The sequence below is a fragment of the Kitasatospora sp. NPDC058218 genome, from assembly GCF_042882445.1.
Taxonomy (GTDB): Bacteria; Actinomycetota; Actinomycetes; order Streptomycetales; family Streptomycetaceae; genus Kitasatospora.
The window spans coordinates 10,595-67,751 of record NZ_JBHVWC010000053.1; the positions used below are offsets into that span (position 1 = coordinate 10,595).

Consider the following 57,157-nt stretch of genomic DNA (forward strand, 5'->3'; position numbering starts at 1 on the left):
CGAAACCACCCCACCCACCGGCTACGACCTCCCCGCAAACCCCGTCTTCGGCCCCCTCACCCTCACCCCCCAAAACGCCACCACCGGCATCCAGACCACCGCAGCCGACCAACCCCACACCCAACCCCCCATCACCGGTGAAGTCCGCGTCCTGAAGACCGACGCCACCACCGGCGCACCCCTCGCCGGCGCCGTCTTCGACCTCTGGCACGAAACCAACAACACCCCCGGCCTCCAGACCACCGGCATCAACCCCGACACCCAGATCGGCACCACCTGCACCACCCCCACCGACGGCATCTGCCGACGCACCGTCGAAACCGGCACCTACTACTGGCGCGAAACCACCCCACCCACCGGCTACGACCTCCCCGCAAACCCCGTCTTCGGCCCCCTCACCCTCACCCCCCAAAACGCCACCACCGGCATCCAGATCAGCGCTCGTGACTGCCCGTCGCCGAAGCCCCCGGCGGAGGGCTCGATCCACCTGACGAAGCGGGACGCCAAGACCGGCAAGCCGCTGGGCGGCGCGACCTTCCAGCTCTGGCGCGAGACCAACGGCGTCCCCGGCCTGCAGACCGGCGGAGCGAACCCGGACACCCGCACGGGCGCGGACTGCACCACCACGGCCGAGGGCGGCTGTGCCTTCACCCACCTGGCGGGCGGCCAGTACTACCTGCGGGAGACCGTCGCGCCCGCGGGCTACCAGCTCCCGCACAACCCGGTGACCGGCCCGTACACGCTGGACGCCGATGACTGCGTCACCGTCGCCCTGACCAACAAGCGGGACTACGACGACTGCTAGCCGACCGACCTCCGGGACCAGCCATGCGGAACGCCGGACCCGCCGGAGCGCCCCTGCTCCGGCGGGTCCGGCGGGTCCCGGGCCGTTCCGCCGCGGTCCGGATCCCCGACGCCCCGATGCTCCGCTTCGACTACCGGCCCTTGCGGCCGATCCGGTCCGTCCCGATCGCCAGGGCCGCACCGACCACGATCATCACGACGTACCCGGCCGTCTCGTGTCCGTCCGGGACGAGGTGACGCAGGAAACCGAAGAGGCGCACGTCCCAGAAGTGGTCGGAGAGCAGACCGCTGATACCGCCGACGACGAGGACGAAGCTGACGAAGCCGAGCAGGTTCTTCATGCCCCCGACCCTAGGGACGCGGCTGGGCGCCGGAGTCCGACTTTCGGTGCCACCCGCCCCGACCAAAGTCGTGGCCGCGCCGCACCCCCGCCCCGCGTGGCGGCCGACCCCGGCGGTCGGGGCGGGGCCCGGACGGAGCAGCGCACCCGGCGCACCGGCCACGGCGCAGGTACGTTCGCGGTGTGCAGCAGAGGTCACACCACGTCAGAGGAGCGGCCACGGCCGGTGCCGTCGCCGCACTGGTACTCGCCGCGGCGACGCCCGCGGCCGTCGCGCAGGACGCGGCCTCCGTGGTCGGCGGGGAGCGGCTGGGCCGGCCCGCCGTCCAGGTGGCGCCGCTGGCCGGGGCGCCCGCCCTGCCGGCCGAACTGACCGGGCGGTCCTGGCTGGTCGCCGACGCGGCCACCGGCGACGTCCTGGCCGCACGCAACGCGCATGTGCCGCTGCCGCCCGCGAGCACCCTGAAGATGCTGTTCGCGGACACCGTGCTGCCCAAGCTGGACCGCTCCCTGGAGCACAAGGTCGCGCCGGTGGAGCTGGCCGACCTGGGCGTGGGCAGCAGCCTGGTCGGCATCAAGGAGAACCTGCCGTACCGGGTGGAGGACCTCTGGCGGGGCGTCTTCCTCAGCTCCGGCAACGACGCGGTGCACGTCCTGGCCCACATGAACGGCGGCCTCGCGCAGACCGTGTCCCAGATGCAGGAGCGCGCGCTGGCCCTGCAGGCCCGGGACACCCACGTGGTCTCGCCCGAGGGCTACGACCAGGAGGGGCAGGTCTCCTCGGCGTACGACCTGACGCTGTTCGCCCGGGCGGGACTGCGCAACAAGGACTTCCGCGCGTACTGCTCCACCCGGACCGCGCGCTTCCCGGGCGGGGTGGACAAGACGACCGGGCAGCGCACCGCCTTCGACATCGCCAACACCGACCGGCTGCTCGGCAAGTACCCGGGCCTGATCGGTGTGAAGAACGGTTACACCACCGGCGCCGGGGCGACCTTCACCGGGGCGGCCGAGCGCGGCGGCCGCACCTTGCTGGTGACGGTGATGCACCCGGAGTCGCAGAGCAAGGTGTACGACGAGGCGGCGAGCCTGCTCGACTGGGGCTTCGCCGCGGCGGGCAAGGTGGAGCCGGTCGGCCACCTGGTGGAGGAGCCGGTCGCCTCGGCCTCCGCCGAGGCCGAGGCCGGGGCCGGGGTGACGGGCGTGGTGCCGCACGCGATCCGGCAGGCCGACCACGCGCTCGGCCCGGCCGGGTGGACGACCCTCGCGCTCTGCGGGACGCTGGCGCTCTGGGCCGCCGGCCGGGCCCGGACCAGGCGGCTGCACCTGCGGCAGCGGCCGACGGCCGTCGAGGCCGTCCCCGTGCCGCTCGCGTTCACCCGGTCGGGTGCCACCGCGCTGGGCGGTTCGACGGCGGTGGGGGGTCGCGGGCGCAGGCGGACGGCCCGGGCCGTCCGGGCGAGCGTGCAGTCGGCGCGCCGACGCCTGCGCACCCGCTAGCACACCTGTCCGAAATGCGGTGTTCGTCGGGTGATGTTCTGATGGCGCAATGTGCGGCCCCGGCGCCGCCCGCCCGATCACCCATGGAACGGAGCGACGCATGACCGAGCTGCCCTTCGACGACACCACGGACTTCGAGAACGCCGACCGGGGCTTCCTGGGAACGCTGTCACCCGGGGTGGTCAAGGCCGCCGACGGACGCGTGGTCTGGGACAACGACGCCTACGGGTTCCTCAAGGACGAGTGCCCCGACACCGCCCATCCGAGCCTCTGGCGCCAGGCCCGGCTCTGCGCCCGGCAGGGGCTCTACCAGGTGACCGAGCGGGTCTACCAGGTCCGCGGGCTCGACCTCTCCAACATGACGCTGGTCGAGGGCGAGCGCGGGGTGATCGTGATCGACCCGCTGATCTCCGCCGAGACGGCCGCCGCCGCCCTCGCGCTCTACCGGGAGCACCGCGGCGACCGGCCCGTCACCGGTCTGATCTACACCCACTCCCACGGCGACCACTTCGGCGGCGCGCGCGGCGTCCTGCCGCACGGCACCGAACAGGGCATCCCGATCCTCGCCCCGGCCGGCTTCCTGGAACACGCCGTCAGCGAGAACGTCTACGCGGGCAACGCGATGACCCGGCGGGCCATGTTCATGTACGGCGACCGGCTGCCGAAGGCCCCCGACGGGCAGATCGGCGCCGGTCTCGGCATGACCACCTCCACCGGCACCATCACGCTCATCCCGCCGACGGCGGACATCACCCGCACCGGCCAGGAGGAGACCGTCGACGGCGTGCGGATCGTCTTCCAGCTCACCCCCGGCACCGAGGCGCCGGCCGAGATGAACTTCCTCTTCCCCGAGCTGCGGGCGCTCTGCCTGGCCGAGAACGCCACCCACAACATGCACAACATCCTGACCCTGCGCGGCGCGGTCGTCCGCGACGCCCGGATCTGGGCCCGCTACCTGGACGAGGCGATCGAGTACTTCGACGGCCGGTACGACGTGGCCTTCGCCTCGCACCACTGGCCGACCTGGGGCCACGACGACGTGGTCACCTACCTCTCCGAACAGCGCGACCTCTACGCGTACCTGCACGACCAGACCCTGCGCCGGCTCAACGACGGCCTCACCGGACCGGAGATCGCCGAGGAGCTGCGGCTGCCGCCCGCGCTGGAGCGGCGCTGGCACACCCACGGGTACTACGGCTCGCTGAACCACAACGTCAAGGCGGTGTACCAGCGCTACCTCGGCTGGTTCGACGGCAATGTGGCCCACCTGTGGGAGCACCCGCCGGCGGCCCAGGCGCAGCGGTACGTCGAGGTGGCCGGCGGCGGCGAGGCCGCGCTGGCCAAGGCCCGCTCCTACGCCGACGCGGGGGACCTGCGCTTCGCCGCGACCCTGCTCAACCACGTGGTGTTCGCCGACCCGTCGAACACCGCCGCCAAGGAGGCCCTGGCCGGCGTCTACCGAAGGCTCGGCCACGGCGCGGAGAACGGCACCTGGCGCAACTTCTACCTGATGGCCGCCGTCGAACTGCTCGAAGGCCCCGGGACGGTCCTGCTCGACGCGGCCAACCCCGAGATGACGGGGGCACTGACCACCGAGATGCTGTTCGACTCGATCGCGATCCGGATCGACGGGCCGCGCGCCTGGGACGAGGAGCTGACCATCGACCTGGTGCTCACCGACGAGCAGCTCCGGTACCGGCTGACGCTGCGGCACGGCGCCCTGACCCACCGGTCCTTCCCGGCCGGGGACGACCCCAGGTCGGCGGCCGGTCTGACGCTGACCCTCACCAGGGCGCAGCTGCTCGGGCTGCTGGCCGGCCGGGGCCTCGACGGCGTCCGGCACCAGGGCGACGAGGGGCTGCTCGCGCGGCTGCTCGCGCTCGTCACCACGCCGGCCCGCTCCTTCCCCATCGTCACGCCCTGACCCGGGGCCGCGCCCTGACCCGGGTACGCACCCTCGCCCCCGCCCCGGCGCGTACCCGTCGGTCCGCGCCCGCCGCCGCCCGGACCACACCCGGGCGGCGGCGCCCGTTCCGGTCGCCCGGCCGAACTCTCCGGAGGTGACGGCGTGACATCCGCCCCCACCCGCGCCGAGCGCGCCCGACGGCCCCTCCGCGGAGCGGGCCGCACACTGGGCCGGCCCACACCCGCCGATCTGACCGCGGGCATGGTCACCGGCCTGTTCTCGATCCCCGAGGGCATGGCGTACGCGAGCATCGCCGGGTTCAACCCGGTCGCCGGCCTCTACGCGGGCGTCGTCCCGCCGATCCTCGGCTCGCTCACCGCGCCCACCGTCCTCATGGTCACGACGCTGACCAGCGCCATCGCGCTCACCGGGCAGAGCGTGCTCGCGGACGCCGGGCTCGACCCGCACGACGCGGGCAACGTCGCCGCGCTGACCGTACTGGTCGGTGTGGTCATGCTGCTCATGGGCCTGCTGCGGCTCGGCGTCGTGCTCAGCTTCGTCTCCAACGCCGTCATGGTCGGCTTCTCCACCGGCATCGCCCTGCAGATCATCACCGGAGTACTTGAGGACGCCACCGGCTACCAGCCGCACGGCCACAACAAGCTCGCCCAACTCGCCAACTGGCTGGGTCACTTGCCCGACTGGCAGCTCTCCACCACGCTGGTGGCCGCCGCCACCGTGGCGGTCTGGGCACTCGCCCGGACGGTCCGGCGGCTGGAGCCCGTGGCGCTGCTGGTGGCCATGGTGACGGTCAGCCTCGCGGTGGCGGTGCTCGGCACCGACGTCGAGCTGGTCCGGGACATCGCCGACATCCCCGCCGCACTGCCCGGATTCACCGCACCCTCCCTGGACGCCGTGCCGCACCTGGCCGGCGGCGCCGTCTCGGTCGCCCTGGTCGCGCTCGCCCAGGCCGCCGGCATCGCACCCTCGATGCCCAACCCGGACGGCAGCCGCTCCGGCGTCAACGGCGACTTCCTCTCCCAGGGCGTGGCCAACGTCGGCGGCGGCCTCTTCCAGGCGCTGCCCTCCGGCGGCTCGCTGTCGCGCACCGGTGTCGCCGCCTCGGCCGGGGCCCGCACCCGCTGGGCGGGCGTCGTCTCCGGTGTCTTCCTCGCCCTGGTGGTACTGCTCTGCGGTTCGCTGGCCGAACGCATCCCGATGCCGGTGATCGGCGGGCTCATCCTGGTCGTCGGCGGCGAACTCATCTGGGGGAAGCGGGCCGACATCCTGCTCGTCCTGCGCACCTCGAAGCTCTCCACCACCGCGATGGCCGCGACCTTCCTCGCCACCACCCAGCTCCCGCTCCAGCAGGCGATCGTCATCGGCGCCGTGCTCTCGCTGCTGCTCTACTGCGTCCAGGCGGCCCGCCGCGCCCACTTCACCGCACTGGTCCGCGACGACGACGGCCGCTGGACCACCGCCCCCGTCCCCGAGCGGCTCCCGGCCGGCGCGGTCACCGTGCTGGAGTACGAGGGCAGCAGCCTCTTCGCCGAACTGCCCACCCTGCGCACCCGACTGCCCGACCCGGCGGGCGCCCGCGACGCCGTCCTGGTGCTGGTCGTGCGCACCGCACCGGACATCCCCTCCTCGGCCATCCTCAAGGCGCTGCGCCGCTACACCGACACCCTGCACCGGGAGGGCGGCCGGCTCGTCCTGGCCGGCGTCCAGCCCGCGCTCGCCGACCTGTTGCGCCGCACGGGCCTGCGCGAGCACCTGGGCGCGGACGCCGTCACACCGGCCGAGGGACCGCTGCTGGCACCGCTCGACCGGGCCCGGGACGACGGCCTGCACTGGATCGCCCGCCGGCGGGCGGCCCGCGACCCGTCGGACGGCGGTCCGTCAGGCGGCGGCGACGACGGTGCGCCCTAGAATGCGGCCATGGACGCCGCCACCCCCGACCCCGCCCCGCAGGACCGGCTCGAACGCCTGGTCCGCCTCTCCACCGGGAGCTACCTGCTGGTCACCACCTACCGGAAGGACGGCACCGCCGTGCCGACCCCGGTCTGGGTGGTCCGCGACGGCGACGCGCTGGGCGTCTGGACCGTCACCGACTCCTGGAAGGTCAAGCGGATCCGCAACCGTGCCGACGTCCTGGTCGGACCCTGCGACGTCAAGGGCCGACCGACCGGCAAGCAGTACCCGGCCACCGCCGAGATCCTCGGCCCCGAGCGGACCGCCGCCTACCGGACGCTGCTGCGGCAGAAGTACGGCCTGCTGGGCGTGGTCACCCTGCTCGGCAGCCGACTGCGGCGCGGCGAGCGCGGCACGGTCGGCATCCGGATCACACTGACGGACTGAGCCGCTCCGGCGCGGCCGCCCGGTCCTGCGCCCGGGCGCAGGTGTCCAGGATCACCCGGGCAACGAGCGCCGGATCGTCGTTCATCGGCACGTGCCCGCAGCCCGGCAGCCGGATCAGCCGGGCCGCCGGGAGTTCACGCAGCGCGCGGACGCCCTGACGGCGCAGCAGGATGCGGTCCCGGCTGCCCCAGGCGACGGTGACCGGCAGGGCGCCGACGTCCCCCGTGAAGCGCAGCCCGCGGCCGGCCGCGAGGGTGGGGCCGAAGCCGGTCGCCTCGCGCAGCGCCCGGGTCTCGGCGACGGCGGCGGCGGGCTGACGCCGGCCCGGGCGGGCGTAGATGGTGCTGACCAGCAGCGCGCGGCCGGCCGTGGAGCGGGCGATCCGCCCGACGGCGGGCGGCGGCAGCAGCCGCGCACCGAGCCGCATCCCGCCCAGCACCGCGTAGGCGTAACGGCGCTCGGCCTCCGTCCAGAACCCGGCCGGGGCCAGTGCCGTCACCGAGCGGGCCAGCCCGGCCCGGCCGAGGCCGAGGGCCAGCAGTCCGCCGAGCGAGTTCCCCGCGACGTGCGGCCGCTCGATGCCGAGCTCCGCGCAGAGCTCCCCGAGCGCCGGGACCACCGCCTCCAGCCCGTACGGCACGCCCGACGGCAGGGCGGGCGAGGCGCCGAACCCCGGCAGGTCGACGGCGATCACCTCGTGCCGCTCGGCCAGTGCGGGCAGCACCGGCTCCCAGGCCTGCCAGTGGTGGCCCACTCCGTGCAGCAGCAGGAGCGGGCTGCCGGACCCGAGCCGCTGGTAGCGCACCGTCACCTCCCCCGGTCCGTGCGGGGCGGGCAGCGCGAAGGTGACGTCGGCGGGCATGCGGCTCCTCTGCTGGACGCGATGTCAGCAAGAATTACCGACGAGTAGCCAACTCGGCAAGGGCCCCGCACCGCCGGACCGCCGGACCGGACTCAGTACCGCACGGCCCTGACCACGACCGGCAGCAGCGTCTCGTCCGCCGGCCGCCGGCTGAACGCGATCGGGGACGCCTTCGCCCCGGGCGCGAGGTGTTCGGCACCCACGACCGCGCTGTCCACGGCCTTCCCGTTGGTGTCGGTGAAGTCGACCTGCACCGCGTACGAGGCGGTGTCCAGCCCGCTGTTGGTGATGGTGACCACGACGGCGTGCAGCCCCCCGGTCCGCGCCCGCGCCACCCCGGTCAGGGTGACGTCGCCCAACGCGTTGCCCCCGTTCTCCACGTTGCCCAGCGCGGCCTCCGCGTTCGTCCTCAGCTGTTCGCTCTGCGCCGAGACCGACGCGGCGAACGAGGCGGCGGCGGCCGAGGCGGACTCGGCCGCCGCCGACACCGAGGCCAGCGCCGACTCCGCGGTCGAGGCCAACCCGGAGGGCGGCTCCCCCGAGAACGACGACGGATTGGGCGCCGTGCTCAGCGTCGACGCCCCCGAGGAGGTGACCGACGGATTGGTCGACGAGCTGCTGCACGCGGCGAGCACGGCGGCCCCGGTCAGCGCGGCCACCAACGCCACGGCACGGGGCCCCGCCCACCTCCGGCGCGCACCCTCGGCAGGACGGTTCGGGAAGCTATGGAGTTCACGCACCGGGGTTCCCTCTTCTGATCGGTGTCCAGCGGCCGACGGCCCCTACGTCCCCATGCTTCGCAACGACCGCTCCCGCCGCGAAACCTGCTGCCCCGTTCGGGTGCCCCGGGCCCCGACCACGCGACCGCCGACGCCAGAAGATCACGTTCCGGTTGCATGCACACAATCTGCTCAAAGCCTGGTCGGAGTAGCCGTCAGAGCGGCTAGGCTCCCTGCTGGCCGCCCTGGGCACCGGTCGGCGGCCCCATCAGTCGACGGCTGCTCCGACGGGGCGGCCCTGGTCCTCCGGGGGACATTCGTGCAGGAAATGGTCAAGGGCGCCAACGTCGGCCTGGCGGCGCTGAGCGACAGCGCCGACTCCGTCATCGTGAGCCTGGGCTGGAGCAGCCCGGACGGCGACGGGGACGCCGACGTGTCCGTGCTGCTCCTGACCGGGGACGGCAAGGTGCGGAGCAACGCCGACTTCTTCTTCTACAACAACCCGGCGGCCGCCGACGGCAGCGTCCAGCTGCTCGGCCAGGCACCGACCGAGATCGGCACCGAGGACCGGATCCAGCTCGACCTGACCGCCGTGCCCGCCGATGTCGACCGCCTGGTCATCGCGGCCAGTCGCCACCAGCGGGCCGCGTTCGGCCACCTGGAGGGCCTGCGCCTCGAACTCGCCGACAGCACCGGGGAGCAACTGCTCGGCTTCGCCATCACCGACGCGGACTCGGAGAGCGCCTTCGTCTTCGGCGAGATCTACCGCCGCAACCAGGAATGGAAGTTCCGCGCGGTCGGTCAGGGGTACGACACCGGGCTGGCCGGGCTGGCCACCGACTTCGGCATCGACATCGAGGACGACGCGGGCGACGGCAGCGCGCCGGAGGACGGGACCGCCTCCGCCCCCGACAGGACGGAAGCGGAGGCGGCCGGAACCCCGGCGCCGACCGCCGCCTCCGCACCCGCCTCCACCGACCAACCCGTCGACGCGGCCGCCCCCAAGGCGCTGGTGCCGACCCAGGCCCAAGCACCCGACGCGACGCCCACCGCTCCGGCCGCACCCAAGCGCCTGCGCACCGCCAAGAAGCGGGTGGCCCGCCCGAAGACCTCCAAGCCGTCGCTGGCCGAGAACGACGCCTGGCGCACGGCCCGCCTCTTCCCCGCCACCAGCCTCAAGAACGACCGCGAGCGCGAGGTCCGGGCCACCTCCGTCCTGCTGTCCGTGATGGCACAGGTCCCCGCGTTCGGCCGCCGGCTCACCGCGGCGTTCGGCGCGCCCGCCGGCCGGATGGAGACCTTCACCGAGGTCTCGCTGCCGCACGGCGACTCCCCCAAGCGCCCCGACGGCGTGATCCGGGTGGAGCGTGCCGGGCGGCTCTGGACAGCCCTGATCGAGAGCAAGACCAACGGCAACCCGCTGAAGGCCGATCAGGTCCAGGACTACATGGACATCGCCGCCCGGCGCGGCTACGAGGCGGTCATCACGCTCTCCAACGACGTCGCGCTGGAGGGCAGCCCGCTCGTCACCGTCAAGATCGACGGCCGCCGCAAGCACAAGGTGCTGCTCTGCCACCTCTCCTGGGCGGACGTCACCAACCAGGCGAAGATGCTGCTCCACCACGACGACCTCGCCAACCCCGCCCACCGGTGGCTGCTGGAGGAGCTCCTGCACTACCTCCAGCACGAGAACTCGGGCTGCCACGGGTTCCAGAACATGGGCCCCGCCTGGGTGCCGGTGCGCAACGGCCTCGACGACGAGACGCTCGCCGCGGGGGACGAACGCGCCGTCCAGGTCGTCGAGAGCTGGGAGCGGCTCATCCGCCAGGTCTGCCTCCAGCTCGGCGGCGAGCTCGGTGTCAAGGTGCTGCCCGTCCAGCGTGCCCGGCGCGGCGACGACCCGCTGACCCGGCGGACCGCGCTCGCCGACCGCCTCTGCTCGGACGGCCGGCTCGTCGCCGAGATCCGGGTCGACGACACCGTCGGCAGCTTCGAGCTGACGGCCGACCTGCGCGTCGGCAAGCTGCGCACCTCCATCGAGATCCCCGCCCCCGAGCAGGGCTACCCGCTCAGCTGGGTCAAGCGCCTGGTCCGCCAGCTCGCCGAGGCACCGGCGGACCTGCACATCGAGACCCTGACCGACGGCACCGCGGCCGGGCCCCGGGGCACCCTGGAGAAGCTCCGCCCCGAGCCCGGCGACCTGCTGCCGAAGGACTCCTCGAAGATCACCGGGTTCCGGCTCTCACTCTCCAAGACCATGGGCAGCACCCGGGGCAATGCCGAGTCGGGCTTCATCCGCAGCGTCGACGCCGCCGTCGAGCGGTTCCACACCTCGGTGATCGCCCACCTCGACCATCGGGCGGCGGCCCGCCGCTGACCGTCGCAGGCCCGCCGGGGCCGGGGCCGCACCGGCGGCTCCGGCCCCGGCGGGCCCGTTCCGGTGGCGCCGGGTCCGACGCCCCGCGGCGGCGGGAGTGCCGCACGGGAGTCACCACCTGATTGATATGCACTATTTGCCCAGATACCGTGCGCGCCCTACGTTGTTGACCATGACTGGGGCCGAGGACGATGCCGGGCGGGTGATCGCAGGGCGCTACACCCTGGTGCGGCGGCTCGGCGGCGGGGGCATGGGACGGGTCTGGCTCGCCCATGACGAGGTGCTGGCCTGCGATGTCGCACTCAAGGAGATCAACGTACCGCCGGGCCTGCCGGAGCAGGAGATGACCGCGCGCATCGCCAGGGCCCGCAGTGAGGCCCGGCACGCCGCCAGGATGCGGAACCACCCGCACGTCGCCACGGTGCACGACATCCTTGAGGAGGACGGTCTGCCGTGGATCGTCATGGAGTACGTGCCCGGCGCGACGGACCTGGAGGCCCTCGTGCACAAGCGCGGCCCCCTGCCACCCGCGGAGGTGGCGCGCATCGGTCTGGCCGTCCTCGACGCCCTGACGGAAGGCCACCGGCTCGGCATCCTGCACCGGGACGTCAAGCCGGCCAACATCCTGCTGACGGGCCCCGCACCGCGGACGTCGCACCCCTCGGAGGGGGGCGTGCTGCTGGCCGACTACGGCATCGCCCTCGACCCGGCCTCGGGTGAGCCGCGCCTCACCTCGGCTTCCGGGATCGTGGGGACTCCCGGCTACCTGGCCCCGGAGCGGGCGCGCGGTCAGGAGCCGAGCCCGGAGTCCGACCTGTTCTCCCTCGGCGCCACGCTGTACTTCGCGGTCACGGGCAGGGGCCCCTTCGACGCCGAGAGCGACGCCGCCTCGCTGACCGCGCTGCTGTTCGAGGAACCCACGCTGCCCGCCCACGTCACGGGACCTCTGGTGCCCGTCCTCGTGGGCCTGCTGGCCAAGGACCCGGCGGAGCGGATGACGGGCGAGGAGGCGGCCGGGAGGCTCGCCCGAATCTCCGCCGCACCCGAGCCCGGCCCGACGGTCGTGCCCCCTCCCGGCACCCCTCCGCCGCCCGCACCCACCACCACGGCTCCTTCTCCGACGGTCCAGCAGGTGCCTCCCCCGCCGAGCACGCCGAGCACGCCGAGCACGCCGGACACCCCGGGCCCGCCGGGCCCACCCGAGCCCGGCCCCCGTCGGAAACCCCCGGCCGGCCGTACCGTGGCCGTCGTCGCGGCCGCCGTACTGCTCCTGGGCGGTGCCGTGTGGGCCGGGGTGTCCTTGCTCGGCGACTCGGACACCTCCTCGTCCTCGACGTCCGGCGCGACCACGTCCTCGCACCCGACTCCCACCGGCCCGGTACCGCCCTACGGGGCCGACGTGGCTCTGCAACAGGAACTGAAGCGGGGCGACTGCGTCTCCAGTGTGTGGAACGGGGCGAAGTTCCAAGGGCTGCCCAGGCTCGGTCTCGTGGACTGCACCGGGGGCAATCCGGATGGTCAGGTAATCGATCTGGCCGACGCGAGCTCCCTGGACGATGCGACGCGAAACGGTGCCGGCCTGTGCGATGCGCGACTGCGGACCACCGTCCAGGCGCTGGCGGACGCCCAGTCGTACGCCATCGCGCCGAGCAAACAGGGCTGGGACCGCGGCGCGCACTCCGTGCCCTGCCTGGTCTTCGGCAAGTCCGTCGGAATCGGGGGGCCGGTGGGCACGTTCCGCCAGACCGGCCAGCTCATCAATCTGAACAACACGTCGGCCGGCGACTGCATCGACACGCTGCCGCAACAGGACAACAGCCTCCAGCCCCTCCTCGCGGACTGCACCGTGCCGCACCAGGAGAAGGTCCTGGGCTTCGTCGCGGCACCCTCGGGCGTGACCTACAAGGCGGCGACCGAGACGGACGCGATCAAACTCTGCACACAGCAGTACTCGGCCTACACGAACGACAGCCACACCGTCTCCGCCTGGACGGGCGACGAGTCCGGTTGGAACCAAGGCTTCCGGTACGTGATGTGCACGCAGCAGACGGTCGACGGTTCACGACTCCCCGGCGACACGTGACGTCCACCGCAGCGAGCCGCTGACCCGCGGAGGGCCCGGTGGTGGTCGAGGTGGGCGATCGCCGGCCGGCGTGTGTTCCGGTGGGCGTGTTCCGTCCGGACGATTCGCACCGTACGGGAACCAGCGGGGGTGGCGGGCCGACTGGTGGAGGGTGAGTGCGATGTCGCCGGGTGGCCGGCCGTGGAGTGTGGTGGCGGGGTTCGCCCTGCTGTTGGTGGTGGTGTTCGTGGCGGCGTTCGCGCTGGGGCGCGGCACCGGACCGGTGTCGCCGGGCCTGACGCCCGGCAGCGGCGGCGGGGGCGCGCCGGGGATGAGCGGGCACGACATGGGGGCGGGCCGGTGAGCGCCGTCGCGGACGCGCAGGCCGGGGCGCTGGTCAGTACCGACCTGGCGGTCGGCGGGATGACCTGCGCGGCCTGCGTCGGCCGGGTGGAGAAGCGGCTGGCCCGGATCGACGGGGTCACGGCCGGCGTCAACCTCGCCACCGGGCGGGCGCGGGTGCTGCACCCCGCCGGGGTGGCCGTCGAGGAGCTGATCGCGGCGGTCGAGCGGGCCGGGTACACGGCCGAACCGGCCGGGGCCGGGCAGGTGCCGGCGGACCGCGAGGAGGAGCCGGCACAGCGGTGGCGGCTGCTGGTGACGGCGCTGGCGGCCGTGCCGGTGGTGCTGCTGTCGATGGTGCCGTCGCTGCAGTTCCCGGCCTGGCAGTGGATCTGCTTCGGGCTGGCCGTCCCGGTGGTGACGTGGGGTTCGGCCGGGTTCCACCGGCGGGCCGTACGGGGCCTGCGGCACGGCACGGCGACCATGGACACCCTGGTCAGCCTCGGTGTGGTGGCGTCCTTCGGCTGGTCCGCGTACGCGCTGTCGTTCGGCGGGGCGGGCACGATCGGCATGCGGATGCCGTTCTCGCTCACCGCGGACGGCGGGGGCGGCGCGCACGTCTATCTGGAGGCGGCCGTCGGGGTGCCGCTGTTCGTGCTGGCCGGGCGGCTGTTGGAGGGGCGGGTGCGGCGGCGCAGCGGTTCGGCGCTGCGGGCGCTGGCCGAGCTGGGTGCCAAGGAGGTGTGCGTCCGCGATCCGCGGTCCGGGCTGGAGCGGTCGATCCCGATCGAACAGCTGCTGCCCGGCCGGGAGTTCGTGGTCCGGCCGGGCGAGCGGGTGGCCACCGACGGGGTGGTGGTGGACGGCGGCTCGGCCCTGGACCTCAGCCTGCTGACCGGGGAGAGCGCCCCGGTGGAGGTCGGCCCCGGGGACGCCGTGGCGGGCGCCACGGTGAACGTCGGCGGCGCGCTGGTGGTCCGGGCCACCGCCGTGGGCGCGGACACCCAACTGGCCCGGATCACCGCGCTGGTGGCGGACGCGCAGGCCGGCAAGGCCCGGGCGCAGCGGCTCGCGGACGCGGTGGCCGGGGTGTTCGTGCCGTGCGTGCTGGCGGTGGCGGTCGCCGTGCTCGGCTTCTGGCTGGGCGCGGGGGCCGATCCGCAGGCGGCGGTGACGGCCGCGGTCGCGGTGCTGGTGGTGGCCTGCCCGTGCGCGCTGGGCCTGGCCACGCCGACCGCGCTGCTGGCGGCGACCGGCCGGGGCGCGGAACTGGGTGTCCTGGTGCGCGGGCCGGAGGTGCTGGAGAGCCTGCGCCGGATCGACACCGTGGTCCTGGACAAGACGGGGACGCTGACGACCGGCCGGACGGAGCTCACGGACCTCACCGTCGTGGACGGCGTGGACGCGGACGAGGTGCTGCGGCTCGCGGGCGCGGTCGAGCACCACTCGGAGCACCCCGTCGGACGGGCCGTCGTGGCGGCGGCCCGCGCCCGGTGCGGTTCCCTCCCGGCCGTGGCCGGCTTCACGGCCACCACCGGGGTCGGTGTCTCGGGCACCGTCGAGGGGCGGCCGGTCCGGGTGGTCCGGCCGGACGACGCGGCCGGACCGCTGCCCGCCGCGCTGGCCGGGGCGCTGACCCGGGCCGGGGCGGCCGGCCGCACGCCGGTGCTGGTGGAACTGGACGGTCGCGCGGTGGCCCTGCTCGCGGTCGGGGACACGCTGCGCTCCGGCAGCTGGCGGGCGCTGCACCGGCTGCGCGCGCTGGGGTTGGAGACCGTCCTGCTGACCGGTGACGGCCCCGGCGCGGCCCGCGCGGTGGCCGGCGAGCTGGGCATCGAACAGGTGCACTTCTCGGCCTCGCCCGCGCGCAAGGCGGAGGTGGTCACCGAGCTGAGGGCGGCCGGCCGGACCACGGCGGTGGTCGGCGACGGCGTCAACGACGCCGTCGCGCTGGCCTCGGCGGACCTCGGGGTGGCCCTCGCCTCCGGCAGCGACGCCGCGATCGGGGCGGCCGGGCTCACCCTGGTGCGGGGTGACATCGAGGCGGTGGTGGACGCCGTCCGGCTGGCCCGGCGCACGCTGGCCACCATCCGGGTCAATCTGCTCTGGGCGTTCGGCTACAACGTGGTGCTGATCCCGCTGGCCGCGGTCGGGCTGCTGAACCCGATGCTGGCGGCGGTGGCCATGTCGCTGAGTTCACTGCTCGTGGTGGGCAACAGCCTACGGCTGCGGACGTGGCAGCCGGGGCGGGGCGGCGGGGCCGCCCGCCGGCGTGGTGGCGGGACCGGTCCGGGCCGTGGCCCGGCGGCGCGTGGGCGGCGGACCGCTCCGGGGGTGACCGGGTGAGCGCCCGGTTCGGCGGCCGGACGGCCGACCGGCTGCGGGTGGTCGGACCGCCGGTGGCGGCGGCCGCGGTGGCGCTGGCCCTGCTCTCCGGGTGGACGGCGGTCGGCGGGGCCGGGCGGCAGCGCCCGGTGGAGGCCGGACCGGGCTGGGTGCTGCTGCCGACGACCGGCGGGGCGACCGCCACGGCCGCGTTCTTCACCCTCCGCAACCCCGGCGACATCCCGGACGAACTCACCGGTGCGAGATGGGAGTTCGGCGGCCGGGTCACGCTGAAGCGGCATCGGCACCAGGGCGCGGCGGGCCGGTGGGAGCCGGTCGCCGCGCTGCCCGTGCCGGGGCGCGGCGAGCTGGTGATGTCACCGGAGGACGCCGACCTGATGATCGTCGACCCGCCGGCTCTCCGGGCCGGGCAGTGGGTGGAGTTCACCCTCAGCTTCCGCAACAGCCCGGATCTGCGGCTGAAGGCCGAGGTCGTGCCACCCGGCGGGCGGCGCACCGGCTGAGTCCGGGCGCGGGTCGGCGCGGGCGAGCACGTGCCGTGCGGGCACGATTCCGCGCGGCAAGGGCCCGCCCGTGTCACGCCCGGTCCGGGCCGTCCAGCGTCTCGGCCACCGGCCGGCGCGGCGTCGCCGGCCCGGGCGGGCCGTACCCGGCGCGGAGCACCAGCTGGACGTGGCCCGGCCCGTCCGCCGGGTCGCGCAGCCCCCAGCGGGTGTCGGGCCACTCGACGGCCTGGTGCCACACCGTCATCCGGACGCCGTGCAGGGTGGCCAGCAGCCAGACGCGCTCCAGCGCCTGCCCGGTGCGCAGCCAGTCGGCGGGGCCGTCCGTCCGGGTGGTGAGCGTGCAGAGCTGGGGCAGCGCCTCGAAACGCCGGGACGGCGGCGCGGGCACGTCCCGGTGCGGCGGGCGGCCGGCGAACTCGCGCATCGGAACGCGGGCGTCGTGGTCCTGCGGACCGAGGGCGGCCGGCGGGATGCCGTCGGTCGCACCGGCGGACCCGCCCGGACGCAGCCAGGCCAGGGTCTCGGCCCGCCGGTCCGGGTCGTGGGCGATCCGGTCCTCGGCCTCGGCGGTGAGCGCCGACACCCGCCGCACCGCGGCCTCCTCCAGCGCGGCGAGTGTCACGCCCTCGGCGTGGGCGGCGGCGATCAGCTCACCGAGCACCACCTCGGGCACGTCCCGGTCGGCGAACGGCTCCCGGCTGGAGTGGCGTTCGGCGATCGCCGGGTAGAGGTCGCGGCCGAAGGGCCGCGCGGTGCGGGCCGGCCCGGCGAGGTCGAGCACGGCGAGCAGCCCGGCGTCGCCCTGCTCCGGGAGCAGTCGGACGAGCGGCTCGCGGCCGAGTCGGGCGGCGGTCACCCGCATGTTGAACAGGGCGGCGCCGGCCGCGATGTGCAGAGCGGCGCCGTCCGGGTCGGCGAGAGGGACGGCACGGGCGGGGTCGGCGCGCAGTTCGATTCCGGTCCGGTCGCCGGTGGGGCGGAACCGCCACGGCTGGCTGTTGTGCAGCGACGGGGCGGCGCCACCGGCCGCGGCGAGCAGCCGCAGGTCGGCCGGGGTGAGGACGGGCTCTGGCATGGTGATCCTCTCCTTGGCTCGGTCGGCCGGTGCGGGCGGGCCGGCCCGGGGCGGCCGTCGGAGGTGGCCCGTCGGTGCGGGCGGTCCCCGGCGGCGTTCAACCGGAGTTCTGCTCACCTTCGAGCGTGCGCCCGGACACCGGCCGGACGACAGGGTCCAAGGGCCCGCCCGCCGTGGCCGGTCGTCGGACCGGTACGCCGGACCAGTACGTCGGACCGGCACGCGACCGGGCCGGCCCCCGGCCCTCAGCGGTGCGGCACCACGGCCACCGGGGCGTCCGCGTGGTGGAGGACGGCGTGGGCGACCCGGCCGAGCCGCCGGCCGAGGTCGTGCGGGCGGTGGCGCCGGCCGACCACCACGAGGTCCGCCGTCCTCGACGCCGCGACCAGCGTGCGGGCGGCGCCGAGCCCGACCTGCTCGACGAGCTCCGTCCCCGGGTACCGCTCGCGCCACCCGGCGAGGGCGAGGGAGAGTGCTTCGGTCTCCAGTTCCTGGAGCTCCGCGACCTCGGGCTGTGACGGGAGGAAGCCCACGGTCGCGAACGCCGGCGGCAGGTCCCAGCCGTGGACGGCTCGCAGCCGGGCGCCGCGCAGCCCGGCCGCGTGGAAGGCGAAGGCGAGCACGGCCTCGTTCACGGCCCGGGGGTCGACGCCGACCACCACCTCCGGCGGCACCACCGTCGCGTCGCGGTCACCGCCCGGCCGGACCACGACCGCGGGCACGGCACTGCGGGCGGCGGTCGCCATGCTCACCGAGCCGAGCAGCAGCCCGGCGAAGCCGCCCAGTCCGCGCGAGCCGAGCACCAGCAGCCCGGCGTCCGCCGCGGCGGCGACCAGGCCGTCCACGGCGGCGTCGAGCACCACGTCGGCGTGCACGGCCAGGCCGGGGTGGCGGCGGCGGATCGCGTCGGCGGCGTCGAACACCACCTGCTGGGCGGCGGCGGGCAGCGCGTCGGCGTCGGCGAACGCGGACCGGCCGTCGGTCAGCCAGGGCCAGGCGTGCACCAGCCGCAGCGGGGCGTCCCGGCGCAGCGCCTCCTCGGCGGCCCAGCGGGCGGCCGTGGTGCTCGCGGGCGAGCCGTCGACTCCGGCCAGAACGGGTGGCGTCATGGGAGTTCCTTCCGGTGCGGATCACGGGCCGGTGCTGCCGGGCGGCGCGTGCTGACGCACCGTCCGTTCCTCCACCCTCGTACCGGGGCGGGATGGGTGCCAGGGTCGGCGGGCCCTCCCACCGGGGCCGGAAGTCCCACCGGGTGCGTACACGACGGACCCCGCCGTCCCTGGTGGGCGTGCACGGGCACTACCGTTGATCCGACATTCCTCCCGGCCGGTCGGCCGGGGACGGAACGGATCGGGACGGGACCTTGAGGAGGACGCCGGTGGGCGGCGCGGACGGTACGCGGGCGGGCACCGGCGGTCCGGCGGACAGGGCGCCCGGCGGCGGGGCCGGGGCGGGCGCGCGGATGCCGCAACTGCGCCTGGACGAGCTGCTGGAGGAGCTCCAGTGGCGGATCGACGCGGCGCGCGGCACCCGCGACCGGGTGCACAGCCTGCTGGAGGCGGTGCTGGCGGTCGGCCGCGAACTCGACCTCTCCCAGGCGCTGCACCGGATCGTCGAGGCCGCCGCCGACCTGGTCGACGCCCGGTACGCGGCCCTCGGTGTGATCGGCGCCGACGGGCACACGCTCTCGCAGTTCCTGACGGTCGGTCTGACGACGGAGGAGATCGAGGCGATCGGACCGCTGCCGGCCGGTCACGGGATCCTCGGCGAGCTGATCCGCCACCCGGAGCCGCTGCGCTGCCCGGTGCTTTCCGAGCACCCGGCCTCGGTCGGCTTCCCCGCCCACCACCCGCCGATGCACACCTTCCTCGGGGTGCCGGTGCGGGTGCGCGGCGAGGTGTTCGGCAACCTGTACCTCACCGACAAGCGCGGCGGCGTGGACTTCGATGCCGACGACGAGGCGGTCATCTCCACCCTGGCGGTCGCGGCCGGGGTGGCCATCGACAACGCCCGGCTGTACGAGGAGGCGCAGCGCCAGCAGCGCTGGCTGCGGGCGAGCGCCGAGATCACCCGCAGCCTGCTGTCGGGCGCGCCCCGCCTGGCGGTGGTGGAGCTGATCGCGCGCCGGGCCCGGGAGATCGCGGGCGCGGAACTGGCGGACGTCTCGGTGGCGCTGGCCGGGCCCGGCGAGCGGGCGGGCGAGCTGACGGTCGAGGTGGCGCTGGGTGGGGAGGAGAGTGCCCGGCTCGGGGTGACGGTACCGGTCGACGGCACGCTCTCGGGCGCCGCGTACGCCTCCGGATCCCCGGTGACCAGCGAGGGGCTGGCGGTCGACGCCCGGTTCGCGGCCGGGCCGCCCGGGCGGTTCGACGGCCTCGGTCCGGCCGTGGCGGTGCCGCTGGGCACCGGGGCCGGCTACGGCCGGGGCGTGCTGCTGCTGGCCCGGGAGTACGGGCGGCCGCCGTTCACCGCGGAGGAGACCGGCCCGCTGCTGGGCTTCGCCGACCAGGCGGCGCTCGCCCTGGAGCTGGCCGAACGCCGCCGGGACGCCGAGCAGTTGACGCTGCTGGAGGACCGCGACCGGATCGCCCGGGACTTGCACGACCTCGCCATCCAGCGGCTCTTCGCCACCGGGATGACGCTGCAGAGCGCGGGCCGGCTGATCGAGAGCCCGAGCGCGGCCGACCGGGTCGGCCGGGCGGTCGCGGACCTGGACGAGACGATCAAGATCATCCGCTCGACGATCTTCGGACTGCGCGCCCACAACGAGCCCGACCGGAGCCTGCGGGCCCGCGCCACCCGGGCCGTCGGCGACGCGCAGGCGACGCTGGGCTTCGCACCGCGGCTCAGCATGGAGGGGCTGCTGGACACGGACGTGCCGCAGGAGCTCGCCGAGCACGTGATGGCCGTCCTCGGCGAGGCGCTCAGCAACGCGGCGCGGCACGCGCGGGCGAGCCGGGTGGAGGTCGCGCTGCGGGCGCTCGGCGGCCGGGTGGCGCTCACCGTCTCGGACGACGGGATCGGCGTGCCGGCGGGCGGGCGGCGCAGCGGCCTGCGCAACCTCGCCGAGCGGGCGGAGCGGGCGGGCGGGAGCTTCACGGTGCAGGCGGCGGAGGGCGGCGGCACCCGGGTGGTGTGGGAGGCCCCGCTGGGGGTGTGACAGCGGCCGCCCAGCCGGGCGGCCGGGGGCCGACCGTCGCCGGTCAACCGTCCGTGGTCAGGCGCCGGCCGACCACCAGTTCCGGGCCGATCCGGATCAGCACCCACCCCGGATCCGTCCGCCGCGCCGCCCCGTCCGCCCCGTCCACCGAGATCGCGTCCACCGCGTCCGCGCCCGCCGGGCTCGCGTCGACCGGGTTCGCGTCCACCGACGCTGCAGGCCGCAGCTCCGCGCGGCCCAGGACGGTGACGCACCAGCCGGTGCCGTCGGCGCTGCTCAACTCGTCCGCCTCGAACGCGATCACCGCGCCGTCCACCGCCCGTGCCAGCTCGGAACCGGCCCGGGCGGACAGCAGCACGCCCCCGACCGCGTCCAGCCGGAACCGCACCGGGAGCACGGCCGGCAGCGCGCCGACGGTGTAGACCACCCGGCCGACCTCCGTCCCGGCCAGCAGCTCCAGCGCCCGGGCCCGGTCGAGGTCCCGCACGCCGGACGGTCGCCGCCCGTCCGGTTCCGGCTGCACGGACGGCGCTTCACGATCGGGGTTCATGCAAGTGATGGTCACTCGCCGGGCGGGGCGGGGCGAGGGCCGATGGTCCCGTCGAGGGTCCTGTTCGTGACCCCGTCCCGCACCCGGGGGTTCAGCCGCGCGGGCCGCCGAAGGTGCGCGGCTGGGCCGGCTGGGCGGCGGACCGGCCCGGCCCGGTCGCGATCAGCGCGGCCTGGACGCGCCGCTCCACGCCGAGCTTGGCCAGCAGGCGGGAGACGTGGTTCTTGACCGTCTTCTCGGCGAGGTAGAGGCGCTCGCCGATCTGCCGGTTGGTCAGGCCCTCGCCGATCAGCGCCAGCACCTCCTGCTCGCGCGCGGTCAGTTCTGGACCGGTCACGGCGGGCTGCGGCGGGGCCGCGTCGCTGCGCAGCCGGTTGAGCAGGCGGGTGGCGGCGCCCGGGTCGAGCATCGAACGGCCGGAGGCGACCGTTCGGACGGCGGCGACCAGGTCGGTGCCGCTGATCTGCTTCAGGACGTAGCCGGCCGCTCCCGCCATCACGGCGTCCAGCAGCGCCTCCTCGTCGTCGAAGGAGGTGAGCATCAGGCAGGCCAGGTCGGGCATCCGGGAGCGCAGTTCGCGGCAGACGGACACCCCGTCGCCGTCACCGAGGCGAACGTCCAGGACGGCGACGTCGGGGCGCAGGGCGGGGACGCGGACGAGCGCCTGCTCGGCGGTGGCGGCCTCGCCGACCACCTCCAGGTCGGGTTCGCCGTCCAGCAGGTCGTGGACCCCGCGGCGCACCACCTCGTGGTCGTCCAACAGGAACACCCGGACCGGTGCCGGGCCGTCGGTACCGGCCGTCTTGCTCGCCATCTCGCGGCTCCACCTTCCTCGCGCCCGGCACACTGCTGCGGGCCTCCCGCATCATCGCCGACCGGCGGCCGTCGGCCCAGGGCCCAACGACCCCATTGCACCGGGCACTCCGGCACCGGCCGGCACGGCCCACCGGCCGGCGCGGCCCGCCCGGCGTCCGTCGCACCGGTCAGGGCCGGTGGCGGCGGGCGTTGCCGAGCCCGGTCAACAGGAACGCCGCCGAGACCACCACCGCGCTGCCGGCCGCGGCGGCGAGCCGGGGGGCGGACGATCCGCCGCCGGCGAGCAGCAGGGCGAACGCACCGAGCGAGGCGACGGCCGGACCGACGAGCAGCCAACCCGCCAGGACCCGCGCGACCGGGCGCGGGGCCGGCGGCACGGGGCCCGCGTCGAGCATCGCCCAGCGCAGGCCGGACTCGCGCTGCTCGCTCCGGCGGTAGCGGTAGGCCCGGACCCGCAGGATCACGCCGGCGACCAGGCCCGCCAGCACGATCTGCGCGGCGGGCTGCCAGTCGGGCACGACCAGCAGCAGTCCTGCGGCGAGCGCGAGCCCCGCCCACCAGACCACGCAGGCCGCGGCGGTGGTGCGGGCGGACCAGGGGCGGTCGTCGCCCGCCCGGAGGTCGGCGAGGGCGGGCAGGTACCAGACGCAGCCGGCCGCGGTGAGCGCGGCGGTACCGATGGCCAGGACGGTGTGGGACATGCCGAGTGCTCCTCAACCGGGGGTCTCCCGGGGCGGCCCGGGCGGGTGGAACCGTCCCCGCCCGCCCGGGGCAGCGAACGGGCGGGGACGGCGTTTCGGGGTGGACCGGCCGGCGGCGGGCAGCGCCGCCGGCCGCGATCCGTCTGGATCCCTCTGCGGTCCTTCAGCGGTCCGGTGTCCGGTCGCCGCGGCGCACCGATCGGCGGACCGGCGGGGCCGGGGCGTCGTACCGGGCCGGGGTGACGCCGGCCAGGTGCTTGGCCGGTTCACCGTTGTTCTCCAGGAAGTCCAGCGCCGCGATCTCGGGGTGGTGGAGGTCGAACGCCGGGGATTCGGAGCGGATCCGGGGCAGGGTGACGAAGTTGTGCCGCGGCGGCGGGCAGGAGGTCGCCCATTCCAGCGACCGCCCGTAGCCCCACGGGTCGTCCGCCGTGACCCGCTCGCCGTACTTGGCGGTCTTCCAGACGTTGTAGAGGAACGGCAGGATCGACAGGCCCAACAGGAACGAGCCGAGGGTGGACACGGTGTTGAGGGCCGTGAAGCCGTCCGAGGCGAGGTAATCGGCGTACCGGCGCGGCATGCCCTCGGCGCCGAGCCAGTGCTGCACCAGGAAGGTGCTGTGGAAGCCGATGGTGAGGGTCCAGAAGCTGATCCGCCCGAGCCTCTCGTCCAGCATCTTTCCGGTCATCTTCGGCCACCAGAAGTGGAAGCCGGCCATCATCGCGTACACCACCGTGCCGAACAGGGTGTAGTGGAAGTGCGCGACGACGAAGTACGAGTCGGAGACGTGGAAGTCGATCGGCGGCGCCGCCAGCAGCACGCCCGTCAGCCCGCCGAAGAGGAAGGTGACCAGGAAGCCGACCGTCCAGAGCATCGGGGTCTCGAAGCTCAGCGAGCCCTTCCACATCGTCCCGACCCAGTTGAAGAACTTCACCCCGGTCGGGACGGCGATCAGGAAGGTCATGAAGGAGAAGAACGGCAGCAGCACCTGGCCGGTGACGTACATGTGGTGGGCCCAGACCGTCACCGAGAGGCCCGCGATCGCGACGGTGGCGGCGATCAGGCCCGCGTAGCCGAACATCGGCTTGCGGGAGAAGACCGGGATGACCTCGGAGACGATCCCGAAGAACGGCAGCGCCAGGATGTAGACCTCGGGATGGCCGAAGAACCAGAAGAGGTGCTGCCAGAGCATCGCGCCGCCGTTGGCCGGGTCGAAGACGTGCGAGCCGAACTTGCGGTCGCACTCCAGCGCCAGCAGCGCGGCGGCCAGCACCGGGAAGACCATCAGCACCAGGACGGAGGTCAGCAGCACGTTCCAGCAGAAGATGGACATCCGGAACATGGTCAGACCCGGGGCACGCATGCAGATGATGGTGGTGATGAAGTTGACCGCGCCGAGGATGCTGCCGAACCCGGAGAGCGTGACGCCCATGATCCACATGTCGGCGCCGACGCCCGGCGAGTGGATCGCGTCGGAGAGCGGCGCGTAGAGGAACCAGCCGAAGTCGGCCGCGCCCTGCGGGGTCGCGAAGCCGGCGGCGGCGATCAACGAGCCGAGCATGAACAGCCAGAAGGCCAGCATGTTCAACCGGGGGAAGGCGACGTCCGGCGCGCCGATCTGCAGCGGCGTGATCCAGTTGGCGAAGCCGGTGAACAGCGGCATCGCGAACAGCAGCAGCATCACCGAACCGTGCATGGTGAAGGCCTGGTTGAACTGTTCGTTGGAGAGGATCTGCGTCCCCGGCCGGGCGAGTTCGGCGCGCATGACCAGGGCCAGGACGCCGCCGATCAGGAAGAACCCGAACGCCGACACCAGATACATCGAGCCGATCGTCTTGTGGTCGGTGGTCGTCAGCAGCCTGACCAGGGCCGAGCCGGGCCGACGGCCGGCCCGCGCTCCTGCCGGCCGGGCGGCCGACGGCGACGGCGCGCTGTCGCCCTGTGCCTCGATGGCGCTCAAGGACGCACTCCTTCGAACTTCTGCGGATGGATGGCGATCCATGATCAGAACTCGACGGCCTTGCGCCCCAGGGCCGTTGGGCCCGGCGACCCCGGGTCGCTGGGCCCGCGTTCCGGACGGTGACCCGGGACCTCCACCGGGCACCCGGCCCGAACCCCCGGCGCGACCACTCCACCTACGACGTCGGCCAGAGCGCCTCGCTCTACCACCCGCTGGGCGGCCCGGTCACCGGCACCACCGACGACTACGCCTACCGGTGGCAGTTCGACGACCCGGCCAGGGCGCCGGTCTTCGCCTTCGCACGGACGCGGCGCAGAGAGGCGGCGCAGGGAGGCGGCAGGAGACAGGGGCGAGCGATGCCCTCCGACAACACGGGCCCCACCGATGCGGGGCGCACGAGTACCAGGCTCGCCGGTACGAGCCCGGCTGCGTCCAGCCGTCGCTGCGCGACCGTCTGCGGTCCGAAGGCCGCACGCGATTCGTCCGGTCGGCGGCTTCCTCCCCGCGTGGACCGGCTGCGATGGTGGACAACGGTCCGGAAGGCACAGGTGTCCTGGCCGACCAGCGGCGCCGGGACCGATCCGGCGGACCGAGCACGTTGGAGGATGACGGATGCCCCTCAAGAACTACGGCGTGCTGGCCGCCCGAGCCGTCGACCGGCACCGTGAGGGAGGCACCCACTCGCCCCACTACGAGGTCCGCCTCCGCGACGACGGTGGAACCGACTACCGGGCCGCCGTCAACGTCCGGTCGAAGGACTCGCCGCACGAGTTGAGGTACACGGTGGTGGACGACTTCCGTCACCCGCTCACGCAGCAGCTCCCGGCGGCGGGCAGCGGATGGAAGGAGCTGACCGGACAGGCGGGCGGCGCAGCTCTCGACTTCATCCGTGGCAACCTCTTCGGCCCCGCCTCCATGCGGGTGCTCCCGCCGGACCTGCCCGGCGTCGACAACGACCTCTCCGACGTGTTCGACCACTACGTCAAACGAGCCATCGCGGACCAGGCGATCGCCCTCTACGTCTTCGGCGAGCGTTTCGGCCCCAAGCCCCAGGAGCGCGACGTCGTCTTCCGGTTCCAGCCCGCCGACGGCGTACACCAGGTTCACATGAACCAGGGCAACAGCGCGGACCACCGCTCGGAGGACGGGGTCTGGCAGGACGGCGGGCTGCTCTTCCACCTGCCCGCCGAGGACCGGTGGGTCGCGGTGTTCCTCGCCTTCCAGTCCCAGAAGTGGCACACCGACCCCACCACCGGCCACGCGATCCCCGAGGCACCGGAGCAGCCCACCGACCACGAAGAGCCCCTGCGGATCATCGCCGCCCTGGTCAATCCGGTCGGACCGGCACCGGGGGCCGAGACCGTGACACTGCTCAACGCCTCCGCCGCCGCCGTGGACCTCACCGGCTGGCGACTGGTCGACCAGCAGCAGCACCCGCTCCCGCTGCCGTCCCGGCAGCTGCAGCCGGGCACCACGGTCACCGTCGCCGGCGGCAACGGCTTCCAACTCGGCAACCACGGCGGGACGATCACCCTCTGTGATCCGGTCGGGCTCAAGGTCCACGGCGTCGCCTACACCGCACGCCAGGCCGCGCCCGAGGGCCGGACGATCACCTTCTGACCCGCGGGAGCCGTGTGACGACCGTCGGCCGTGGTCGCCATCGACCCGTGCGCTCCACCAGGCGCCCGGTGATCGAGGACCATCCACCCCCCGGCACCACCGGATCGTCGCATCCGGACGGCCCATCGAAGCGGACCGGCGCTACGAGCCGGCGGCCCCGGCCTCGGCCCCGATCCCGGCCCCGCCCGCGGTCAGGCGGTAACCCGTCACCAGGTCCGGCTGGATGGCCACGGTGTGGTCGGTGGCGGCGTCCACCCAGGGCGTCAACAGCGCCCGGTAGCGGGCCAGTCGGACGGGGTCGGTGACCGGGCGGGCGTAGCCGGTGACGACCACACTCCACCCGAGCCGGGTCTGCGGATCGATGGCGTCGGCCTCGTAGGCGACCACGACGCCGGCCCCGCCGGCCCCGAGCGTGGCCGCACCCAGCGCGTCCGCGTCATGGGTACGGATCACCACGGTGTCGTCGACGAGCAGGTGGTTGACCGGGCGGACGGCCGGCAGCGCCCGCACGGTGAACACGATCCGCCCGAACGGCGCGCTGCCCAACAGCCGCAGCGCCTCGGCCCGTTCGATCGGCACCAGCCGGCGCGGCGGCGCCCCGGCCGCTGGCGGCCGACGACGGCCGGGCGGCTGCCCGGCGAGGCGGCGCAGCGTCCGCAGCCGGTGGCGGACGGCCTCGTCGCTCACGGCGTGGCCGCGATCAGGCCGATCAGGCCGTCGAAGCGGCGGTAGAGCACCCGGCCGCGGCGCGTCCCGGGCTGGGTGAAGAACAGGAACGGCAGGTCGGCGGCGCAGAGCCGGTCGACGGCCCGGGCCTCCGTCAGCTCGGGTGCGCCGAAGGGGCTGAGGGTGAACGGGACGACCGGGCGGGTGGGCGGCCCGGCGGCGGCGGTGCGCGCGAGCCGGTAGCCGGTGGGGCCGATCCGGTAGACGACGGCGTCGGTCTCGGTGGCCGGGTCGGTGAACAGGTGGATGTCGAAGTCCATCGCGTCCATGGTCCGGGCCGCCGCGTCGGGCGAGCACCAGACCAGGTGGGCCTCCTTGCGCCGCACGATGTGGCGCGGCCCGGCCGAGGACGGGAGCGCGGTCCGCAGGACGCCGGCGCGCGGGAGGCCGGTGCACGGGTGCGCGCCGAACGGCGAGGCCCCGGCGGAGGCCGGCGGCCGGCCGGCGCGCGACGCCCCGCCCTGCGCGGGAACCGCGGAGAGCAGGCCACGCCCGCCCGCCCGGCGCGGCCACGGCAGCGGCGTCCAGCCGGTGGTGACGGCCGCGATCCGGGCGCGCAGCCCGTCGGCCAGCCGGTCCAGGACCGCGGCCCGGTCGGTGGCGGCCTCCTGGACGCGGATCCGCCGGCCGTCCACCTCGGCGTTGACCTGCGCCAGCACGGTCACCGCGCCGACCGGCCGGATCCGCACCCGGACCGTCTCGACCAGGGCGTCCGCCCCGCTCACCACTGCGGCGATCCGGGCTCTGGCGTCGATCGCGACGCCTCGCGACAGCCCCTCGTCCACCTGTATCGCGACCAACTCGCCCACCTCAGGCCTCTCCTGTCCAGTCACGCCGTTCGCCGTCCCGTCACGTCTTCCCACCGGTGCGCCCCGCACACCCGTGCGGCGCTCACGATCCCGCTGCCGCGCGGCACCGGCAAGGGCCGAACGACCCGTCGGCGCCCGCCACCCGGCCCGGCCGCGCACCCGGGCCGCGCACCCGCCCGGCGCGGCCCGCACCCGCCCGGCACGACGGGCGACCCCGGACCCCAGGCACCGAACCGGGCCCCGCCCCACCCGGCGGCCGCCCGGCCACGCCCCGGATCATGCGGGCGGAACGCCACAAAGATGGGGGCCCGCCCCCCATGCCCCGGTGGCCACGGCAGGGCAATGATCAGCACCGAGGGCGGCGGCTTCGACGGCGCCGCGGCCCTCTCGCGGCATCGGAGGTGCGGTGGTGGCAGAGGTGGACGCCGTGCGCAGAGCGCACCCCGACGGGGGCGGCGCACCGGTTCAGGGCCCGGTCGCACCGGCGTCCGCCAAAGCCGCCACGACGCCGCACCCTCCGATGCCCGGCGACGCTCCGGTCCGGGTCCGCACGGTCGCGCCGGCACCGGCACCCGGCACCCGGCCGGCCCGGACCGTGCGGGCCCGGGCGGACCGGCCCGTGTGGTGGGAACGGGCACTGACCCCCGGCCTGCCCCGACCGGCCGGCCGGCCCGACTGGGCCGCCTTCACGGAGGCCACCGTCGCCGCCGCACCCGCCCGGCCGATCGTGCCGCGCGCCGCCTACCCGGGTCTGACCGGTTTCGCCCTGGTCCTCGCACCGTTCGCCGAACGCGCCCTCGTCCGGATGCAGGCCGCCCTCGACCCGGCCACCCACCGGTCCGGCCGGTCCGGCCACCTGGACGTCCTCGCCCTGCGGGCCGGCTTCACCGCCCGCCTCACCGAGCGCCTCGGCCGGATCGCCGCCCGCACCCTGGTGCTGGAGCTGCACACCGCGCGGGCCGGCGGGCGGCTCGCCGGCGTCACCCCGCAGGAACGGTTCCGCTCCTTCCTCGCCCTCACCGCCCGCCGCGACGGCCTCGCGGCGCTGCTGCGCGAGTACCCCGTCCTGGCCCGGCTGCTCGCCCAGGCCTGCCTGGACGCCGCCGACGCGCACGCCGAACTGCTCGGCCGCTTCGCCGCCGACCGGCCGCTGCTGGTCGCCGGCCTGCTGCGCGGCGCCGACCCCGGGCCGCTGCTGGCCGTCGAGTCCGAGGCCGGCGACCGCCACCGGCGCGGCCGCGCCGTCGCGGTGCTGCACTTCGCGAGCGGCGCCGCCGTCGTCCACCGCCCCCGCCCGCCCGCCGCCCACCGGCACTTCAACACCCTGCTGGACTGGCTCGACGCACAGCCCGGCGTGCCCCGGCTGCGCGCGCTCGGCCTGCTGGACCGGGGTGGCCACGGCTGGACGGAGTTCGTCGAGGCCCGACCCTGCCTGACCGGCTACGAGGTCGAGCGGTTCTACCGGCGCCAGGGCGCGCTGCTGGCGCTCCTGCACGCCCTGGACGGCACCGACCTGCACTACGAGAACCTCGTCGCCGCCGGGGACCAGCCCGTGCTGGTGGACGTCGAGACGCTGTTCCACCCGCCGGCCCGGGCCTGCCCGGCGCAGGACCCGGCAGCCCGGGCGCTGGAGGAGTCGGTCCACCGGGTCGGCCTGCTGCCGCAGTGGCTGCTCGGCGACGACGGCGCCGTGGACGTCTCCGGCATCGGCGGCGGTGGCCGGCGGGCCACCTCCCCGGTCGAGGGGGTGGACTGGGCGAACGCCGGCACCGACGAGATGCGGCTGGTGCGGCGCACCCGACCGCTCGCCGAGGCCGGCAACCGGCCCTGGCTGAACGGCGCGCCCGCCGACCCGGCCGAGTACACCGAGGCGCTGGTGGCCGGCTTCCGCGCCGGCTACACCGCCATCACCGCCGGGCGCGACCAACTCATCAGCCCCCGAGGGTTGTTGCGATCCTTCGCCGAGGCCGAGGTCCGGGTGGTGCCGCGTGCCACCCGGGTGTACGCGCGGCTGCTGGACGAGTCGACCCACCCGGACGTGCTGCGCGACGCCGCCGCCCGGGGCGCCGTCCTGGAGCTGCTGCGCACCGACGCCGTCGCCGACCCCGGGCGCCCGGAACTGGCCGACCACGAACTCGCCGACCTCCGCCGCGGCGACGTCCCGCTCTTCACCACCCGCCCCGGCAGCCGCGACCTGTGGACCTCCTCCGGCCGCCGGCTCCCCGGCGAGCTCGCCGAGACCGGCCTGGCCCGCGTCGAGGCCAAGCTGGCGGCCCTCGGCGAGGTCGACCGCAAGGACCAGGAGTGGATCGTCCGGGCGGCGATGGCGGGCACCGCCGCGACTCCCGCGCACCGCCCCGGCCGGCCCGCGCCGGAGAACGTCTGGGCCACCGCGCCCGAACCCGAGCAACTCCTGGCCACCGCCCGGGGGGTGGGCGACCAGCTGGTCGCGGCCGCGTACCAGGGGCGCTCGCGCACCAACTGGCTCGGCCTGGAGCTGCTCGCCGACCGCTACTGGCGGGTCCGGCCGCTCGGCGCCGACCTGGCGGGCGGGTACACCGGCACCGCGCTGTTCCTCGCCCAGCTGGCCGCCCTCACCGGCTCCGACCGCTACGCCGAGGTGGCCCGCCGGGCACTCGCGCCCGTTCCCGGCCTGCTCGACACCCTCGGCGCGCACCCCGACCGGCCGGCCGCCGTCGGCTCGGGCGCCTTCGCCGGGCTCGGCGGGATCGCCTACGCGCTCACCGAGATCGGCCGCACCCTGGACGACCCGCTGATCCGGCAGTGGACCGGCCCGGCCGTCGCGCTCACCGCGGCCGCCGCCGCCCGCGAGACGGACACCGGCGTGCACAGCGGCACCGCCGGCGGGCTGGTGGCACTGCTCGCCGTGCACACCGCCACCGGCCGGCCCGAGGCGCTGGCCGCCGCGGCGGACTGCGCCGACCTGCTCGCCGCCGCGCCGGTGCCCGCCGGCACCGGCTTCGCCCACGGCTCCGCGGGCACCGGCTGGGCGCTGCTGCGGTACGCGGAGGCCGTCGGGGAGCCCGTCGACGGCCCGCACCACCGGGCGGGCCTCGCCGTCCTGCACGCCGCCACGACCGCCCGCGCCCGGGAGTCCTCCTGGTGCCGGGGTCGGCCCGGTATCGCCCTCGCGGTGGTGGACAGCCCGCTCACCCGCGCGGACCGCCGGCTCACCGAGTGGGCCCAGCGGGCCGTCCGCAACACCGCGCGCGCCGCCCCGCCGGCCGACCAGAGCCTGTGCCACGGCGAGTCGGGCGTGCTGGAGCTGCTCGGCCGCAGCGGCCCGGCGGCCGGGCGGACGCCCTGGGTGCGCCGGGCGGGCGCGCTGCTGGCCGGCGTGGACCAGGACGGTCCGCGCTGCGGCACCCCCGGGTCCGTGCCGCACCCGGGTCTGCTCACCGGCCTGGCCGGGATCGGCCACGGGCTGCTCCGGCTGGGCTTCCCCGAGCGGGTGCCGCCGGCCCTGCTGCTCCGCCCCCGCCCCCCGGCCGATCGGCCGGCCCCCTGACCGCACCGCCGTTCACCGTCCACGAGGACCGCAGCGGCGCGGCGGGCGAGCACCGCTCGCCCGGCTCCACCCACGCCATGACTCGCTTTCAACGACGAACGGGAGTACCGCACCGCATGAACGACACCGATCTGGCACTGACCTGGAAGCAGCCGGACGCCCGGCCCGACGAGGCGGTGGACCACCCCGCGGGGGACATCCGGCTGCGGGCCGGCGGTGGGCTGGGCCTGCGTTCGCAGCTGCTGTCCGCCGCCGGCGGCACCGCGGCAGCGGCCTTCGAGTTCCCCACCATGACCGTCCCGATCTGACCGCACCGGGGCGTCGGGCACCACTCCACGACACCGGACGACACCGACGCCGGACGACACCGACGCCGGACGACACCGACGCCGGACGACGCGCGCCCGTGAGGCCGCGGCCGGCCCGGCGACCGCCACCGGGGACCGGGCAGCGCCCCGGTGGCGGACCGGACGGGCGTCCCGCCGATGTGGTCGTACGGTAACCACCTCGTGCCGGACCCGTGTTCGCTTCGTGGCCGATTCACCACTCTACAGATCGGACAGGTCGTCAAGTAGCCTGCGGCCATGCGGACCACTTCGTCGATCACCGTCGGCCGGGCAGCCGAGCTCAGCCTGCTCGGCAGCGCGCTCGCCGCCGCCCGGCAGCGGTCCGGACAGGCGGTCTTCCTGCTCGGCGAGGCCGGGATCGGCAAGTCCCGACTGGCCGGCGAGTGCGCCTACCAGGCGTACGGGCTCGGGCTGCCGGTACTGCGCGGCCGCGGCAGCTCCACCGGGACGGTCACCCCGTTCCGGCCGCTGATCGAGGCGCTCTCCTCCCGCTTCCGGGCTGCCGGCCCGCCCACCGACCCCGAACTCGACCCGTACCGGCCCGCCCTCGCCCGACTGGTGCCCGAGTGGCGCGGGGCGGCGGCCTCGGCGGCCGGGGCCGGCGCCTACCCCGAGACGGTGGTCGAGCTCGCCGAAGCGCTGCTGCGGCTGCTCGCCGTCCTCGGCCGGGACCAGGGCTGCGTCCTGCTGCTGGAGGACCTGCACGACACCGACGCGGAGACGGTCGCCGTGCTGGAGTACCTGGTCGACAACCTGGCCGGTCTGCCCGTCCTCCTCGTCGGCACCCTGCGGGCGGAACCGGGCCCGGCGCTGGACCTGGTCCGGGCCGCCGAGCGCCGGCGCGCCGCCGGCGTCACCGAACTGCGCCCGCTGCCGCCGGCCGACATCCGGGCGATGGCCGCCGCCGTCCTGGAGAGCGAGGCCGCCGACGTGCCGGCGGCCGTCCTGGAGACGCTGGCCGAACGCGGCGACGGCTGCCCCTACCTGATCGAGGAGTTGCTCGCGGACATGCTGGCCGGCGGCACGCTGCACCGCGCCGGCGGCCGCTGGGAGGTGGCCGGCGGCCTCCGCACCGGCGTGCCCGGCACCATCGTCCGCAGCTGGGGCCGGCGGATCGACCAGCTGGACCCGCCCGTGCGCGACCTCCTGCTCACCGCCGCCACCCTGGGCAGCCGGTTCTCGGTCGCCACCGTCCAGCTGATCACCGGATACGACGACCGGACCCTCTTCAGCCATCTGCGGTCGGCCTCCGAGGCCAATGTCATCGTGCCCGACGGCGCCGCTCCGGACCGCTACGCCTTCCGCCACGCCCTCACCGCCGACGCCGTCACCGCCGCCCTGGCGCCCGCCGAACGCGCCGCGGTGGCCCGCCGGGCGGCCCGGGCGATCCTCCGAGCGGACCCGGACCTCGCCGACGAACGACGCCAGTTGGTCGCCTCCCTGCTACTGGCCGGCGGGGACCGGACGGGCGCCGCCGGGCACTTCGCCGAGGCCGGGCGACGCGTCCTGGAGGCCGGTGCCGCCGGGTCGGCGGTGGTGCTGCTGGAGCGGGCGCACGAACTCGCCGGGGACGCCGAACGGGCCGCCGTCACCGAACAGTTGCTGCCGGCCCTGGCCGAGGCCGGCCAGCTGGACCGCGCGTTCGAGCTGGTCCGCACCCTGCCACCGGTCCGGCCGGAGCCCACGGCCGCCCGCGGCCCGACCACCCGCACCCCGGCCGTCGACCGCCGCGTCGACCTGCACACCCGCCTGGCCTGGGCGGCCGCGATGGCCGAGCGCACCACCGAGGCCGCCGCCCAGGTCGCCGCCGCCCGCGCCCTCTCCGGCGCGCACCCGCGCCCCGAACAGGACGCCGCACTGGTCGTCGTCGAGGGCCACCTGACGCTCCTGCCCGACCACGTGCCGGGCCCCGCGCCCGCGCCCGACGGGACCCGCGACCACGGACCCGGCAGCGACCACGGCAGCGACCGCGACCGCACCGGCGACGAGCACCCGGGGCGGGCGCGCCTCGCCCACACCGAAGTCCTCGCCCGCCGGGCCGCCGAGGTGGCCGAACGCTCCGGGCTGCCGGTGGTCGCCTGCCAGGCCTGGCAGTTGCTCGCCCTGCTGGCCCGCGAACGCGGCTTCGACGCCGCCGACGCCTGTCTGGAACGCATGCTCGCGGTGGCCGAGGCCCACGCCCTGCCCGTCTGGCGGGTGGAGGCGCTGCTCCGGCTGGGCGCCAACGCCTTCATGCGTACCGGCGACGGCGCCCGCCTCGAACGCGCCCGGGAGGCCGCCGCCGGCCTCGGCGCGATCGTGCTCACCCAGACCCTGGACGGCCTGCTCGCCATGAACGCCGTGCTGCGCGGCGAGTGGCGGACCGCCCGCGAGATCGTCGACCGCTGCCTGGACGCCACCGCCCGGCTGAACAACGTCCCCGCCCACCGCTACCTGCTGCTCGGCTCCGCGACCCTCGCCGCCCACCGCGGCCGGGGCCGCGAGATGGAGCGCGAACTGGTCCGGTTCCGCCAGGCCGGCGGCGAGGAGTCCTTCCTGATGCCCCTGCGCCACGGCCTCTGCCGCGCGATCGGCGCGCTGCTCACCGAGGACCGCGCGGGGGCCCGCGCCGAACTGGCCGCCGGCCTCGCCTGGGAGCAGGAGCACCCCAACGTCTTCTACCTGGCCGGCCGGCACGGGCTGCACCCGCTGCTGGAGGTGACCGAGGGCACCTGGCAACGCCCCGACCTCACCCGGGCCACGGCCGCACCGGCCACCGAACTCGCCTGGAACCGCCAGTTCCTGGGCTTCGCCGACGCCGTACTGCTCGGCCGCGAGAGCCGCCCGCAGGACGCCGCCCGCGCCGTCGACCGGGCCCGCACGGCGGCGGCGCCGTTCCCGCTCGCCCACCACCTGGCGCTGCGGCTCACCGCCGAAGTCGCCCTCGCCGACGGCTGGGGCGATCCGGTGGGCTGGCTGCGCACCGCCGAGGAGTACTTCCACGAGGCCGGGATCCAGCCGGTCGCCGCCGCCTGCCGGGCCCTGCTGCGCCGGGCGGGCGCCAGCGTCGCCCAGCACCGCGGCGGGCGGGACGCCATCCCGGCCGGGCTGCGCACCTGCGGTGTGACGCTGCGCGAGTACGAGGTCTTCGCCCTGCTCACCGACCGCCCGGGCAATCAGCAGCTGGCCCGGCAGCTCTCCATCTCCCCCCGCACGGTGGAGAAGCACGTGGCCAACCTGCTCGCCAAGACCGGCCGCCCGGACCGCGCGGCCCTGTGCGAGCTCGCCGCCGAGCTGTGCGCCGAACCCCACGACCAGGGCCGGAGCCGGTCCTCGAAGCCGGTCGGCTGAGAGGCTCCCGCGCCGGGCCGCAGCGGCGGCGCGTCAGCCCTCCTCGGCCGGCTGATCCTCCGTCCGGCGGACCGCAGGACGGCCCCGCACCCTCCCACCCGCGGTCGCCCCGCGCCCGCGATCACGCCGCCCGAAGCCACCACGACGCCCGGCAGCCCCTCGCCTCAGGGGGTCAGCCGGACGATCTCCCCGACCTCCAGGGCCGCGTACACGGCGCCGTCCGGACCGACCGCGATGCCGTGCGGTTCGGCGGAGGGAACGGGCAGCTCGTACCCCTCGTAACGGCCGTCGGGGGTGAGGGAGCCGATCCGGTTGCCCGCCCACTCGGTGAACCAGAGCCGCCCGTCGGGAGCCGCCGCGACGGCGTGCGGGCGGGCGGCCCGGTCCGGCAGCGGGTACTCCGTCACCCGGCCGTCCACCGCGATCCGGCCGACCTGGCCGGCGCCGATCTCGACGAACCAGAGCGCGCCGTCGCCGCCGGCGGCGATGCCGACGGGCGCGGCCCCCTCGGTCGGCAGCGGGTGGAGCGTGATCTCCCCGTCGACGGTGATCCGGCCGACGGCGCCGGCCTGGTTGAGGGTGAACCAGAGCGCGCCGTCCGCCCCGGCCGTGATCATCGACGGGAAGGCGCCGGGCGTCGGCAGCGGATACTCCGTCACCCGGCCGTCCAGGGTGATCCGTCCGATCCGGTCCGCGTTCAGCTCGGTGAACCAGAGCGCGCCGTCCGGCCCGGCGGTGATCCCGAACGGCCCGGCCGCGTCCGTCGGCAGCCCGAACGACCGCTGCCGCCCGTCGGTGTCGATCCGCCCGATCCGGTGGTCCCGCATCCGGGTGTACCAGAGCGCGCCGTCCGGCCCGGCGGTGATCACCGACGGCCCGGACTCCGCCACCGCCGGCCCGAAGCGCCGCACCGACCCGTCCGCCGCCAGCCGCCCGATCTCCCCGGCGTGCACCAGCGTGAACCAGACGCCGCCGTCCGGCCCCACCGCGACGCCGTACGGCCCGCTCCCGCCGTCCGACACCTGGAACCGCTCGATCGTCCCGCGCATCCCCGCTCCTCCACTATCGCGACTTGAATCGCATTAACACTCTCGCACACTCCACCGCCCGCCCACCAGGCACTGTCGGTGGCGTCCTCTACCGTCCTGCCCATGGGGATCTATCTGGTGAGCGTGGCCGCCGACGACTGGCTCGACGAGGAGGTCCTCGGCCCGGTGGCCGAGGCGGTCGGCCGGGAGCTGAGCCGGCGCGGCCTGCCGCCGTTCGTCTGCCCGGAGCCCGTGCCGTTCCGATCGCACTCCGGCACGCGGTTCGAGGAGAAGCTCCACCGCCCGATCGACGGTTTCGACCGGCTCTGCCGGGCCCTTCCCGACGACACCCACGAGGCACTGCTCGGCTGGGAGGTGCTGCTGCCGGTCGACCTCGACGACTCCGTGGTCCTGCCGGTGGGCTCGGCGTACAACGACCCGACCACGGTCGGCGGCGCGCGCCGCGCCCTCGCCGCGGCCCGGCGCCTCGCCGACCGGCTCGCCCTGCCCGCCGCGATACCCCGGCACTGCGACAACCTCGAACTGGGCGCCTGGTTCGACGGCCCGGCGGCCGCCGAGGCCGCCACCGCCCCGGGCCCCTGGAGCGAGGACCTGGACGCCGCCTACTACACGGCGCTCTACCTGCGCGCGGCCGAGCACGCGCTCCGGCGCGGCTGCCCGGTCGGCTACTCCTGACCCGAGGTCACGCCCTCCTCGCCGACCCGCTCGGCGTCCACCCGCCCCGGCCCCGGCCCCGGCCGGCCGCGGCGCGCCGGGTCGGCGGTGCCGCGCAGGACGGAGACGACGCCCACACCGGCGGCGCAGATCGGCACGGCCAGCAGGGCGCCGAGGATGCCGGCGATGCCGGCGCCCGCCACCACGGCGACCATGATGGTGGCCGGGTGCAGCTCGACGGTGCGGCTCTGGATCACGGGCTGGAGGATGTTCCCCTCGATGGCCTGGACGGCGAGCACGATGCCGAGCGCCCAGAGCGCCGTCCCCAGGCCCCCGTCGGCCAGCGCGACCAGGACGGCGACCGTCCCGGAGAGGAAGGCCCCGACGAACGGGATGTAGGCGCCCATGAAGACCAGCGCACCGAGCCCGGGCGCACCGGGGATGTCGAGCAGGAGCAGACCGACGGTGATGAAGAAGGCGTCGATCAGAGCGATCAGGGTGGTGCCGCGCATGAACCCGGCCATCGCCTCGAACGCCCGGTCGGCGCAGGCGATGACCGTCTCGGCGCTGCCGGCCGGGAGGTGCGAGCGGAGGGCCTCCGGGGTGCGGTGACCGTCCCGGAGGAAGAAGAAGACCAGGGCGAGCGCCAGCACGGCGCCGGTGAGGATCTGGGTGGCCAGGCCGAGGCCGGAGAGCACGCCGTTGGTCACCGTGGAGATCAGCGAGCTGGTCTCGCCCGAGGCGTTGTCCAGCGCGTGCCGGATCTTCTCGCCCACCGGTCCGAGCCAGGCGGCGAGCCGGTCGCCGGCCTGCTGGAGCGACTCGGCGATCTGCGGGGCGCTGTGCACCAGCGAGTTGACCAGCAGGGCGATCACCCCGCCGACGGCGGCGACCAGGAGGGCGCAGGTCAGCCCGGCAGCCAGACCGCGGCCGAGCCCTCGGCCGACCATCCACGGCATCACGGGGTAGAGCAGCGAGGTGCCGAGCAGCGCCAGGATGACCGGGACGGTCGCCGCGCGCAGTTCGACCAGGGCGAAGACGACCAGCGAGGCGACGGTGATCAGGAGGATGACGGCGGCCGACCAGGCGGCCGCCGCCCGGACCGGGGGCGGCAGCATCAGGTACGGCCTGCGGTGGTCCGGCCGCCGCTCGTCGGGAGCCTTGCCGGACGGAAGCTCCCCCGACATGTCCACCTCCGCCTGGATCGACCGGTCCAATTGCCCAATCTCAGCAGATGATCTGATCAATTGCCCGTTTTGCCGGACCTCTGGCGTGCCCGGGCCGGCCGCCTCCGGCCCGGGCGCCCTGCCGCGCGCTCCTACTCGTGGAACTCGAACTTCCACGCCTGACGCTGGTCGTTGACGTCCAGCGGGCGCAGCGCGAGCCGTGGCGGGAAGATCCTCAGCAGACTGAGGTCCAGCGCCAGCTCGACCCCCTCGATCGGGCCGCCCGGGACGACCACGTGGAAGCTGAACGGCTCGGCCGCCTGGTAGAGCGCCCACCTGCGGGGCTCGGTGGACCCCATGATCATCTCGTTGACGTTCGGCTCGTCGTCGTAGGTCAGAAACGTCTGGTGCCGCAGGTTGCGAAGCTGGACGGTGCCGTCGTCGAGCCCCTCCAGCTGCCACTCCTGCTCGCCCGGCTGCCCGGTCGGCGGCAGCAGGACGGCGAGGTCCTTCGGCTCCAGCAGCGTGATCAGCTGCTCGTACGGCCTGGTGATGGCGTAGACGCCATTGGGTACGGGTGCCACGGTCGACTCCACTCTGCGACGCGGCGCCGCGCGGACGCCGCTGACCATTGGGTGAGCCGATTCAACCGGCGGCGACCCGGCCGTGCACGGAGGAATCGCGGAGCCTCACTCCATCGGGAACGGCACCCCGCACAGTCGTTCCCCGACCGAACGCCGGTGCTACCCGGCCTCCTCGAAGCGGACCTCCCCGCCCCCGCCGGCGAACGCCAGCACCCGCTCCGCCTCCGTGCGCGCCTCCTGCCGGTCGCCCCGGCCCAGCGCCGCGAACGGGCGCAGCACCACCGCGCGGTCGCCGGCCCGGCCCTCGGTCAGCTGCCAGCTCCCGGCGACCAGGCCGTCGACCAGCAGGGTGCCGAGCACGATGCCGTTCTGCGTCATCACCCGCGGCCGGTACTCCTCGGGCAGCACCCGGGTACGGTCGGCGTGCGAGAGCAGCAGGTTGTCGAAGGGGGCCAACAGCCGGACGGGCGCCGGGACCGCCGGGTCGGGCCGGGGCGCCTGCGGCAGGTCGTACAGCAGCCGGCCGTGCTCGTCGCGGAAGGTCACCAGCTCCGGCGCGAGCCGCCCGAGCACGGCGCCGAGGCGGCTGAGGCCGCTCCACTTCTGCAGGTCGGCGACGGTCGCCGGGCCGAAGGCGGCGAGGTAGCGCAGGGCCAGCCCGTCGAGCGAGGCGGCCCGGTCCAGCGGGCGGCCCAGCCAGGACTCGGCGGTGGTGTGCGCCGCGGCCCCGCTCCGGCCCCAGACACCGCGCGGCGGCACCTGGACGAGCGGCAGCAGGCAGCGCGCGGCCTGGGCCAGCGCGGCCGGATCACGGTCGGGCCGGGTCTCGGCGAGCAGCACGCCGAGTCGCTGGAAGGTGAGCGGCCGCTCCTCCAGCAGGGTCCGGGCCTCGTCGGCGAGCACGGTGAGGTCCAACCCGGCCAGCCGCTTGCCGAAGGTGGTGCGCAGGCCCTGGTCGAGCACCGGCTGGAGGAGCGGGCGCAGCGTCAGGCAGTCGTCCGCCGTCACCAGGTGGATGGTGCCGCGGTGCAGGGCGATCCGCACCACCTCGCGCCGCTCGATCAGCTCGCTGAGCGGTTCGGCGGTGAAGCCCTCCAGCCGGCTGAGCAGCCCGAGGTAGGGCGGCTGCGGCACCGCCTGGGCCTGGAGCCCACCGAGGTGGCGGACCATCGCGGCCGGGGTCATGGCACTGCGGGCGAGCAGGTGCTGACGGGCCAGCAGGGCGCGGCCGAGCGCGCGGGCACCCAGGACGGGAGGTTCGGTCATCGACGGCCGTCCAGTACCGAGCGCAGCACGGCGATCCGGTTGGTGGTGATCGAGTCCACCCCGGCGGCGCGCAGCCGGCGCATGGTGCGGCGCAGGTCGGCGGTCCAGGTGGAGACGGCGAGGCCGGCGTCGTGGGCGGCGGCGGTGAACTCCGGCGTGGCCAGGCCGAACGGCGGGTTGAGGAAGCGCGGGCGCAGGTCGTCCAGCAGGGCGCGGGCGGGCAGCCGCGGCTGCTTCCAGGTCAGCGCGATCTCGGCGTCCGGGGTGAGGGCGCGGACGGCGAGCATCGCGGTGGCGGGGCCGCAGAAGGCGACACGGCGCTCGGCACCGAGACCGGTGACGGCCGCCCAGGTGGCGGCGGCGGGGTGCGGGTCGTCCAGGTCGATCAGCAGCCGGGCGGCCGGGGTGGCGGCCGCGGCCTTGACCGCCTCGGCGAGCGTGGGCACGGCGAGGGCACCGTCGCGCACCTCGTCGAGCTGGTCGAGGGTCACCCGGCGGAGGGGCCGCGGGTCACCCCAGAGGCGTTCGAGGGTCTCGTCGTGCAGCAGGACGGGCACGCCGTCGCGGGTGAGCCGGACGTCGACCTCCACCGCGTCGGCGCCGGCGGCCAGCGCGGACTCGACCGAGGGCAGGGTGTTCTCCCGGTACCGGTAGGGGTCTCCGCGGTGGGCGACGGCGAGCACCGGGCGGCGGACGGCGTTCGAGCCGGCGGTGGCATTCATCGGAGCACTCATCGGATCAGCCCCGCGAGCCACGGGGACAGCTGGTAGTAGGCGACGGCCTCGCGGTAGTCGGGCTCACCGGGCACGGTGACGATCAGCGTGCAGGAGGGCGGGAAGGTCCGCTGCCGCACGTGGACCAGTCCGCTCCAGACCGCGTCGAGGAAGGCGGGCACGCTGTCGCGCGGCACGTCGAAGGCGATGTTGTCGACGGCGACCACCACCTCGTCGTGGACGAAGAGGCGGACGGTGATCCCGGGGCGGCCGCCGATCTCCAGCAGGGCCTCGTGGGGTATCGCGTCGAGCCCGTCGCCCGTGGCGTGGCCGCCGACCATTCCGGCGAAGGTCTGGTCGCGGCCGATGTCGTGGGCGGCGCGCACCTCGCGGCCGTGCCGGGCGGCCATCGCCTCGATCGCGAGCACGGCGCTCTGGGTGGACGGCAGCGGCGGGTGGGTCATCGGGTGGCGGTCCTCTCGTCGGCGGTCTCTACAGGTCCCGGCGGGGCGGTTGCGGCCCTGCCGGTCCGTACGGCGGGGGCACCGGAGGTCTGCTCCGGTGCGCGGTCAACGCAGTTCGACCATCACATTGGTCGACTTGATGACGGCCGTCGCGGGCGCGCCGGCCACCAGCTTGAGCTCCTCCGCCGACTCCCGGCTGATCAGCGAGACCACCCGGAACGGCCCGGCCTGGATCTCCACCTGCGCCGCCACGTCGCCGAGCACCACGTCGGTGACGATGCCGGGGAAGCGGTTGCGGGCCGAGGACGGCCGCCCCTCGGCCTCGGCGTTCTCGGGACGGGCGAGTTCCCGGGCGAAGGCGGCCAGTCGGGCACCGGGGATGATCCGGTGGCCGTGCTCGTCCCGCACGGCGGCGACCCGGCCGGCGTCCACCCAGCGCCGCATGGTGTCGGCGCTCACGCCGAGCATCGCCGCGGCCTCGCCGATCCGGTACGGGTTGACCGGCGCGTCGGACTGGCCCATGTGCGACTCCTGACGGTGGTTCGGTTCACGTTCGGCATGACGTCCGGTCTCCCGGAGGGGCGACGGCGGCGCTGGTCCGGCCGTCCCCGCCATCCTGCCGTACCGGCCGCCCGCCGGGCGCAGCGGAGCCCCGGGAAGGTCCGGGGGCGCCGCCGGCCCTCCTGGGGTCCATCGTCGAGAACTCCCGCGGGCGGGAGCCCGACGACGGGCCCTACGGCTCGCCGAAGAGGTCCCGCCGCACGGCGTCGCCGGCGGTGAGGACGGCGCCGGCGAGCACCGCGCCGCCACCCGCCGTGCCGGCCCGGACTTCGGTGCGCAGCGGGGAGAGCCCGGCGAGGCGGCGCTCGACCCGGCCGGCGAGTTCGTCCCCGCCGGCGCGGCCGATCTCGCCGCCGAGGACGACGCAGCCCGGGTCGAGCACGACGCAGACGGCGGAGGCGCCGACGGCGATCCGCTCGGCCAGCTCGTCGAGGAACGGCCCGCCCGGCTCACCGTCGCCGCAGGCGTCGAGCGCGGCCCGGACGACGGCCTCGGCGGCTGCCGCGTCGTCGGCAGGGTCGGCGGGCAGGCCGTGGGCGCGGGCGAGTTCGCAGACCGCGGCGCTGCCGACCAGGCCGTGGAAGCCGCCCTCGCACCCGGTGGCGCTGGGCAGGCCGGTGGTACCGGGGACGGGCAGGAAGCAGATCTCGCCGGTGCCGCCGGAGGCGCCGCGGCGCAGCCGGCCGTCGAGGATGACGGCGGCGCCGACGCTGTGGCCGAGCCAGATCAGGACGAAGGTCTGCCGGCCGCGGGCGGCGCCGATCCGGTACTCGGCGCGGCCGGCCAGGTTGACCTCGTTCTCCAGGATCACGTCGGTGCCGGGCAGCGCCTCCAGGGCGGTGAGCAGCTCGGCGTGCCAGCCGGGTAGCGCGCCGGTGCTGTAGAGCCGGCCGGTGGCGGGGGCGACCAGTCCGGGGGCGCCGACGGCGACGGTGTGCAGCCGCTCGACGCCGGCCCGGGCCGCGGTCTCGCGCAGGGTGCGGACGATCCGTTCGGCCGTACCGGCGTCGCCCCGGCCCTCGACCGCCAGCTCGGCGGTGGCCAGGGTGTGCCCGGCGAGGTCGGCGACGACCAGGCTGACGCCGCCGGAGCGGACGTCGACGGCGGCGAGGTGGGCGCGCGAGGCGACCAGGGCGTACAGCCTGGCGTTGGGGCCGCGCCGTTGTTCGCCGCGCTCGCCGACCACGGCGACCAGGCCGGTCCGCTGCAGTCGTTCCAGCAGGTCGGCGACGGTGGGTCGGGAGAGTCCGGTGAGTTCGCGGAGCTCGGTCGCGGTCAGGGGCCCCTGTTCGAGCAGCAGGTTGAGCGCCAGCCGGTCGTTGATCGCCCGGGCGGTGCTCGGCGTGGCCGTACGCACGGTGGTCATGGGCGTCATCCTTCCAGAGTGTTTCTATCAGGGTCCCTTCCTGATAATTTATCGAAGGATGCCGCGGCGCACGAACCACGCCCCTGCGGGCATCCATCAACAGGAACCACCCACAGGGCACCGTCGCGCCACGGCGCGGCCGGGAGGGAACACCGGATGACCGACAGCCTGACCACAGGACCACCCCTCGACCGGCCGGCCGCCGGCACCCTGGAGCGGCCGCGCCGGGCCAGGGCGAGCATCAGCCTGGTGTTCGCCGTGCACGGCGCCGTCAGCGGCAGCTTCGTCACCCGCATCCCCTGGATCCAGGACCGCCTGGACCTCTCCCCCGGCCAGCTCGGCCTGGCCCTGGTGATGCCCGCGATCGGCTCCTCCCTCGCGATGCCGCTCGCCGGCCGGTTCGTCCACCGCTACGGCGGGCGGGCCGCGGTGCGCGGGCTGATCTCGCTCTGGTGCCTGGCACTGACCCTGCCCGCCCTCGCCCCCTCGCTGCCGCTGCTCTGCCTGATCCTGCTCGGCTACGGCGCGACGGCGGGCATGGCGGACGTGGCGATGAACGCCCAGGGCGTGGAGATCGAACAGCGGCTGGGCCGCTCGATCATGTCCGGGCTGCACGGGATGTGGAGCGCGGGCGGCCTGCTGGCCTCCGCCTTCGGCATCCTCGCCGCCCACCAGGACCTGGACGCCCGGCTCCAGCTGGCCGTCACCGCGCTGGTGCTGCTCGGCCTGGCGCAGCCGATCTGCCGGGGCCTGCCCGACCTGCGGGCGGCCGAGGACGAGGAGGCCCCGCCGCGCTTCGCCCTGCCACCGCGCAGCTCGCTCGTGATCGGACTGGTCGGCTTCTGCGCGGTGTTCGCCGAGGGCGCCTCGATGGACTGGAGCGGTGTCTACCTCAAGGACGTCACCGGCGCCTCGGCCACCGTGGCGGCCGCCTCGTACACCGCGTTCGCGCTCACCATGGCGGTCAGCCGGCTGGCGGGCGACGCCGCGATCCGCCGGCTCGGCGCCGTCCGGGCGACCAGGATCAGCGGTGCGATCGCCACCGCGGGCGGCCTGCTGGTGGTCCTCGCCGACCGCCCGGCCCTGGCCGTCGCGGGGTTCGCGCTGATCGGCATCGGGATCGCCGTCGTCGTCCCGCTCGCCTTCGCGGCCGCCGGCCGGATCGGCACCAACCCGAGCCAGGCCATCGCGGGCGTCGCGACCGTCACCTACACCTCGGGCCTGGTGGCGCCGGCCGTCATCGGGGCCCTCGCCCAGGCCACCTCGCTCACCGTCTCCTTCGGCGTCGTCGCCGCGCTCGCCTTCGCCCTGCTGCTGAGCGCGGGCGCCCTGCGCCGGGCCGAACCGGCCGCCGACCGCCCGGCGGGCACCGACCACCCGGCCACCACCGACCGGCGACCCACCGACAATGTGATCGCACCGTCATCGAAATAGCCTTACCAAAGTAATTCCGGCGCGATATGATCGCCATTACCGATCGAATTCCCCGCTAATATCGCCGACTGCCGGGTGCGCCGAGCACCCGGCAGTTCCGCGACCAGTGGAGGAATTCCCCGTGTGCTACGACGCCGACTCCGCACCCCCCGCCTTCACCCCCGCCACCGGCACCGTGGCCGAGTCCGTCGCCCTGACCCTCACCTCGGGCGACGGTACGGAGTTCGCCGCCTTCCTGGCTCGGCCCGAACGGCCGACCGGCCCGGGCGTGCTCGTCCTGCCGGACAACCGGGGCCTTTCCGATTTCTACCGCGAGACCGCCGTCCGACTCGCCGAACAGGGCCACCCCGCGCTCGCCCTCGACTATTTCGGCCGCACCGCCGGGGCCGCCCCGCAGGAGCGCGCGCCGGAATTCGGCGAACTCCCGAACCTGCTGCCGCACCTGCTCGCCCTCACCCCGGACGGCCTCGACGCCGACCTCATCGCCGCCATCGGCCGGCTGCGCGCGACCGGTGCCGCCGAGATCGTCGCGCTCGGCTTCTGCTTCGGCGGCCGCCAGGCGTTCCGTGCCGCCGCGCCCCGGTTCGGCCTGGCCGGGGTGGTCGGCTACTACGGCTACCCCGACGTCCTGAACGGCGCCCCCGGCCCCACCCAGCTCGCCCCCGGCCTGACCGCGCCCGTGCTCGCCTTCTGGGGCGGCGCCGACGAGCACATCCCGCCCGCCACGGTCGCCGCCTTCGACGCCGCCCTGACCGCGGCCGGCTGTCCGCACGAGTTCATGGCTTTTCCTCAGGCTCCGCACAACTTTTTCGAACAGGGCGCTGTCGAACACTCCGACGCTGCCAGGACGTCCTGGCAGCGTCTGCTGAGCTTCCTGGCCGCTCCGGGCCTGCCCCGGCCGGCCTGATCCCGGCGACCACCACCACGTACGCGCCACGGGGGGAACCAATGACCGTCCGATCCACCGCGAAGCGACGCCTCGCCGCCACCGCCGCCGTCGCCGCCCTCACCCTCGGCGGTGCGCTGCTGAGCGCCGCGCCCGCTTCGGCCGCCTTCCTCTACAAGCCGATCAACATCGCCCAGGACGTCGAGGTCCGGGTGCAGTCCAGCGACAAGTGCCTGGAGGTGGCCGACTGGAGCACCGACGACGGCGCCGCCGTCCGCCAGTGGACCTGCACCGGCGGCGACAACCAGAAGTGGCGGTTCACCGACGGCTACGCCGTCAACGTCCACAGCGGCAAGTGCCTGGAGATCCCCGGCTACAGCACCGCCGTGGGCACCCGGGCCGACCAGTGGACCTGCAACAAGGGCACCAACCAGCGCTGGGGCGCCGTCAACGTCAACCAGGGCACCTTGGCCATCGTCAACTTCGACAGCGACCTCGTGCTGGACATCAGCGGCGGTGGCTTCAACAACGGCAGCCCGGCGATCCAGTGGTACCCGACCGGCGTGTACAACCAGCGCTGGTCCTTCAACCCGAACGTGGTCCTGTAGGACGGACCTGAGGGCCGGAGCCGGCCGCCGGTCCCGCCCGGGACGGGGAGCCCGCCTCCCCGCCCCGGGCACCCCGGCACACAGCGCGGCGCCCCGCCCACACGAACCCAGGGGGGACTCCATGACCGACCGCTCCGCCGTGCGACGGCGCCTCGGCTCCGCCGCCGCCGTCCTCGCCCTCGCCGCCGGGACGGCGCTCACCGCGCCCGTCGCACCGGCGCGGGCCGAGGACTCGGCCCCGTTCACGATCGGGAACCTCGCCACCTACAACTGCCTGGAGGTCGCCGACTGGCGCACCGACGACGGCGCCCCCGTCCGCCAGTGGACCTGCACCGGCGGCGACAACCAGAAATGGGTCTGGACCGACACCGACCAACTGGTCAACGTCCACAGCGGCAAATGCCTGGAGATCCCCGGCTACAGCACCGCCCCGGGCACCCGGGCCGGCCAGTGGACCTGCAACGGCGGGCTCAACCAGGCCTGGAGCGACGCGAGCCGCCTGCACAGCGGGCTGCGCCACCTCACCAACCTCCACAGCGGCCTGCGCCTCGACGTGGCCGGCGCCAGTACCGCCGACGGCGCGCCGGTGATCCAGTGGGACCTCAACGAGGGGTACAACCAGGTCTGGTACTACTCGCCGTTCCCGCCCGGACCGCACCACTGACCGTCCACCCGCACCCGCTCAGCCACCCGACACCAGGGGGACCTCGATGACCGCAGACCGCACCTCCCCGGTCCGACGCCTGGGCTCCGCCGTCGCCGCGCTCGCCGTCACCGGTGTGCTCGCCGCGGCGGTGCCGAGCTCGGCACAGGCCGCCACCACCATCCCGTTCGAGATCCGCAACGCCATCACCAACAAGTGCCTGGAGGTCGCCGACTGGCGCACCGACGACGGCGCCCCCGTCCGCCAGTGGACCTGCACCGGCGGCGACAACCAGAAGTGGGCCTGGACCGACACCGACCAACTGGTCAACGTCCACAGCGGCAAATGCCTGGAGATCCCCGGCTACAGCACCGCCTGGGGCGTCCAGGCCGGCCAGTGGACCTGCAACGGCGGGCTCAACCAGGCCTGGTCGGAGACCGTCGTCCACCACAGCGGCATCCGCACGCTGAACAACGGCTTCAGCGGCCTCGTCCTGGACCTCACCGGCTTCAGCAGCGCCGACGGCACCCCGATCACCCAGTGGGGGCGCAACAACGGGTTCAACCAGGCCTGGCTCTACTCCCCCTGGCCGCCCGGCCCGCACAGCTGAGCCCGAACCACGACCGCCGCCCGAGCGCCCGCCCGACGGCGCCCCGGTGGGCCGACGGTCGGCCGGCCCGGCACCAGCCCGAGCCGGCTTCCGGCCCGGCTCCGGGCCCGGCACCGGCCCGGCGGTGAACCCACCGCCCCGGTCACCGGGCCGCACGGTTAGGCTCGGGCGGTGCCCGCACCCGCACCTTCACCCGCACCGCCCGAGCCGACCGCGCCGCCCGCAGCCCCGCCGTCGCCCGGGCCGACCGCGCCCGAGCCCGCCGCCGGCACCGGCGCCCCGCACCCGCGGTGGCTGCGCTCGCCGTGGCCGCGGTTCGCCCTGCTGGTGGTGATCCTCGCCGCGGCGGCCGGCTCGCTACTGCTCTGGAGCCCGTCGGCGCTGCTCACCGGCGGGCTCCCGGCCGGAGTGCCGGGGTACTGGCTGGCACCCTCGTTCACCGCGGTCTACGCGGTGGGCACGCTCGCCTTCGTGCCCCGCCCCGCGCTCAACGCGGCGGCCGGGCTGCTGCTCGGCATCCAGCAGGGCGTCCTGCTGGCCGTGCTCGGCACCACCCTGGGCGCGGCGGTGGCCTTCGCGCTGGGCCGGCTGCTCGGCCGCGACGCGCTCCGCCCCCACCTGCGCGGGCGCCTGCTGACCGCGCTGGACCAGCGGTTCACCGAGCAGGGGTTCCGCAGCGTGCTGCTGCTACGCCTGCTGCCCGGGCTGCCGTTCCAGGCGGGCAACTACGGCGCCGCGTTCTCCGGCGTGCGGTTCCTGCCGTTCCTGACCGCCACCGCGATCGGGGTGGTACCGACCACGGCGGTCTACGTCACGGCGGCGGCCACCGCCGGGGAGCCGGGGTCGGCGGCGTTCCTGGTGTCGGCCGGCGCGATCGTCGCCCTGGGCGTGGGCAGCCTGGTCTCGCTCGGGCGGGCCGCCGCCCGGCGCCGCCGCGTCCCGCGGGCCTGAGCACCCGGCGCACGCCGGCGGCTCCGGCGCGCCCGGCGACTATTCGGTCGCCTTCGCCCCGCCGTCTGCGCCAGGATGGCCGCCATGACGAACGACCAGACGACCGCCACCGACCGGCCCGAGCCCCCGTTCGCCGCAGACGAGACGCCCATGCTCACCGCATGGCTGGAGTTCCACCGCGCCACCCTCGCCCGCAAGTGCGAGGGGCTGACCGCCGACCAGCTGCGGCTGCGCTCCGTCCCGCCGTCCTCGCTCTCGCTGCTCGGCCTGGTCCGGCACATGGCGGAGGTGGAGCGCTACTGGTTCCGGATCATCCTGCTCGGCGAGGAGGCGGGGTCCGACGGCCTCTACTGGACGGCGCAGCACCCGGACGGCGACTTCGACCTCGTCGACACCGCCGACGCCGAGGCGGACTTCGCCGTCTGGCAGGGGCAGATCGCGGCCGCCCGGGCGGCCTGCGAGGGCCTGTCGCCGGAGACGGTCGGCAAGCGCCCGCGCGAGGGCCGGGAGGTGACGCTCCGCTGGATCCTGGTCCACATGATCGAGGAGTACGCCCGGCACAACGGTCACGCCGATCTGCTGCGCGAACTCGTCGACGGCGTCACCGGCGAGTGAAATCGTTCCCTCATCGTTGACAGAAGGTCAATTGGGCGGTGACCACGACCGATATGGTCTACGCGCGCAACCGTCCGCCGTTTCGCTGCGTCGCAACTGTTGCCCGGGTTCGCCCGGGTTTCCGGCGCGGCACGACTCGTACGGGGGTCGCGAGCGGGCACGGGACCGGTGATCAGTGCGATACTCGGACAGTTCCGACGAGTGGATGACGTGTCAAAAGGACACGCGCACCGGGGGACCTGTACGGAACGAGGCAGGGAGGCGCGGCATGGGAGCACTTCGCGACGAGCACCACAACGGGTGGCTGATGCCCTCCGGGAACTACCCGGCCGCGGTGTACGACGACGAGTGGATCGAGCAGGAGACGGTACAGTCCTCCCCCGCTCCCACGAAGATCGTCTCCCTGCGGCCGACGGGCTTCGAGGCCGCGCGAACGGTCGGCGAGCACATCCGAGCGAGCATCCCGGTGGTGATGGACCTCACCGAGATGGACGAGGCCGAGGCCAAGCGCATGGTCGACTTCGCCTCCGGGCTGATCTTCGGTACCTGCGGCGGGATCGAGCGGATCGCCCGCCGGGTGTTCCTGCTCACGCCGGCGGACGTCGAGGTGATGGTGATCGACCGACCGCTGGACGAGACCGGGTTCTACAACCAGAGCTGAACGGCTGCGTCCGGCAGCACGCGACCCGCGACCGGGGACGGCAGACGCCGTCCCCGGTTTTTGCTGCCCTGACACCGGCCCGGCCCGGAACGACCGGCCCGCCCCACCGGCCACAGCAGGACAAGTGAGCCTCAACTGAAGCATCCGAGAAAATAGTGAGACATCCATGTCTCATGTGACGTAGACTCGCCGCATGGCCACCGACCGCGACTCCGTCCTCGAAGCCGCCGTGGGCGTGCTCTCCCGCCGCCCGACCGCCCATCTCGACGAGATCGCCCGCGCCGCGGGCATCAGCCGCGCCACCCTGCACCGGCTCTTCCCGGGCCGCGAGGCGCTGATCCGCGAGGTCGGCCTGCTCGGGCTGCGCACGTTCGGCACCGCCCTGGACGCCGCCGCCATCGAGGACGGCGACGCGCACGCCGCGCTGCGCCGCCTGGTCGACCTGATCGTCCCGGACGCCGCGCTCTGCGCCTTCCTGGCCGGCGAGAACCAGCTCTACGACGACGACGACATCAACGAGCTCTGGGAGTCGCAGATCTCGCGGCTGCAGGCACTCTTCCTGCGCGGCCAGCAGCAGGGCGTGTTCCGCGTCGAGCTCTCCGCGGGCTGGCTCAGCGAAGCCTTCTTCGACCTGGTGGCCGGCGTCGGCTGGGCCGTCCAGGACGGCCGGCTCGCACCCCGCGACGGAGCCTTCTCACTCGCCGAACTCTTCCTCGGCGGCGCGCTGCGACCGCCGCAGCCGCACTGAGCCCCCCACCACCCACAGCACCTCGGACCACAGGCCCTCGGAACAGCGGCCGGAAACCGATACCCATGAGCAGCACCGTCCTCGTCCGCCCCCGCCAGCGCTGGATCGGCCTCGCCGTCCTCGTCCTGGCCGTCACCCTGGTCGCCGTCGACGCGACCGTCCTGTCCCTGGCCATACCGTCGATCAGCGAGACGCTGCGCCCCAGCGGCACGCAGCTGCTCTGGATCGGCGACGCCTACTCCTTCGTCCTGGCCGGCCTGCTGGTCAGCATGGGTTCGCTGAGCGACCGGATCGGCCGCAAGAAGCTGCTGCTGGCCGGCTCCACCGCGTTCGGCGCGGCCTCGTTGCTGGCCGCCTACGCGCCCAGCGCCGGCTGGCTGATCCTGGCCCGCGCGCTGCTCGGCGTGGCCGGGGCGACCATCATGCCGTCCACCCTGTCGCTGATCCGCAGCCTCTTCCCGGACGACCGCGAGCGGGCCACCGCGATCGGCATCTGGGGCGCGGCCGCCACCGCCGGTGCCGCGCTCGGCCCGGTGGTCGGCGGGGTGCTGCTGGAGCACTTCTGGTGGGGCTCGGTGTTCCTGCTGAACATCCCGGTCCTGGTCCTGCTGCTGGTCTTCGGCGCCTGGCTGCTGCCCGAGTCCAAGGACCCGAAGCCGGGCCGCTGGGACGTGCTGAGCGTGGTGCTCTCGCTGACCGGGGTGATCGGCGTGGTCTACGCGATCAAGGAGGCCGCCGCCCACGGCGTGGCGCGCTGGGACGTCCCGGTCGCGGCCGTGCTGGGCGCCGCCGCCCTGACCGTCTTCGTCCGCCGCCAGCTGCGTCTGCCCACCCCGCTGCTGGATGTCCGGCTCTTCTCCGACCGGCGCTTCACCGCGGCGGTGCTGGCCTCGCTCACCGCGCTGATCGGGCTCTCCGGCGTGGTCTTCATGACCTCCCAGTACCTGCAGCTGGTGCGCGGCTACGAGCCGCTGAAGGCCGGCCTGGCCGAGCTGCCGGCCTTCGCCGGAGCCGTGGTCGGCGGGCTGCTGACCGCCCGGCTGGCACGGCGGGCGGGCGCCCGGGCCACCCTGACGCTGGGCCTGCTGGCCATGGGCACCGGCATCGGCCTGCTCGGCTGGGTGCAGCAGGACTCCACCTACCTGGTGCTCGCCGCCGCCTTCCTGATCGTCGGCACGGCCGAGGGCGTGGTCTACACGCTCGGCGCCGACCTGGTGCTGAGCGCCGCACCCGCCGACAAGGCCGGCGCCGCCTCGGCGGTCTCCGAGACGGCGTACGAGCTGGGGACGGCACTCGGCATCGCACTGGTCGGCTCGGTGGTCGGCTCGCTCTACGCGGGCGGGCTGGCCGTGCCGGCCGGGGCGGACCAGGCCACGGCCGCCCGGGCGGGCGAGTCGCTGGGCGGCGCGGTCGAGGCCGCGCACGGCCTGCCGCAGACGCTGGCGGGGCCGCTGCTGCAGAGCGCCCGCGACGCCTTCGTGCACGGCATGAACGTCGCCGCGATCCTGGCCGGCGCGCTGCTGCTGGCCGCGTCCGCGCTCGCCTGGCGCCTGCTGCGGGGCCTGCCGAAGGCGGCCCCGGACGAGGCCGAGCCGGCGGAGCAGTCGAAGCAGGCCGAGCACTCGGACCGCGAGAAGGCGGCCGTCTAGGACCGGGCCCGGCCCTGCACCACGCGCGGGACCTCGCACCCCTCCCCGGGGTGCGAGGTCCCGCGCACGTGGGCGGTCAGACGACCCCGAACGGCAGCTCCAGCTCCGCCCAGACCACCTTGCCGTCCCTGGTCAGCCGGCTGCCCCAGCGCTGGGCCAGCTCGTTGACCAGGAACATTCCGCGCCCGCCCTCGTCCTGCTCGGCGAACGGACGCAGCTGCGGCGTCTGGCCCCCGGAGTCGGCGACCTCGACGGTGAGCACCCGGTCGCGGAAGAGCCGGAGCCGACGCGGGGCGTCGGCGTGCAGCAGGGCGTTCGTGACCAGCTCGCTGACCAGCAGCTCCGCGTAGTCGGAGAGCGCGGACAGGCCCCAGCCGTCCAGGGTGGCGCGGGTGAAGCGGCGGGCCGTACCGGGCAGCCGGCCGCCGCCGGTGAGCGGGAGGGTGGCGATCCGGTCGGCGGGCAGCGGCAGCACCCGGGCCATGATCATCGCGATGTCGTCGTCGGTGCCGTCCGTGACGAGGGCGCCGAGGACGGCGTCGCAGCTCTCCTCCAGGGTGCGACCGGGGCCGGAGAGGGTGCGGGCGAGCAGGTCGATGCCGTCGTCGAGGTCGTGGCCGCGCCGCTCGACCAGACCGTCGGTGTAGAGGGTGAGCATGCCGCCCTCGGGGAGGGTGAACCCGATGGACTCGAAGGCCACGCCGCCCACCCCCAGCGGCACGCCGGGCGGGACGTCGATCCTGCGGGCGGTGCCGTCGGGAGAGACCCAGACCGGTGGCAGGTGCCCGGCCGAGGCGACCTGCACCGTCCGCTCCAGCGGGTCGTAGACGGCGCAGATACAGGTGGCGAACTGGCCCTCGCCGATCCCCGAAGCGGTCTCGTCCAGCCGGGTGAGCACCTGCTCGGGCGGCATGTCCAGGGTGGCCAGGGTCCGGGCGACGGTGCGCAGCTGGCCCATCGTGGCGGCGGCGCGGATGCCGTGGCCCATCACGTCGCCGACGACCAGCGCGACCCGCCCGCAGGAGAGCGGGACGACGTCGAACCAGTCGCCGCCGACCTCGCTGGTCATGCTGCTGGGCAGGTAGCGGTAGGCGATCTCCAGACCGAGCGTGCGGTGGATCTCCTGCGGCAGCAGGCTGCGCTGCAGCGTGAGCGCGGTCTCGCGTTCACGCCGGTAGAGCCGGGCGTTGTCGATCGCGATGGCGGTGCGCGCGACCAGCTCCTCGGCGAGCGCGACATCGGCGGCGGTGAACGGCTCGGAGTTGCGCATCCGGATGAACTCCGAGCCGCCGAGCACCATGCCCCGGGCGGTCAGCGGCACCATCAGGTACGAGTGGATGCCGGCCTCCATGCCGGGCGCCACCCGCTCCTCGGTGGCGACCAGGCCGCGCAGCACGTCCTCGTCGACCCGGGCGCGCAGCAGCGGGCGGCCGCTGCGCAGGCACTGGGTGTAGCTGCGGTCGGGGGCGTACTCGGAGACGTCGCCGACGGTGTCGACGGCGTGCGCCAGGCCGGACTCGTACGATTCGCCGACGGCGACGGCGCGCAGCTGGACGGAGCGGTCCTCCGGGATCGCGGTCGGCTCGGCGCCGCGCAGCACCGGCTCCAGCAGGTCGACGGTGGCGAAGTCGGCGAACCGGGGGACGACGGCCTCGATCAGCTCCTCGGCGGTGCGCTGGAGGTCGAGGGTGGTGCCGATCCGGGCGGTGGCCTCGGCGATGGTGGTGAGACGTTCCTGCGCGCGGGCGGCGCGGGCCTCGGCCTGGAAGCGCTCGGTGACGTCGATGATGGAGGAACAGACGCCGAAGACCCGGCCGGTGGAGTCCTCCAGCCGGAAGTAGGAGGCGGACCAGGCGCGGTCGCGGCGCGGATCGCCGGGGACGCGGCCGTGCGAGCGGGCGTCGACCACCGGCCGGCCGGTGGTGAGCACCTGTCTCATGGTCTGTTCTATCTCGGCGCTGTTGATGCCGGGCAGGACCCCGCTGATCCGGCGTCCCAGGTGCTCCTCGACGGGGACGCCGTTCATCCGGGCCAGCGCCCCGTTGAGCCGGACGTAGCGCAGGTCGGTGTCGTAGACGGCCATGCCGATCGGGGACTGGCCGAAGATGCCGTCGAGGACGGCGAGGTCGGCCTCGACCCGGTGCAGGGCCTGGGTGTCGGAGGCGGTGGCGAGCAGCAGCAGGGTGCCGCCGGGGCCGGCGATCGGGTACGTGCGGAACTCCAGCTCGACGACGTGGCCGTCGCGGTGGCGGACCGGGAAGACACCGGACCAGCCCTTGCCGCTCATGATGCGCTCGAACAGGGCGAGCACCTCGGGGCGGCCGGTCCGGGCGGTGAGCAGCTGGGCGGCGTAACGGCCGACGGCCTCGTCGGCGGAGTAGCCGAGCAGCGCCTCGGCGTCCTCGCTCCAGTGCAGGATGAGGCCGTCCTCCTGGAGCAGCGCGGTGGCGAGCGGGACAAGGCGATGGCCGTCCAGGCGTACGGAGGCTCCACCCGGTGCGGGGCCGGCGGCGTCGGTCGCGTCCCATTCGTGTCCGTGCATGATCAGGCAGCACCCCGCGTTCGGCTCGTGCCCGGCCGGGCGGGGCCTCGCGGTCCGTGCCGGCCGGGGTTCTTCTCCAGACTGCACGGACATCGGCCGCCCGGCGACCCCTTGGTCAAAGGTTCGTCGGACGGGCCTGGTGTACGGGCGTCATGGGCGTACCGGCCGCAGCGTACCCTCCAGAAGGCTCGCCCACTGCCGGATCACTCCGGATCGTCTGGCGCTGTCGTCGGAGAGCAGGTTGGCCAGTCCGAGACCGCGTGCCATGTCGAGGGTCGCCTGCACCGTCTCGCGCACTCCGGGCCGGCTTTCGTCGGCGTCCAGGAACTCGACGGCGGCCCGGTGGGCCTCGCGGCCGACCCGGCCCTCCAGTGCGACGATCCGCGTACGCAGCGGTTCCTCGGTGGCGGCGGCGACCCACAGATGGAGGGCGGCGCGGAACAGCGGCCCGGTGTAGAGGCGCACGATCATGTCGACGACGGCCACGGTGCGGTCGGGTCCGGCGGCCGGCAGCGCGTCCGCATGGGCGCGGACGGCTGCCAGCCGCTCGGCGGTGACGTGTTCGACGGCCGCGGTGAAGAGGTCCTCGCGGGTGGGGAAGTGGTGCTGGGCGGCGCCCCGGGAGACGCCCGCGCGTTCGGCGACCACGGTGACGGTGGAGCCGTTCCAGCCGACCTCGGCCAGGCAGTCGACGGCCGCCGCCAGCAGCCGCTGCCGGGTGGCGCGGCTGCGGTCCTGCTGGGGAGTACGGGCGGCGGGGTGGGCGGTCATCGGCGGCGACTGGTCCTGTCCGTGCGGTGTCCGGGCGGGGTCGATCCTCGCAGATCCGCGACCGGGCTCAGCGGGCGGCCTCACGGGCGCGCAGCTCGCGGCGCAGGATCTTCCCGGCGGCCGACTTGGGGACGGCGTCCAGGAACTCCACCGCGCGGACCTTCTTGTACGGGGCGACCTCGCCCGCCACGAAGGAGGTGACGTCCTGCTCGGTGAGCGCGCTGCCGGGAGCGCGGACCACGAAGGCCTTGGGGTACTCGGCGCCCTCCGCGTCCAGGACGCCGATCACCGCGGCGTCGGCGATCTGCGGGTGGGTGAGCAGCAGGGCCTCCAACTCGGCGGGGGCGACCTGGTAGCCCTTGTACTTGATCAGCTCCTTGACCCGGTCGACGACGTAGAGGTAGCCGCGGTCGTCGACGTAGCCGATGTCGCCGGTGTGCAGCCAGCCGTCGGCATCGACGGTGGCGGCGGTGTCGGAGAGGCGGCCGAAGTAGCCCTTCATCACCTGCGGGCCGCGGAGCAGCAGCTCGCCCGGCTCGCCCGGGCCGAGGTCGGCGCCGCTGCCGTCCAGGGCGGCGACCCGCAGTTCGGTCGAGGGCACCATCCGGCCGACCGAGCCCGGCGGGGGGTCGGTCTCGGTCGGGGAGACGACGTGCGAGACCGGCGACAGCTCGGTCATGCCGTAGCCCTGGAGGATGTGCGGCAGGCCGAGCCGGCGGGCGCAGGCGTCGGCCAGTTCGGTGTCCAGCGGCGCGGCCGCGCAGAGCAGGTACTCCACCGAGGAGAGGTCGAAGCGCTCGACCACCGGGTGCTTGGCCAGGGCGAGCGCGATCGGCGGGGCCACGATCAGGGCCTGGACGCGCTGCTCCTCGATGGTGCGGCAGAACTGCTCCAGGTCGAAGCGCGGCAGGACGACGACGGTGGCGCCGCACCGCAGCGGCTGGTTGAGCAGGGCGGCGATGCCGTAGATGTGGAAGAAGGGGAGGACGGCGAGGATCCGCTCGCCCTCCCTCGGCCGGTACAGGGCGTCCACCTGGGCGAGGTTGGTGGCGATCGAGCGGTGGGTGAGCATCACGCCCTTGGGCAGGCCGGTGGTCCCGCTGGAGTAGGGCAGGACGGCGATGTCGGTACCGGGGTCGATCACGGGCTCGGGCTCGTCGCCGCCGGAGGCGAGCAGGTCCGCCAGTGAGCGGTGTCCTTCGGCACCGTCCAGCACGATGATCTCGGCGAGCGCCCGGCCCTCGGCGGCGAGCTTCTCGGCGGCCTGCCGGGCGGTGGCCAGGAACGGCGAAACCGTGATCAGCCAGCGGGCGCCGCTGTCGGCGAGCTGGCCGGCCAGCTCGCCGGGGGTGGCCAGGGAGGAGGCCGTGGTGACGGTGGCGCCGGCCCGGGTGGCACCGTAGAAGGCCATCGGGTAGGCGATGGTGTTGGGACTGAACAGCGCCACCACGTCGCCCTGGCGCACGCCCGCCTCGGCCAGTCCGGCGGCTACCCGGCGGACGGCCGTGGCGAGCCGCGCATGGCTGACCGACTCCCCGGTGACCCCGTCGATCAGGGCCGGCCGGTCGCCGTACCGGTCGGCGGCGCCGAGCACCGCCTCGTGGATCGGCAGATCGACGAGGCCGACGTCAGGGAACTCGCTGCGGAACACCAAGGCGTGCCTCCAAAGGGGTAGTTGACACCCGGTCGGGTGGCCGGCGAGTGGTCCTGGCCCGCCGGAAGGCCGAGCTCGCGGAAAGGAGCATACGGACAGTGGCGAGGCGTTGCTCCATTGTGACGAAGGATCGTGGAATCCCGGTCGGCCCGATCGGCGCGCCCGGCAAGCACGGGCCGCCGGGGCGTACCGGCGAACCACCGCCTCCGACCAGGGCGCACCTCGCCGGGCGCCGGGCGGGCCGGTCGGGCGGGCCCGCCCCTCGCCCGGAGGCCGGCCTGCGCCGTCGGCGTCGCGCTGGTGTTCGCGGGCGGCACGCCTGCTCCCGTCGGCCCTGCGCGGCAGGGCTCAGTAGGACTTCGGCAGCCCGAGGGTGTGCTGGGCCACGAAGTTGAGCACCATCTCGCGGCTGACCGGGGCGACCCGGCCGACCCGGGTGGCGGCGAGCAGGGCGCCGAGCCCGTACTCCTGGGTGAGGCCGTTGCCGCCCAGGGTCTGGACGGCCTGGTCGACGGTGCGGGCGGCGGCCTCTCCGGCCGCGTACTTGGCCATGTTGGCGGCCTCCCCCGCGGCGAGGTCGTCGCCCCCGTCGTAGAGCAGTCCGGCCTTCTGGGTCATCAGGCGGGCGAGCTCGATCTCCACCGCGCACTGGGCGAGCGGGTGGGCCAGGCCCTGGTGGGCACCGATCGGGGTCGACCAGACGGTCCTGGTCTTGGCGTACTCGACGGCCCGGCCGAGGGCCTGGCGGGCAAGGCCGAGCGAGAACGCGGCGGTCATGATCCGCTCGGGGTTGAGCCCGGCGAAGAGCTGGAGCAGC

At 75.0% G+C, this 57,157-nt stretch carries 49 protein-coding genes (1 of these 49 only partly in view); 26 read left to right on the top strand and 23 right to left on the bottom strand.

Going from position 1 to position 57,157, the window contains the following annotated elements; translation table 11 throughout:
- A partial coding sequence (locus ACFVYI_RS29505; protein WP_387891236.1) for a collagen binding domain-containing protein occupies window positions 1–805 on the top strand: 805 nt, incomplete at its 5' end.
- Window positions 806–935: 130 nt separating this feature from the next.
- On the opposite strand, the gene ACFVYI_RS29510 is transcribed toward ACFVYI_RS29505, so the two are convergent.
- Window positions 936–1,145 carry a hypothetical protein gene (locus ACFVYI_RS29510; protein ID WP_387891238.1) on the bottom strand — a complete coding sequence of 70 codons (210 nt, stop codon included), beginning with the start codon at window positions 1,143–1,145 and terminating at the stop codon, window positions 936–938.
- A 182-nt stretch (window positions 1,146–1,327) separates the two neighbouring features.
- Here ACFVYI_RS29510 and ACFVYI_RS29515 point away from each other — a divergent pair, with 182 nt between their 5' ends.
- The 4 genes from ACFVYI_RS29515 (at window position 1,328) to ACFVYI_RS29530 (ending at window position 6,908) form a co-directional block, all read left to right on the top strand.
- Complete coding sequence (locus ACFVYI_RS29515; protein ID WP_387891241.1) at window positions 1,328–2,644, top strand: D-alanyl-D-alanine carboxypeptidase family protein; 1,317 nt, start codon at window positions 1,328–1,330, stop codon at window positions 2,642–2,644.
- Window positions 2,645–2,744: 100 nt separating this feature from the next.
- Window positions 2,745–4,568 (top strand): alkyl/aryl-sulfatase, encoded by a 1,824-nt coding sequence (locus tag ACFVYI_RS29520; RefSeq protein ID WP_387891244.1) that lies wholly within the window; start codon window positions 2,745–2,747, stop codon window positions 4,566–4,568.
- Window positions 4,569–4,712: 144 nt separating this feature from the next.
- A complete protein-coding gene (locus tag ACFVYI_RS29525) occupies window positions 4,713–6,479 on the top strand; it encodes a SulP family inorganic anion transporter (protein ID WP_387891247.1) in 1,767 nt (588 codons plus the stop codon).
- 9 nt (window positions 6,480–6,488) lie between these two features.
- Window positions 6,489–6,908 (top strand): PPOX class F420-dependent oxidoreductase, encoded by a 420-nt coding sequence (locus ACFVYI_RS29530; protein WP_387891250.1) that lies wholly within the window; start codon window positions 6,489–6,491, stop codon window positions 6,906–6,908.
- Here the strand turns inward: ACFVYI_RS29530 and ACFVYI_RS29535 are convergent.
- Together ACFVYI_RS29535 and ACFVYI_RS29540 are read right to left on the bottom strand one after the other, a co-directional pair.
- Window positions 6,892–7,770: an alpha/beta fold hydrolase gene (locus tag ACFVYI_RS29535; RefSeq protein WP_387891252.1), complete on the bottom strand. Its 879-nt coding sequence runs from the start codon at window positions 7,768–7,770 to the stop codon at window positions 6,892–6,894. The genes ACFVYI_RS29530 and ACFVYI_RS29535 overlap by 17 nt on opposite strands.
- Before the next feature lie 92 nt (window positions 7,771–7,862).
- Window positions 7,863–8,429: a hypothetical protein gene (locus tag ACFVYI_RS29540; protein WP_387891253.1), complete on the bottom strand. Its 567-nt coding sequence runs from the start codon at window positions 8,427–8,429 to the stop codon at window positions 7,863–7,865.
- Between the two features lie 388 nt (window positions 8,430–8,817).
- Here ACFVYI_RS29540 and ACFVYI_RS29545 point away from each other — a divergent pair, with 388 nt between their 5' ends.
- The 5 genes from ACFVYI_RS29545 to ACFVYI_RS29565 all read left to right on the top strand — a co-directional run bounded on the left by ACFVYI_RS29545 (window position 8,818) and on the right by ACFVYI_RS29565 (window position 16,119).
- The gene (locus ACFVYI_RS29545) at window positions 8,818–10,866 is read left to right on the top strand and encodes a TerD family protein (RefSeq protein WP_387891350.1); all 2,049 of its coding nucleotides are present in this window, start codon (window positions 8,818–8,820) and stop codon (window positions 10,864–10,866) included.
- A gap of 172 nt (window positions 10,867–11,038) precedes the next feature.
- Window positions 11,039–12,949: a protein kinase gene (locus tag ACFVYI_RS29550; protein ID WP_387891256.1), complete on the top strand. Its 1,911-nt coding sequence runs from the start codon at window positions 11,039–11,041 to the stop codon at window positions 12,947–12,949.
- A gap of 190 nt (window positions 12,950–13,139) precedes the next feature.
- Window positions 13,140–13,292: a hypothetical protein gene (locus ACFVYI_RS29555; protein ID WP_387891258.1), complete on the top strand. Its 153-nt coding sequence runs from the start codon at window positions 13,140–13,142 to the stop codon at window positions 13,290–13,292.
- Window positions 13,289–15,616, top strand: a complete 2,328-nt coding sequence (locus ACFVYI_RS29560) for a heavy metal translocating P-type ATPase (protein ID WP_387891261.1) — start codon at window positions 13,289–13,291, stop codon at window positions 15,614–15,616. The genes ACFVYI_RS29555 and ACFVYI_RS29560 overlap by 4 nt, the downstream gene beginning before the upstream one ends.
- The gene (locus tag ACFVYI_RS29565) at window positions 15,613–16,119 is read left to right on the top strand and encodes a copper chaperone PCu(A)C (protein WP_387891264.1); all 507 of its coding nucleotides are present in this window, start codon (window positions 15,613–15,615) and stop codon (window positions 16,117–16,119) included. Before ACFVYI_RS29560 ends, ACFVYI_RS29565 begins: the two co-directional genes overlap by 4 nt.
- A 73-nt stretch (window positions 16,120–16,192) precedes the next feature.
- Here the strand turns inward: ACFVYI_RS29565 and ACFVYI_RS29570 are convergent, their stop codons facing one another.
- Both ACFVYI_RS29570 and ACFVYI_RS29575 read right to left on the bottom strand, forming a co-directional pair.
- A complete protein-coding gene (locus tag ACFVYI_RS29570; RefSeq protein WP_387891265.1) occupies window positions 16,193–17,197 on the bottom strand; it encodes an Acg family FMN-binding oxidoreductase in 1,005 nt (334 codons plus the stop codon).
- A gap of 245 nt (window positions 17,198–17,442) precedes the next feature.
- Window positions 17,443–18,306, bottom strand: coding sequence for a universal stress protein (locus tag ACFVYI_RS29575; protein WP_387891267.1), 864 nt, complete (start codon window positions 18,304–18,306; stop codon window positions 17,443–17,445).
- A gap of 353 nt (window positions 18,307–18,659) precedes the next feature.
- Between ACFVYI_RS29575 and ACFVYI_RS29580 the strand changes: the two genes are divergently transcribed.
- Entirely contained in the window at window positions 18,660–20,357 is a 1,698-nt protein-coding gene (locus tag ACFVYI_RS29580) for a GAF domain-containing protein (protein WP_387891352.1), read from the top strand.
- Between the two features lie 43 nt (window positions 20,358–20,400).
- Here ACFVYI_RS29580 and ACFVYI_RS29585 read toward each other — a convergent pair whose 3' ends face one another.
- From ACFVYI_RS29585 to ctaD, 4 genes are all read right to left on the bottom strand, one after another.
- Window positions 20,401–20,907: a pyridoxamine 5'-phosphate oxidase family protein gene (locus tag ACFVYI_RS29585; protein WP_387891268.1), complete on the bottom strand. Its 507-nt coding sequence runs from the start codon at window positions 20,905–20,907 to the stop codon at window positions 20,401–20,403.
- Between the two features lie 91 nt (window positions 20,908–20,998).
- Complete coding sequence (locus tag ACFVYI_RS29590; protein WP_387891271.1) at window positions 20,999–21,721, bottom strand: response regulator; 723 nt, start codon at window positions 21,719–21,721, stop codon at window positions 20,999–21,001.
- Between the two features lie 169 nt (window positions 21,722–21,890).
- The gene (locus ACFVYI_RS29595; protein WP_387891272.1) at window positions 21,891–22,424 is read right to left on the bottom strand and encodes a hypothetical protein; all 534 of its coding nucleotides are present in this window, start codon (window positions 22,422–22,424) and stop codon (window positions 21,891–21,893) included.
- A 163-nt stretch (window positions 22,425–22,587) separates the two neighbouring features.
- Window positions 22,588–24,426, bottom strand: a complete 1,839-nt coding sequence (ctaD, locus tag ACFVYI_RS29600) for a cytochrome c oxidase subunit I (RefSeq protein ID WP_387891273.1) — start codon at window positions 24,424–24,426, stop codon at window positions 22,588–22,590.
- Between the two features lie 570 nt (window positions 24,427–24,996).
- Between ctaD and ACFVYI_RS29605 the strand changes: the two genes are divergently transcribed.
- On the top strand, window positions 24,997–26,004 hold the full coding sequence (locus tag ACFVYI_RS29605; protein ID WP_387891276.1) for a DUF2278 family protein: 1,008 nt from the start codon (window positions 24,997–24,999) through the stop codon (window positions 26,002–26,004).
- 141 nt (window positions 26,005–26,145) lie between these two features.
- On the opposite strand, the gene ACFVYI_RS29610 is transcribed toward ACFVYI_RS29605, so the two are convergent.
- The gene (locus ACFVYI_RS29610; RefSeq protein WP_387891277.1) at window positions 26,146–26,691 is read right to left on the bottom strand and encodes a pyridoxamine 5'-phosphate oxidase family protein; all 546 of its coding nucleotides are present in this window, start codon (window positions 26,689–26,691) and stop codon (window positions 26,146–26,148) included.
- Complete coding sequence (locus tag ACFVYI_RS29615; protein ID WP_387891279.1) at window positions 26,688–27,530, bottom strand: sigma 54 modulation/S30EA ribosomal C-terminal domain-containing protein; 843 nt, start codon at window positions 27,528–27,530, stop codon at window positions 26,688–26,690. The genes ACFVYI_RS29610 and ACFVYI_RS29615 overlap by 4 nt, the downstream gene beginning before the upstream one ends.
- Window positions 27,531–28,158: 628 nt before the next feature.
- Here ACFVYI_RS29615 and ACFVYI_RS29620 point away from each other — a divergent pair.
- The 3 genes from ACFVYI_RS29620 (at window position 28,159) to ACFVYI_RS29630 (ending at window position 34,745) form a co-directional block, all read left to right on the top strand.
- Window positions 28,159–31,068 (top strand): type 2 lanthipeptide synthetase LanM family protein, encoded by a 2,910-nt coding sequence (locus ACFVYI_RS29620; RefSeq protein WP_387891281.1) that lies wholly within the window; start codon window positions 28,159–28,161, stop codon window positions 31,066–31,068.
- 116 nt (window positions 31,069–31,184) lie between these two features.
- Window positions 31,185–31,376, top strand: a complete 192-nt coding sequence (locus tag ACFVYI_RS29625) for a hypothetical protein (RefSeq protein WP_387891284.1) — start codon at window positions 31,185–31,187, stop codon at window positions 31,374–31,376.
- Between the two features lie 276 nt (window positions 31,377–31,652).
- Window positions 31,653–34,745, top strand: a complete 3,093-nt coding sequence (locus ACFVYI_RS29630; RefSeq protein WP_387891287.1) for an AAA family ATPase — start codon at window positions 31,653–31,655, stop codon at window positions 34,743–34,745.
- A 164-nt stretch (window positions 34,746–34,909) separates the two neighbouring features.
- Here ACFVYI_RS29630 and ACFVYI_RS29635 read toward each other — a convergent pair whose 3' ends face one another.
- A complete protein-coding gene (locus ACFVYI_RS29635; RefSeq protein ID WP_387891289.1) occupies window positions 34,910–35,794 on the bottom strand; it encodes a virginiamycin B lyase in 885 nt (294 codons plus the stop codon).
- A gap of 102 nt (window positions 35,795–35,896) precedes the next feature.
- Between ACFVYI_RS29635 and ACFVYI_RS29640 the strand changes: the two genes are divergently transcribed.
- Window positions 35,897–36,469, top strand: a complete 573-nt coding sequence (locus tag ACFVYI_RS29640; protein ID WP_387891292.1) for a hypothetical protein — start codon at window positions 35,897–35,899, stop codon at window positions 36,467–36,469.
- Here the strand turns inward: ACFVYI_RS29640 and ACFVYI_RS29645 are convergent.
- The 7 genes from ACFVYI_RS29645 to ACFVYI_RS29675 form a co-directional block, all read right to left on the bottom strand.
- Window positions 36,460–37,635 (bottom strand): AI-2E family transporter, encoded by a 1,176-nt coding sequence (locus tag ACFVYI_RS29645; RefSeq protein WP_387891298.1) that lies wholly within the window; start codon window positions 37,633–37,635, stop codon window positions 36,460–36,462. The genes ACFVYI_RS29640 and ACFVYI_RS29645 overlap by 10 nt on opposite strands.
- Window positions 37,636–37,766: 131 nt before the next feature.
- The gene (locus tag ACFVYI_RS29650) at window positions 37,767–38,198 is read right to left on the bottom strand and encodes a hypothetical protein (protein ID WP_387891301.1); all 432 of its coding nucleotides are present in this window, start codon (window positions 38,196–38,198) and stop codon (window positions 37,767–37,769) included.
- Window positions 38,199–38,357: 159 nt separating this feature from the next.
- Window positions 38,358–39,464: a winged helix DNA-binding domain-containing protein gene (locus ACFVYI_RS29655; RefSeq protein ID WP_387891304.1), complete on the bottom strand. Its 1,107-nt coding sequence runs from the start codon at window positions 39,462–39,464 to the stop codon at window positions 38,358–38,360.
- Window positions 39,461–40,186 (bottom strand): glycerophosphodiester phosphodiesterase, encoded by a 726-nt coding sequence (locus ACFVYI_RS29660; protein ID WP_387891307.1) that lies wholly within the window; start codon window positions 40,184–40,186, stop codon window positions 39,461–39,463. Before ACFVYI_RS29660 ends, ACFVYI_RS29655 begins: the two co-directional genes overlap by 4 nt.
- 8 nt (window positions 40,187–40,194) lie before the next feature.
- Window positions 40,195–40,641 (bottom strand): hypothetical protein, encoded by a 447-nt coding sequence (locus ACFVYI_RS29665; RefSeq protein WP_387891309.1) that lies wholly within the window; start codon window positions 40,639–40,641, stop codon window positions 40,195–40,197.
- A gap of 105 nt (window positions 40,642–40,746) precedes the next feature.
- A complete protein-coding gene (locus ACFVYI_RS29670) occupies window positions 40,747–41,163 on the bottom strand; it encodes a molybdopterin-binding protein (protein WP_387891311.1) in 417 nt (138 codons plus the stop codon).
- Window positions 41,164–41,374: 211 nt separating this feature from the next.
- Window positions 41,375–42,568, bottom strand: coding sequence for an ROK family transcriptional regulator (locus tag ACFVYI_RS29675; RefSeq protein WP_387891313.1), 1,194 nt, complete (start codon window positions 42,566–42,568; stop codon window positions 41,375–41,377).
- 156 nt (window positions 42,569–42,724) lie between these two features.
- Between ACFVYI_RS29675 and ACFVYI_RS29680 the strand changes: the two genes are divergently transcribed.
- From ACFVYI_RS29680 to ACFVYI_RS29725, 10 genes are all read left to right on the top strand, one after another.
- Window positions 42,725–44,002, top strand: coding sequence for an MFS transporter (locus ACFVYI_RS29680; RefSeq protein ID WP_387891315.1), 1,278 nt, complete (start codon window positions 42,725–42,727; stop codon window positions 44,000–44,002).
- 121 nt (window positions 44,003–44,123) lie between these two features.
- Window positions 44,124–44,909: a dienelactone hydrolase family protein gene (locus ACFVYI_RS29685; RefSeq protein ID WP_387891317.1), complete on the top strand. Its 786-nt coding sequence runs from the start codon at window positions 44,124–44,126 to the stop codon at window positions 44,907–44,909.
- Between the two features lie 41 nt (window positions 44,910–44,950).
- The gene (locus ACFVYI_RS29690) at window positions 44,951–45,496 is read left to right on the top strand and encodes an RICIN domain-containing protein (protein ID WP_387891318.1); all 546 of its coding nucleotides are present in this window, start codon (window positions 44,951–44,953) and stop codon (window positions 45,494–45,496) included.
- Between the two features lie 121 nt (window positions 45,497–45,617).
- The gene (locus tag ACFVYI_RS29695) at window positions 45,618–46,160 is read left to right on the top strand and encodes an RICIN domain-containing protein (RefSeq protein WP_387891320.1); all 543 of its coding nucleotides are present in this window, start codon (window positions 45,618–45,620) and stop codon (window positions 46,158–46,160) included.
- 46 nt (window positions 46,161–46,206) lie between these two features.
- A complete protein-coding gene (locus ACFVYI_RS29700) occupies window positions 46,207–46,749 on the top strand; it encodes an RICIN domain-containing protein (RefSeq protein ID WP_387891322.1) in 543 nt (180 codons plus the stop codon).
- 171 nt (window positions 46,750–46,920) lie between these two features.
- Window positions 46,921–47,700, top strand: a complete 780-nt coding sequence (locus ACFVYI_RS29705) for a TVP38/TMEM64 family protein (protein ID WP_387891324.1) — start codon at window positions 46,921–46,923, stop codon at window positions 47,698–47,700.
- 84 nt (window positions 47,701–47,784) lie between these two features.
- Window positions 47,785–48,315, top strand: a complete 531-nt coding sequence (locus ACFVYI_RS29710; RefSeq protein WP_387891326.1) for a DinB family protein — start codon at window positions 47,785–47,787, stop codon at window positions 48,313–48,315.
- Window positions 48,316–48,583: 268 nt separating this feature from the next.
- Window positions 48,584–48,976, top strand: coding sequence for a cell division protein SepF (locus ACFVYI_RS29715; RefSeq protein WP_387891328.1), 393 nt, complete (start codon window positions 48,584–48,586; stop codon window positions 48,974–48,976).
- Window positions 48,977–49,169: 193 nt separating this feature from the next.
- Entirely contained in the window at window positions 49,170–49,724 is a 555-nt protein-coding gene (locus ACFVYI_RS29720; protein ID WP_387891330.1) for a TetR/AcrR family transcriptional regulator, read from the top strand.
- A gap of 65 nt (window positions 49,725–49,789) precedes the next feature.
- Window positions 49,790–51,373, top strand: a complete 1,584-nt coding sequence (locus ACFVYI_RS29725; protein ID WP_387891331.1) for an MFS transporter — start codon at window positions 49,790–49,792, stop codon at window positions 51,371–51,373.
- Window positions 51,374–51,449: 76 nt separating this feature from the next.
- On the opposite strand, the gene ACFVYI_RS29730 is transcribed toward ACFVYI_RS29725, so the two are convergent.
- The 4 genes from ACFVYI_RS29730 to ACFVYI_RS29745 form a co-directional block, all read right to left on the bottom strand.
- Window positions 51,450–53,915, bottom strand: coding sequence for a SpoIIE family protein phosphatase (locus ACFVYI_RS29730; RefSeq protein ID WP_387891333.1), 2,466 nt, complete (start codon window positions 53,913–53,915; stop codon window positions 51,450–51,452).
- 150 nt (window positions 53,916–54,065) lie between these two features.
- A complete protein-coding gene (locus tag ACFVYI_RS29735) occupies window positions 54,066–54,686 on the bottom strand; it encodes a TetR/AcrR family transcriptional regulator (protein WP_387891335.1) in 621 nt (206 codons plus the stop codon).
- Window positions 54,687–54,753: 67 nt separating this feature from the next.
- The gene (locus tag ACFVYI_RS29740; RefSeq protein WP_387891337.1) at window positions 54,754–56,340 is read right to left on the bottom strand and encodes a 4-coumarate--CoA ligase family protein; all 1,587 of its coding nucleotides are present in this window, start codon (window positions 56,338–56,340) and stop codon (window positions 54,754–54,756) included.
- 348 nt (window positions 56,341–56,688) lie between these two features.
- Window positions 56,689–57,157: the final stretch of an acyl-CoA dehydrogenase family protein gene (locus ACFVYI_RS29745; RefSeq protein WP_387891339.1), read on the bottom strand. It continues 719 nt past the right edge of the window; 469 of the gene's 1,188 nt are visible here — the last part of the coding sequence; its start codon lies off the right edge, out of view — the gene reads right to left on this strand; the stop codon is at window positions 56,689–56,691.

Coding starts and splice junctions, on each gene's coding strand:
- ACFVYI_RS29635 (WP_387891289.1), bottom strand. CDS start 35,794: ATGCGCGGGACGATCGAGCGGTTCCAGGTGTCGGACGGCGGGAGCGGG.
- ACFVYI_RS29680 (WP_387891315.1), top strand. CDS start 42,725: ATGACCGACAGCCTGACCACAGGACCACCCCTCGACCGGCCGGCCGCC.
- ACFVYI_RS29630 (WP_387891287.1), top strand. CDS start 31,653: ATGCGGACCACTTCGTCGATCACCGTCGGCCGGGCAGCCGAGCTCAGC.
- ACFVYI_RS29625 (WP_387891284.1), top strand. CDS start 31,185: ATGAACGACACCGATCTGGCACTGACCTGGAAGCAGCCGGACGCCCGG.
- ACFVYI_RS29730 (WP_387891333.1), bottom strand. CDS start 53,915: ATGCACGGACACGAATGGGACGCGACCGACGCCGCCGGCCCCGCACCG.
- ACFVYI_RS29605 (WP_387891276.1), top strand. CDS start 24,997: ATGCCCCTCAAGAACTACGGCGTGCTGGCCGCCCGAGCCGTCGACCGG.
- ACFVYI_RS29595 (WP_387891272.1), bottom strand. CDS start 22,424: ATGTCCCACACCGTCCTGGCCATCGGTACCGCCGCGCTCACCGCGGCC.
- ACFVYI_RS29575 (WP_387891267.1), bottom strand. CDS start 18,306: ATGACGCCACCCGTTCTGGCCGGAGTCGACGGCTCGCCCGCGAGCACC.
- ACFVYI_RS29570 (WP_387891265.1), bottom strand. CDS start 17,197: ATGCCAGAGCCCGTCCTCACCCCGGCCGACCTGCGGCTGCTCGCCGCG.
- ACFVYI_RS29580 (WP_387891352.1), top strand. CDS start 18,660: ATGCCGCAACTGCGCCTGGACGAGCTGCTGGAGGAGCTCCAGTGGCGG.
- ACFVYI_RS29530 (WP_387891250.1), top strand. CDS start 6,489: ATGGACGCCGCCACCCCCGACCCCGCCCCGCAGGACCGGCTCGAACGC.
- ACFVYI_RS29715 (WP_387891328.1), top strand. CDS start 48,584: ATGGGAGCACTTCGCGACGAGCACCACAACGGGTGGCTGATGCCCTCC.
- ACFVYI_RS29665 (WP_387891309.1), bottom strand. CDS start 40,641: ATGACCCACCCGCCGCTGCCGTCCACCCAGAGCGCCGTGCTCGCGATC.
- ACFVYI_RS29725 (WP_387891331.1), top strand. CDS start 49,790: ATGAGCAGCACCGTCCTCGTCCGCCCCCGCCAGCGCTGGATCGGCCTC.
- ACFVYI_RS29720 (WP_387891330.1), top strand. CDS start 49,170: ATGGCCACCGACCGCGACTCCGTCCTCGAAGCCGCCGTGGGCGTGCTC.
- ctaD (WP_387891273.1), bottom strand. CDS start 24,426: ATGGATCGCCATCCATCCGCAGAAGTTCGAAGGAGTGCGTCCTTGAGC.
- ACFVYI_RS29700 (WP_387891322.1), top strand. CDS start 46,207: ATGACCGCAGACCGCACCTCCCCGGTCCGACGCCTGGGCTCCGCCGTC.
- ACFVYI_RS29660 (WP_387891307.1), bottom strand. CDS start 40,186: ATGAATGCCACCGCCGGCTCGAACGCCGTCCGCCGCCCGGTGCTCGCC.
- ACFVYI_RS29520 (WP_387891244.1), top strand. CDS start 2,745: ATGACCGAGCTGCCCTTCGACGACACCACGGACTTCGAGAACGCCGAC.
- ACFVYI_RS29510 (WP_387891238.1), bottom strand. CDS start 1,145: ATGAAGAACCTGCTCGGCTTCGTCAGCTTCGTCCTCGTCGTCGGCGGT.
- ACFVYI_RS29695 (WP_387891320.1), top strand. CDS start 45,618: ATGACCGACCGCTCCGCCGTGCGACGGCGCCTCGGCTCCGCCGCCGCC.
- ACFVYI_RS29690 (WP_387891318.1), top strand. CDS start 44,951: ATGACCGTCCGATCCACCGCGAAGCGACGCCTCGCCGCCACCGCCGCC.
- ACFVYI_RS29590 (WP_387891271.1), bottom strand. CDS start 21,721: ATGGCGAGCAAGACGGCCGGTACCGACGGCCCGGCACCGGTCCGGGTG.
- ACFVYI_RS29735 (WP_387891335.1), bottom strand. CDS start 54,686: ATGACCGCCCACCCCGCCGCCCGTACTCCCCAGCAGGACCGCAGCCGC.
- ACFVYI_RS29670 (WP_387891311.1), bottom strand. CDS start 41,163: ATGGGCCAGTCCGACGCGCCGGTCAACCCGTACCGGATCGGCGAGGCC.
- ACFVYI_RS29710 (WP_387891326.1), top strand. CDS start 47,785: ATGACGAACGACCAGACGACCGCCACCGACCGGCCCGAGCCCCCGTTC.
- ACFVYI_RS29545 (WP_387891350.1), top strand. CDS start 8,818: ATGGTCAAGGGCGCCAACGTCGGCCTGGCGGCGCTGAGCGACAGCGCC.
- ACFVYI_RS29550 (WP_387891256.1), top strand. CDS start 11,039: ATGACTGGGGCCGAGGACGATGCCGGGCGGGTGATCGCAGGGCGCTAC.
- ACFVYI_RS29640 (WP_387891292.1), top strand. CDS start 35,897: ATGGGGATCTATCTGGTGAGCGTGGCCGCCGACGACTGGCTCGACGAG.
- ACFVYI_RS29585 (WP_387891268.1), bottom strand. CDS start 20,907: ATGAACCCCGATCGTGAAGCGCCGTCCGTGCAGCCGGAACCGGACGGG.
- ACFVYI_RS29535 (WP_387891252.1), bottom strand. CDS start 7,770: ATGCCCGCCGACGTCACCTTCGCGCTGCCCGCCCCGCACGGACCGGGG.
- ACFVYI_RS29655 (WP_387891304.1), bottom strand. CDS start 39,464: ATGACCGAACCTCCCGTCCTGGGTGCCCGCGCGCTCGGCCGCGCCCTG.
- ACFVYI_RS29675 (WP_387891313.1), bottom strand. CDS start 42,568: ATGACCACCGTGCGTACGGCCACGCCGAGCACCGCCCGGGCGATCAAC.
- ACFVYI_RS29645 (WP_387891298.1), bottom strand. CDS start 37,635: ATGTCGGGGGAGCTTCCGTCCGGCAAGGCTCCCGACGAGCGGCGGCCG.